The 57,671-nt window shown below is 33.4% G+C and carries 39 protein-coding genes, 10 pseudogenes and 1 other annotated feature; of the genes and pseudogenes, 36 read left to right on the plus strand and 13 right to left on the minus strand.

What is annotated here, in order from left to right:
* The first annotated feature begins 763 nt into the window (after positions 1–763).
* From repS to ACYVEC_RS18940, 12 genes and pseudogenes are all read left to right on the plus strand, one after another.
* Positions 764–2,320, plus strand: coding sequence for a replication initiation protein RepS (gene repS / locus ACYVEC_RS18885; RefSeq protein WP_460507744.1), 1,557 nt, complete (start codon positions 764–766; stop codon positions 2,318–2,320).
* 340 nt (positions 2,321–2,660) lie between these two features.
* Positions 2,661–2,744: pseudogene (locus ACYVEC_RS18890) on the plus strand (DUF3967 domain-containing protein); the annotation flags it as partial.
* A 321-nt stretch (positions 2,745–3,065) separates the two neighbouring features.
* Positions 3,066–3,293 (plus strand) — a binding site (T-box leader).
* A 53-nt stretch (positions 3,294–3,346) separates the two neighbouring features.
* Positions 3,347–4,519 (plus strand): chorismate synthase, encoded by a 1,173-nt coding sequence (gene aroC / locus ACYVEC_RS18895; protein WP_460507747.1) that lies wholly within the window; start codon positions 3,347–3,349, stop codon positions 4,517–4,519.
* 14 nt (positions 4,520–4,533) lie between these two features.
* Positions 4,534–5,829 (plus strand): 3-phosphoshikimate 1-carboxyvinyltransferase, encoded by a 1,296-nt coding sequence (gene aroA / locus ACYVEC_RS18900; RefSeq protein ID WP_460507750.1) that lies wholly within the window; start codon positions 4,534–4,536, stop codon positions 5,827–5,829.
* 720 nt (positions 5,830–6,549) lie between these two features.
* Complete coding sequence (locus ACYVEC_RS18905; protein WP_460507753.1) at positions 6,550–7,524, plus strand: acyltransferase; 975 nt, start codon at positions 6,550–6,552, stop codon at positions 7,522–7,524.
* Complete coding sequence (locus ACYVEC_RS18910) at positions 7,521–8,759, plus strand: glycosyltransferase (protein WP_460507756.1); 1,239 nt, start codon at positions 7,521–7,523, stop codon at positions 8,757–8,759. Before ACYVEC_RS18905 ends, ACYVEC_RS18910 begins: the two co-directional genes overlap by 4 nt.
* A gap of 25 nt (positions 8,760–8,784) precedes the next feature.
* Positions 8,785–11,028 (plus strand): prenyltransferase/squalene oxidase repeat-containing protein, encoded by a 2,244-nt coding sequence (locus ACYVEC_RS18915; RefSeq protein ID WP_460507759.1) that lies wholly within the window; start codon positions 8,785–8,787, stop codon positions 11,026–11,028.
* 95 nt (positions 11,029–11,123) lie between these two features.
* Positions 11,124–12,170, plus strand: coding sequence for a dTDP-glucose 4,6-dehydratase (gene rfbB / locus ACYVEC_RS18920; protein WP_460507762.1), 1,047 nt, complete (start codon positions 11,124–11,126; stop codon positions 12,168–12,170).
* A gap of 11 nt (positions 12,171–12,181) precedes the next feature.
* Positions 12,182–13,075 (plus strand): glucose-1-phosphate thymidylyltransferase RfbA, encoded by an 894-nt coding sequence (gene rfbA / locus ACYVEC_RS18925; protein ID WP_460507765.1) that lies wholly within the window; start codon positions 12,182–12,184, stop codon positions 13,073–13,075.
* Positions 13,076–13,167: 92 nt separating this feature from the next.
* Positions 13,168–14,373: an MFS transporter gene (locus tag ACYVEC_RS18930; protein ID WP_460507768.1), complete on the plus strand. Its 1,206-nt coding sequence runs from the start codon at positions 13,168–13,170 to the stop codon at positions 14,371–14,373.
* 404 nt (positions 14,374–14,777) lie between these two features.
* Positions 14,778–15,548: a helix-turn-helix transcriptional regulator gene (locus tag ACYVEC_RS18935; RefSeq protein WP_460507771.1), complete on the plus strand. Its 771-nt coding sequence runs from the start codon at positions 14,778–14,780 to the stop codon at positions 15,546–15,548.
* Positions 15,549–15,591: 43 nt separating this feature from the next.
* The gene (locus ACYVEC_RS18940; protein ID WP_460507774.1) at positions 15,592–16,761 is read left to right on the plus strand and encodes an MFS transporter; all 1,170 of its coding nucleotides are present in this window, start codon (positions 15,592–15,594) and stop codon (positions 16,759–16,761) included.
* Between the two features lie 447 nt (positions 16,762–17,208).
* Here the strand turns inward: ACYVEC_RS18940 and ACYVEC_RS18945 are convergent, their stop codons facing one another.
* The 6 genes from ACYVEC_RS18945 to ACYVEC_RS18970 form a co-directional block, all read right to left on the minus strand.
* Positions 17,209–19,122, minus strand: coding sequence for an FAD/NAD(P)-binding protein (locus tag ACYVEC_RS18945; RefSeq protein ID WP_460507777.1), 1,914 nt, complete (start codon positions 19,120–19,122; stop codon positions 17,209–17,211).
* Positions 19,106–19,726, minus strand: a complete 621-nt coding sequence (leuD, locus tag ACYVEC_RS18950; RefSeq protein ID WP_460507780.1) for a 3-isopropylmalate dehydratase small subunit — start codon at positions 19,724–19,726, stop codon at positions 19,106–19,108. Before leuD ends, ACYVEC_RS18945 begins: the two co-directional genes overlap by 17 nt.
* 11 nt (positions 19,727–19,737) lie before the next feature.
* The gene (gene leuC / locus ACYVEC_RS18955) at positions 19,738–21,135 is read right to left on the minus strand and encodes a 3-isopropylmalate dehydratase large subunit (protein WP_460507783.1); all 1,398 of its coding nucleotides are present in this window, start codon (positions 21,133–21,135) and stop codon (positions 19,738–19,740) included.
* A gap of 277 nt (positions 21,136–21,412) precedes the next feature.
* Positions 21,413–22,438: a TauD/TfdA family dioxygenase gene (locus ACYVEC_RS18960; RefSeq protein ID WP_460507787.1), complete on the minus strand. Its 1,026-nt coding sequence runs from the start codon at positions 22,436–22,438 to the stop codon at positions 21,413–21,415.
* A 2-nt stretch (positions 22,439–22,440) separates the two neighbouring features.
* On the minus strand, positions 22,441–23,025 hold the full coding sequence (locus ACYVEC_RS18965; RefSeq protein ID WP_460507790.1) for a cysteine hydrolase family protein: 585 nt from the start codon (positions 23,023–23,025) through the stop codon (positions 22,441–22,443).
* Positions 23,022–24,200 carry a LeuA family protein gene (locus ACYVEC_RS18970; RefSeq protein WP_460507793.1) on the minus strand — a complete coding sequence of 393 codons (1,179 nt, stop codon included), beginning with the start codon at positions 24,198–24,200 and terminating at the stop codon, positions 23,022–23,024. The genes ACYVEC_RS18965 and ACYVEC_RS18970 overlap by 4 nt, the downstream gene beginning before the upstream one ends.
* A gap of 225 nt (positions 24,201–24,425) precedes the next feature.
* Here ACYVEC_RS18970 and ACYVEC_RS18975 point away from each other — a divergent pair, with 225 nt between their 5' ends.
* The 5 genes from ACYVEC_RS18975 to ACYVEC_RS18995 all read left to right on the plus strand — a co-directional run bounded on the left by ACYVEC_RS18975 (position 24,426) and on the right by ACYVEC_RS18995 (position 31,103).
* Positions 24,426–25,604: an aromatic amino acid transaminase gene (locus tag ACYVEC_RS18975; protein ID WP_460507796.1), complete on the plus strand. Its 1,179-nt coding sequence runs from the start codon at positions 24,426–24,428 to the stop codon at positions 25,602–25,604.
* A 413-nt stretch (positions 25,605–26,017) separates the two neighbouring features.
* Positions 26,018–27,358, plus strand: coding sequence for an amino acid permease (locus ACYVEC_RS18980; RefSeq protein WP_460507799.1), 1,341 nt, complete (start codon positions 26,018–26,020; stop codon positions 27,356–27,358).
* 247 nt (positions 27,359–27,605) lie between these two features.
* Positions 27,606–28,463: a bifunctional 3-deoxy-7-phosphoheptulonate synthase/chorismate mutase gene (locus ACYVEC_RS18985; protein WP_460507802.1), complete on the plus strand. Its 858-nt coding sequence runs from the start codon at positions 27,606–27,608 to the stop codon at positions 28,461–28,463.
* Between the two features lie 451 nt (positions 28,464–28,914).
* Positions 28,915–30,132, plus strand: a complete 1,218-nt coding sequence (locus ACYVEC_RS18990; protein WP_460507805.1) for an MFS transporter — start codon at positions 28,915–28,917, stop codon at positions 30,130–30,132.
* Between the two features lie 26 nt (positions 30,133–30,158).
* A complete protein-coding gene (locus tag ACYVEC_RS18995) occupies positions 30,159–31,103 on the plus strand; it encodes an aldo/keto reductase (protein WP_460507809.1) in 945 nt (314 codons plus the stop codon).
* 116 nt (positions 31,104–31,219) lie between these two features.
* Here ACYVEC_RS18995 and ACYVEC_RS19000 read toward each other — a convergent pair whose 3' ends face one another.
* Positions 31,220–31,645 (minus strand): MarR family winged helix-turn-helix transcriptional regulator, encoded by a 426-nt coding sequence (locus tag ACYVEC_RS19000; protein ID WP_460507812.1) that lies wholly within the window; start codon positions 31,643–31,645, stop codon positions 31,220–31,222.
* A 268-nt stretch (positions 31,646–31,913) separates the two neighbouring features.
* Here ACYVEC_RS19000 and ACYVEC_RS19005 point away from each other — a divergent pair, with 268 nt between their 5' ends.
* From ACYVEC_RS19005 to ACYVEC_RS19035, 7 genes and pseudogenes are all read left to right on the plus strand, one after another.
* Complete coding sequence (locus ACYVEC_RS19005) at positions 31,914–32,261, plus strand: ArsR/SmtB family transcription factor (RefSeq protein ID WP_460507815.1); 348 nt, start codon at positions 31,914–31,916, stop codon at positions 32,259–32,261.
* 190 nt (positions 32,262–32,451) lie between these two features.
* A complete protein-coding gene (locus tag ACYVEC_RS19010; protein ID WP_460507818.1) occupies positions 32,452–32,982 on the plus strand; it encodes a chorismate pyruvate-lyase family protein in 531 nt (176 codons plus the stop codon).
* Positions 32,983–33,007: 25 nt separating this feature from the next.
* A complete protein-coding gene (locus ACYVEC_RS19015) occupies positions 33,008–34,456 on the plus strand; it encodes an MFS transporter (RefSeq protein WP_460507821.1) in 1,449 nt (482 codons plus the stop codon).
* A gap of 479 nt (positions 34,457–34,935) precedes the next feature.
* On the plus strand, positions 34,936–35,577 hold the full coding sequence (locus ACYVEC_RS19020; protein ID WP_460507824.1) for a winged helix-turn-helix domain-containing protein: 642 nt from the start codon (positions 34,936–34,938) through the stop codon (positions 35,575–35,577).
* Between the two features lie 264 nt (positions 35,578–35,841).
* Positions 35,842–36,114 carry a hypothetical protein gene (locus tag ACYVEC_RS19025; protein WP_460507827.1) on the plus strand — a complete coding sequence of 91 codons (273 nt, stop codon included), beginning with the start codon at positions 35,842–35,844 and terminating at the stop codon, positions 36,112–36,114.
* 342 nt (positions 36,115–36,456) lie between these two features.
* Positions 36,457–36,646, plus strand: a pseudogene (locus tag ACYVEC_RS19030) (hypothetical protein); the annotation flags it as partial.
* A gap of 731 nt (positions 36,647–37,377) precedes the next feature.
* On the plus strand, positions 37,378–38,088 hold the full coding sequence (locus ACYVEC_RS19035; protein ID WP_460507830.1) for a hypothetical protein: 711 nt from the start codon (positions 37,378–37,380) through the stop codon (positions 38,086–38,088).
* Between the two features lie 31 nt (positions 38,089–38,119).
* Here ACYVEC_RS19035 and ACYVEC_RS19040 read toward each other — a convergent pair.
* Positions 38,120–38,537, minus strand: a pseudogene (locus ACYVEC_RS19040) (IS6 family transposase); the annotation flags it as partial.
* Positions 38,538–38,757: 220 nt separating this feature from the next.
* Between ACYVEC_RS19040 and ACYVEC_RS19045 the strand changes: the two are divergent.
* The 3 genes and pseudogenes from ACYVEC_RS19045 (at position 38,758) to ACYVEC_RS19055 (ending at position 40,095) form a co-directional block, all read left to right on the plus strand.
* A pseudogene (locus ACYVEC_RS19045) lies at positions 38,758–39,008 on the plus strand (AbrB/MazE/SpoVT family DNA-binding domain-containing protein).
* 189 nt (positions 39,009–39,197) lie between these two features.
* Positions 39,198–39,422 carry an IS3 family transposase gene (locus tag ACYVEC_RS19050; protein ID WP_460507903.1) on the plus strand — a complete coding sequence of 75 codons (225 nt, stop codon included), beginning with the start codon at positions 39,198–39,200 and terminating at the stop codon, positions 39,420–39,422.
* Positions 39,423–39,771: 349 nt separating this feature from the next.
* Positions 39,772–40,095, plus strand: coding sequence for a hypothetical protein (locus ACYVEC_RS19055; RefSeq protein ID WP_460507834.1), 324 nt, complete (start codon positions 39,772–39,774; stop codon positions 40,093–40,095).
* A 141-nt stretch (positions 40,096–40,236) separates the two neighbouring features.
* Here ACYVEC_RS19055 and ACYVEC_RS19060 read toward each other — a convergent pair.
* Together ACYVEC_RS19060 and ACYVEC_RS19065 are read right to left on the minus strand one after the other, a co-directional pair.
* Positions 40,237–40,693 (minus strand): annotated as a pseudogene (locus ACYVEC_RS19060) (phage integrase N-terminal SAM-like domain-containing protein); the annotation flags it as partial.
* On the minus strand, positions 40,677–41,282 hold the full coding sequence (locus ACYVEC_RS19065) for a recombinase family protein (protein ID WP_460507837.1): 606 nt from the start codon (positions 41,280–41,282) through the stop codon (positions 40,677–40,679). The gene ACYVEC_RS19065 and the pseudogene ACYVEC_RS19060, both read right to left, overlap by 17 nt.
* Before the next feature lie 477 nt (positions 41,283–41,759).
* Here ACYVEC_RS19065 and ACYVEC_RS19070 point away from each other — a divergent pair.
* Positions 41,760–42,062 (plus strand): annotated as a pseudogene (locus ACYVEC_RS19070) (DDE-type integrase/transposase/recombinase); the annotation flags it as partial.
* 57 nt (positions 42,063–42,119) lie between these two features.
* Positions 42,120–42,299 (plus strand): annotated as a pseudogene (locus tag ACYVEC_RS19075) (CPBP family glutamic-type intramembrane protease); the annotation flags it as partial.
* 163 nt (positions 42,300–42,462) lie between these two features.
* Here ACYVEC_RS19075 and ACYVEC_RS19080 read toward each other — a convergent pair.
* On the minus strand, positions 42,463–44,064 hold the full coding sequence (locus tag ACYVEC_RS19080; RefSeq protein WP_460507840.1) for a helix-turn-helix domain-containing protein: 1,602 nt from the start codon (positions 44,062–44,064) through the stop codon (positions 42,463–42,465).
* A gap of 591 nt (positions 44,065–44,655) precedes the next feature.
* On the opposite strand from ACYVEC_RS19080, the gene ACYVEC_RS19085 reads away from it, so the two are divergent.
* From ACYVEC_RS19085 to ACYVEC_RS19115, 7 genes and pseudogenes are all read left to right on the plus strand, one after another.
* Positions 44,656–44,922 (plus strand): ArsR/SmtB family transcription factor, encoded by a 267-nt coding sequence (locus tag ACYVEC_RS19085; protein WP_208018073.1) that lies wholly within the window; start codon positions 44,656–44,658, stop codon positions 44,920–44,922.
* 1,538 nt (positions 44,923–46,460) lie between these two features.
* The gene (locus ACYVEC_RS19090; protein WP_460507843.1) at positions 46,461–50,375 is read left to right on the plus strand and encodes a SpaA isopeptide-forming pilin-related protein; all 3,915 of its coding nucleotides are present in this window, start codon (positions 46,461–46,463) and stop codon (positions 50,373–50,375) included.
* Between the two features lie 200 nt (positions 50,376–50,575).
* Entirely contained in the window at positions 50,576–52,237 is a 1,662-nt protein-coding gene (locus tag ACYVEC_RS19095) for a SpaA isopeptide-forming pilin-related protein (protein ID WP_460507846.1), read from the plus strand.
* A 99-nt stretch (positions 52,238–52,336) separates the two neighbouring features.
* Complete coding sequence (locus ACYVEC_RS19100) at positions 52,337–53,155, plus strand: class C sortase (RefSeq protein ID WP_460507849.1); 819 nt, start codon at positions 52,337–52,339, stop codon at positions 53,153–53,155.
* 87 nt (positions 53,156–53,242) lie between these two features.
* Entirely contained in the window at positions 53,243–54,460 is a 1,218-nt protein-coding gene (locus ACYVEC_RS19105) for a DUF4046 domain-containing protein (protein ID WP_460507852.1), read from the plus strand.
* A 4-nt stretch (positions 54,461–54,464) separates the two neighbouring features.
* Positions 54,465–55,298, plus strand: coding sequence for a class C sortase (locus ACYVEC_RS19110; protein ID WP_460507855.1), 834 nt, complete (start codon positions 54,465–54,467; stop codon positions 55,296–55,298).
* A 91-nt stretch (positions 55,299–55,389) separates the two neighbouring features.
* A pseudogene (locus ACYVEC_RS19115) lies at positions 55,390–55,752 on the plus strand (DDE-type integrase/transposase/recombinase); the annotation flags it as partial.
* A 193-nt stretch (positions 55,753–55,945) separates the two neighbouring features.
* Here ACYVEC_RS19115 and ACYVEC_RS19120 read toward each other — a convergent pair.
* Together ACYVEC_RS19120 and ACYVEC_RS19125 are read right to left on the minus strand one after the other, a co-directional pair.
* Positions 55,946–57,114, minus strand: a pseudogene (locus tag ACYVEC_RS19120) (IS3 family transposase); the annotation flags it as partial.
* 263 nt (positions 57,115–57,377) lie between these two features.
* A pseudogene (locus ACYVEC_RS19125) lies at positions 57,378–57,578 on the minus strand (hypothetical protein); the annotation flags it as partial.
* Positions 57,579–57,671 lie beyond the last annotated feature (93 nt).

The following is a 57,671-nucleotide window of genomic DNA, read 5'->3' on the forward strand; positions in this document are numbered from 1 at the left end:
TACACATGTCCACATTTACACAAGTTCACGAACAAAAGAGAAACGCTGATATAATGGGTTTGTGATAGGATGATATGATTATTTTTTTACACATTTACACTTGTGGACATTTACACAAGTGTAAAATTAAGTTTAATATTTTTCGTTTAAATAATAGAACGAAAGCGGATAAGGGGTATTTACACAAGTTCACATTTACACATGTGAACTTGTGTAAATGAAAGAAGTTTTGTTGAAATTCTTTGTTTACAAACAAAAAAACTTGTTGTAACGTTATAGACAACAAGTTTTCTCAACGCAATTCAATTTAGTTTGATAATATACATAAAAAATTCGGAAGAATTAGTAGGATATATAAGACACATAAACACAAAAAACAAATAAAAAAGAACGGCTGTCTATGAGACTGGAAATCTCATAGACAGAGGAAGTAGATCTGCTGGAAACATTTCTACTTCTTGGTGAATACAATTTGCTGGAAACATCTTGTATTCCATTTACGTCACTGCTCTATCAGTGAGTAAACTTCCCAAACCGTTCTAGTTAACTATGTTATTGAGATATGAAATATCTCCTATTAGTATAGTTAATTAGTGTAGATTTGTAAAGATAGAAACCCTTATTTAAGTGCATCTATAAGCGTATTTAATTATGGTTTTTTCTGCCTTTTTATACAATTCGGGAAGTCTATTTATTTAGGTGAGCAGTGATATAACTGCTCACCTTTTTTGTTGTATTAAATCTAGTAGAAAGGAGATCCAACATGAATACAGTACAGAAAGCTATTAATCTTATACTTCATAAAGGTTTACGAAAATATAAATCTAAAAATTCAAAAGCTGCTCTAGTATCTATTACAAAACAAGAGAAATTTGAAGACAAAATGCTGAATGGTAAGAAGAATAAAAAAGGTTCTATATTTATCACTCGTAAAAAAGCTGATTTAAGCGCACCTTTTGGTACAAGAGGAGTAGTATTATCATCTGAGGAAGCTACACTGGATCATGTTGGACAAGCTTCTCACTGGACTCCTAATGTATATAATTTTGGTACATATAGCGAAAATGGTCTTCGTACAATTGTTGGGCATACGGAAAAGAACTTACAGCAAATTAATTGTTTCGTAATTGATATTGATTCAAAGTCATTCCCAATGACAGCGATTAACGATGTTGCTTTAAATGCTGGTTTTGGTGTGCCGACTATGATCCTTCAAACTACAAAGGGTTACCAAGTATATTATGTGCTAGATAAAGCTGTATATGTAACAAATAAAAAGAACTATATCGCTATTAAATCAGCAAAAAGAATCTCTCAAAACTTGAGAGAAATGTTTGCTGAAAGCCTACCACAAGTAGATTTAACATGTAATCACTTTGGATTCTTCAGAATGCCTTCAGAAGAGAATATCATTATGTTCTTTGAGGAAAATGTATATTCTTTCAAAGAGCTGCAGGATTGGAGTAAGAGACAAGATGATAACAAAGGCAAAGAATTTTCCGTAATTCCAGGTGAAAATAACGTAATTGAAACTCCATTTTCGAGAAACAAACCTGTAGAGCAACCGAAACAGGTAGAAGAAGCATGGTTTAAGCAAATAATAAATTGTACGAATATAGCGCCACAACAAACAAAAGCAGGACGCAATAATGCAATTTTCACTCTTTCATTAGCATGTTTTCAAAGTGAAGTATTAATTAAAGAGACACTAGATATGATGGATCAGTTTAATAGTAACCTGGAACAACCTTTAGATCATGCTGAGGTTAGAGGGATTGTCATGTCTGCATATTCAGGAAAATACCAGGCTGCACACAAAGATTATATTGATCGTCTACTTCAAACATATGCGACACCTGGACAAGTTAATTCGTTTAGATTACCAGCTGCATTTTGGAGAAAACACAAGAAGCAACGTGAGGATCGAGTACGTTCTCATTGGCATGAGTGGGAAGCGGATATTATTGCTTTCCTGTCGATGAATTCGAAAAACAAACCTGTACTATACTTTACACAAAAAGAACTATGTGAAGCGATTAATATTCCTAGAAGCACCCTAAACACTGTCCTGAAAAAGAGCAATAAAATATATAAGACTGTTAAAGGGAAAGGAAAAACTGCAAAAACAGGTTTTTCAACAATTGGCATGTTAATTTCATTTGCGTTATGTGAAAAAGGACAAAAAAGAGAGAGTTATTTAAGCTATTTAAACGAGCTGTTTCCCCAAATGGATAATATATTACTACAAGAAAAAAACAATAGCGCTATGGCAGAAGAAACAGTATCATATAGCCTAACCGAAGGGCTACCAGCTGGTTAATTTTTAATTGTCCACTGTGCCAACACATTATTATATCTACGATACATGGCTCGGTCAGCTAGCTATAGCGTTACAGCATTACTTAGTTTAAGTTTCTCTTATTCTTGGAGTTTAGTCTTTCCCTACTAGGGATAACTACTCATTATGGTATGTGAAATTTATAAAGGTTTCCTAGAAAATTAGTCTCTTGGTGGTGCTTACTTTAGGTAAAAAAATTATTCTATAGATGGTGATAGTAGAGGGCGTTACAGACACTCTTATGTATTTGTGAGGGGGACTACTGTAAATATAAAGCTACTAAATCATGATGATTTAGTAAAAGGTAAAATTTCAACAATAATATAGCGCTATGATAGAAGAAATTAATAAAGTACAGCAAGCAAAACTATTAGAAATGGAAAAGAGACTAGATAATCGTATAGATTAAAGGAACAAATTAATCTAAGGGGATATCTTGGTGGAAGTTTTGAGGTCGAGTTTAAATCGGATGTTTTTCATAAAATGCGACTATACTGTAGGAGTTGATTTTGATAAACTAGCTATATGAAGTTCCTTGATAATTTGATATATGAGGTTGCAGGAATAAAATAGAAAACCAAGCCATTCGGTTCCTGTGTAAAATATCAACCGTACCAAAGGAGCGTCCAAGCGTTGGAAATTTAGGGTTGTAACGCTCAGAATGATGAAAGATTTGCTAAGTGGTGAGTAGTTCATGCTCTATCGTTTTTTTGAAATAGAAGTTTATATTTATGCGCTGAAGAGGGAACGGTAGTATTTATCTCACTGTTAAAGAGAACTGATGGTCGGTGTGAACCAGTACAAAGTTAAGCATGAATTACAGCCTTGGAGTATCCTTCTCGTCATGAAAGTAGTTGCGGGGGAAAGACGGTTAATTGATTGTTAAAGAAGAAGAGAGGTAGATGGAAATTTAGTCTACAACTAGGGTGGTACCGCGATAAACATCGTCCCTACTGAGCGCTCAGTAGGGACTTTTTTGTACAAAAAAATAATAAAGGGGTAAGAGAAATGAGATACATTACGGCTGGAGAATCACATGGTCCGCAGTTAACAGTTATTTTAGAAGGTGTACCTGCAGGTTTAACATTAACGGCGGAACATATTAATAAAGAATTATTAAGAAGACAAAAAGGGCATGGGCGTGGAAGACGTATGCAAATTGAAACAGATACAGTTGAAATTGTAAGTGGTGTACGTCACGGAATGACGCTGGGATCACCAATTACGCTAATCGTAAAAAATGATGATTTCAAACATTGGACGAAAGTAATGGGAGCAGAACCAATTTCAGGGCAAGAAAGTAAAGAAATGAAACGAACAATTACGAAACCACGTCCAGGACATGCGGATTTAAACGGGGCAATTAAATATGGCCATCGTGATATAAGAAACGTATTAGAGCGCTCTTCAGCAAGGGAAACGACAGTAAGAGTTGCGGCTGGTGCTATAGCGAAACAAATATTGAAAGAATTAGGTGTGAAAATCGCAGGACATGTACTTGAAATTGGCGGAGTAAAATCGAAGCATATTACTCAGTTATCGATAGAAGAAATTCAAACGCTTACTGAAAACTCACCTGTTCGATGTTTAGATAAAGAAGTAGAACAAGAAATGATGGATGCGATTGATAACGCAAAAAGTAGTGGGGATTCAATCGGTGGTATCGTGGAAGTCATTGCAGAAGGTATGCCAATTGGCGTTGGTAGTTACGTTCATTACGATCGTAAATTAGATGCAAAACTTGCTGGTGCGATTATGAGTATTAATGCATTTAAGGGCGCTGAAATTGGCGTTGGTTTTGAAGCGGCAAGACAGCCAGGAAGTAAAGTGCACGATGAAATTCTGTGGGATGAAGAAAAAGGATACACGAGAAAAACGAATTATGCCGGCGGTTTAGAAGGCGGTATGACAACAGGTATGCCAATTGTCGTAAGAGGTGTAATGAAGCCAATTCCTACATTATATAAACCGTTAGCAAGTGTTGATATTGATACGAAAGAAGTGTTCCAAGCGAGTATTGAAAGATCTGATAGTTGCGCAGTACCAGCAGCAGGTGTAGTAGCTGAATCTGTTGTGGCATGGGAACTTGCAGATGCGCTAGTCGAACAATTCGGAAAAGATCGTATGGACTTAATTGAACAAAATATTAAGTTTCATAAAAAGTATGCAAAGAAATTTTAAAAGAGGGATAATATATGAAACAACAAACAATACAGCCTGTTAAAAATGGACTAAAAGGTACAATAACAATTCCTGGCGATAAATCAATTTCGCATCGTGCTGTCATGTTTGGCGCAATTGCAGAAGGAAAAACAACAATTAAAGGATTTCTTTCTGGTGCGGATTGTTTAAGTACCATTTCTTGTTTTAAAGAAATGGGAGTAGAGATTACGCAAAATGGGGACGAAGTTACGGTGATTGGAAAAGGATTAAAAGGATTACAAGAACCGAAAGCGGTATTAAACGTTGGTAATTCTGGTACAACGATTCGATTAATGTCAGGAATACTTGCGAATGCATCATTTCTTTCATGTGTACAAGGTGATGTTTCTATCGCAAATAGACCGATGAATCGTGTAACAGGTCCATTGAAACAAATGGGGGCAAATATAGATGGACGAGAAGAAGGAACGTTTACACCGCTCACAATACGTGGTGGAGATTTAAAAGCGATTCAATATGCATCACCTGTCGCAAGTGCGCAGGTGAAGTCAGCTATTTTGCTTGCTGGGTTGAGTGCTGAAGGTATAACAAAAATTAAAGAACCCCATATTTCACGAGATCATACTGAAAGAATGCTTGAGGCGTTCGGGGTTACAGTAACTCGTGAAGGGAAAACCGTGAAACTACAAGGAGGACAAAAGTTAACTGGAACAGATGTTCAAGTCCCAGGTGATGTATCATCAGCGGCATTTTTTTTAGTAGCGGGAGCAATTACTCCAAATAGTAAACTATTACTCCAAAATGTAGGAATGAATCCAACTCGTACAGGTATTATAAATGTTCTTGAGAGAATGGGTGCTACGTTTACTATAGAGCCAATTAATGAAAATGCACCAGAGCCTGCTGCAAACATTATAATTGAAACATCTTCACTAAAGGGAATTGAAATTGGTGGAGATATTATACCAAGTTTAATTGATGAAATACCAATTATCGCCTTAGCGGCAACACAAGCAGAAGGTATTACAGTCATTAAAGATGCACACGAGCTAAAAGTGAAAGAAACGAATCGTATCGATACAGTGGTGAATGAGTTAGCAAAATTAGGAGCGAATATAGAAGCAACAAATGATGGCATGATTATATACGGTAAATCCCTTTTACAGGGTAATATAGTAAAAAGTCATGGTGATCATAGAATAGGTATGATGCTTGGAATTGCGGGCACTATTGCTGAAGGTAAAACAATAATTGAAGAGACTGAGGCGGTTGCTGTTTCATATCCTAATTTTTTTAAAGAATTAAGTAAAATACAACATGAACAATAGAATCCGTCATTTTGATATAAAGTATCATACAATTGTAGCGTAAAAAAATTATTCCTTTGATTATTTATTATGTAAATTTGAAATAAAGATGTACCGTTGTTAATAAAGCTGCAGCGTAACAGCCCTTTAGATATGAGAATCTAAAGGGCTGTTTTTATGTCAAAAAAAAACAGCAAATATAGTGTAATTATAGTATTTCTTCAGTGAATAGGATGTTTTAAACGGTTCTGATGCAAAAAGATGATAAATAAAAAGAATCAAGGATTCCTAATGGAATCACCTGTTAAGCAGTTAATCCAAACTGCTGATTGATACTGTTTTCACTTAAATAGATTTTGCTTTTATGTACCAATCACATCCTTTTTTAGAATACTAGTATCAGTATGTCCAAGTTTAGGAGATTACTTGCAAGAACTATAGAGCCTTTGCAGCAGAACCTTATTTTTCTACTTAATACTCATGAGAAGATTTTAGTAGTAACTCATGATGAATACTCTCCTATATAAGTATATCCTTGGAATGGGGATTATATAAAAATGTATTTTTTAACCAATTCTAAATAAACTTTAAGTTATATCTTAACGCTTTCTTCAAGACGATTATATATATATAGAGTAATATGATGTTGTAGGGAGAGGAGCGATATAGATTAATAATATTGTAAGAAATTTTAATGATTTTATATCTTTTCTAACTGATTCAGAATATCCTTTAATCGAAATGGGAACTAATATAATTAATACCAAAGTATTTAATAATTCATGGATACGTAGAGATAATAATTTAATAAATTCTATTATTAAAGAAAATGTATTTATTGGTTTTCGTTCTCAAGTGTATAACGCAAGTATAGATGAAGGATGTCAAATTGCTTCAAAATCTATTATTGGTAGAAACGATGGTAAGCGCGTACATATTGGAGCACAAACGTGGATTGGTGCACAAGTTATTATTTCCGATGGTGTATCTATTGGTCACGGGAGTGTAATTGGAGCTGGAGCTATTGTTACAGAAGATATACCTCCGAATTCAATTGCAATTGGAAGACCAGCCAAAGTGATAAAAAGAAGAGAGTTTATAAGAGATAAGAGCCCTGAATTTAAAAGTTTCTTAAAACAAAAAAAAATACAGCTTCAAGAACAAATCGAGAATGAAATAATTGAAATTTTGGAATATAACAACTTTAAAAATGGTAGCGAACATATTCAATTTAAAGAAAAACTATTAAGTTTATCATCATCAACCTATGGCCAAAACTGTTTCTTAGATGCAACTTTTAATATTGAAAGTAGAGCATCATTTGGGAATTCTGTTATCGCAATAGGTAAAAGCATGGTTGACACAAATAAAACTGTAATTACTAATGGTGGAATTTCAATGGGAACTAACGTAAGCATTGGGGATTTTTCCATTCTAGAAGGTGGCGGGAAAATTAGTATTGGTAATAATACTATAATAGGGAAAAATGTTCACATTGTTACAACCAGCCATAATTATCGATTTCAGTCTTTACCAATGTTATTTATGCCTGTAACTATTGGTGAGAATGTCATTATTGGCGATGGAAGCTTTATTTTAGGCGGGGTAAGGATTGGTGATGGTGCAATAATTCAACCAAATTCCTTAATTCTTAAAGATGTAGCACCCAAAGAAATACATTATGGTCATTTAAAAAAGGAGGAAATTAATACATGATCGCACTGGTTCCAAATCCAACAGGCACTGGGCATAATATGAGAATGTATGCAATTGCAAGGGAGTTAAAACAACAATCAAGTGAAGAAGTTGTAGTATTTTTAGCCTCACTTCAAAATGTATTTACCACTATGTTTGATGAAATTGGTGTGAAAGTAGTAAATTTTAATCCTAATGATTTGGTGGATTATTCAAAGAAATCACATCTTTCAGATAATCTTAATTGGAATACAATGATTAAGGATTATTTTGTAGATACTTTCTACAATGGAAATAAGATATTAAAATACATGAACTTATTTAATGAATATAAGCCTGATGTCGTAGTGAGTGATTATAATATTAACGCTACTTTAGCAGCGATTAATCTTAATTTAAAAAATGTATTTGTAACAGAACGTTATAATTTTACACTTGTAGATGTACCAAATGAAAAACTGTTTGAGGGTGGTTTTGAAGTTTCATCAGATGAAATGGATCAAGCGCGCGAAACATTAAATCAACTTTTTGGTCAAATGTGTAAAAATATAGATTTAATTCTAACAGACAAGCCTTATGTTAAAGAGATGGATCAGGGTAGTTTTATGGAACAATATTTACAAAATCAGAAAGCTCATTTTGTGGGACCAATGATTCGTCCAAATCAACTATCTAGTAATGAAATTCGTAAAGAACTAGGATTAGGTAATGGGCCAATTATTGTCGCAACTGTTAGTGGTACAACAATGTTTGAAGAAAATAAAAAATTATTACTAGATGCGTTTATTCAATTATTTTCTGAAATGAAATCTAAGCAAAATGATTTAGAAATGGTACTTTTAGGTAGAAGTGAGATGGAGGTACCAGAGGGAATTCATTCTATTCCTTATTTGCCAAATTGGATTCCATTATTACAAGAAGCATCAGTTTTATTGGCACATCCAGGATGGATTACTGTTACGGAAGTAGCGAGCCTTAAAGTTCCTGCAATTTTCTGTCTTGCATCTTACAAAGAATATCATGAGTCTGAAGCCTATGATAGATTACAAAAATTAGGATTTGAAACAAATTATGGTGGTAACCTGCCAGAATTGATTAAAAAAGTAGAGACTTTAATACAAAATGAAGAAGCGGTTACTACTTTGCTTGAAAAATATGAAAAAATCGCTCCGGGTGTTAATGGAGCAGCAAAGGCTGCTAATCATATTTTAAATGTACTAGAAGCAATACAAGAAAAAAATCTTGTTACAGTTTAAATAGAACCGAAAGGATGAAAATTTGATGACGCAATCAGTAGCAAATCATTCAATAGAAAGATTCTTAACGGATAATTTAAGAGATAGTGAATACAATGGTTTCTTTACAGCCCTTGATGGAGATAAAGAAATTATTTGTGATGATAAACAATTAGAAGATCAAGCACTTAGTATTCTTTCTCTTTGTCAATCTTCAGAAAGAGAGCATTTACACGATGAGATTAAAGAGCTTGTAAGTGTTTTTGGCTATATGAAAGATAAAGAATACATTGGATTTATTGAATTAACGGATCGATTTTGGCAACCTCATGGTCCGGGCTGGGTAAGAACACCTGCAGTACAAGTCCTAACAGCTTGGGCGTTACTAGAGGCGGCGGATGTTCTAAAGGATGAAAACTTATTAAAAGATGGTTATAAGTTGTTAGAAACATGTTCAATCTTTTATATAAAAAATGGTTTCCCGCGTAGATTATCTCGTGACTGGGAAGAGATTATTGATTATAGAAGAGATTTAAAAACAGTAGCTTATACTATGCTGGCTTTAGAGAAAGCGTATTCGATATCTAATAATTCATTATACCAAGGGTTATTAGAAGAAATGGTTGTGGAATTAAACAATTTTGTGGATTTTGAATATGGTGGAGCTTATACTATGCTATCTGGTGATGGTAAACCATGGAAATCTGCTGGTAAGCAAACAGAATCAATGTCACTAGCAATTTATGCAATCACTAAAGTTCAATATTTAATTAATGATAAAAGTTTAATATCTTTCGCAGAAGATATGTTGATATTTATTTTAAAATATATGAAACACCCATCATTAGGTGGTTATTGGAACAAAGCAAATATTGATGGAATGGTCAAGGTAGAGGCAGTACAAGCGTACTATAATAATGATTTCTCACCATTTCCCATTAAACTGATTTCAGACCAAGCATTATTATTATTAGCAATCTCGCAATTAAATTTGCATACTGAGCAAAAGTATCAAGCAGTAATTAAAGATTTAGCACAAGAAATTTATAAATTTGTGGATCGAAATAATGGCGGTATATTCCTAGGACAAGGTAATTTCTTTTCTACACCATTAGATCCAACTGCACCACTTATTCGTCATATAATGGTTCCACAACATACACCAGGAGCTTTCCATGCTGGTAATACTGCATACGTTCCTTTACATCAAAAGCAGGCAAAAACACAATCATTAGTATTGCTTGCAATGTCATTGGCAAAAAAGAATGATGTTGATGTTTTTGAATTAGCAGAAGATTTAACATACCCGGCTGTTCAGTTGGAAAAAACACCTATAAAACATGAATTAACTACAATTGCTGAGCCAATTAAAGAGTTAAAACTTAACATCCCTAAATACCTTGAGTGGTCTCGTTCTACAAAAGCTGGTCCGGCATATGGCCTAACTGCGTATCGTTCGCCGCTAGGATTTAGATCTGATACATCTAATCAGAACTTTTCTGCTATGCATGTTCTTTCTGATTTAGCAGTACTTGATATGGAAATAGAGGGCGCAGAGTTACTAGCTGATAGTATTTTCTCTAGCCAAAATCCAGATGGAGGGTTTGGAGAGCAACCAAATCATCCGAGTGAAGTATTTACAACTTACTGTGTAATTATTTCAGCATTTATTGTAAAACAACCGCTTCCAAATAAAGAGAAATGTATCGCTTATCTAAAAAGTTGCCAAAATTCAGATGGCGGATTTGGAAATGCACCAGGATTCCCAAGTGATGTATGGCATACAAATCTAGGTGTATTAGCTCTTCATGTATTAGGCGTAGAACCAGATGATGTGGATGCATGTATTGCCTATGTTTGTGCTTGTCAAAAAGAAGATGGATCCTATGCCGTTCAACCGGGTTCAATATCCGATACTTTCTCTACTTTCAGAGCAGTGGGTACATTAGTAGCATTAGGGAAACAACCACCAAATAGTAATAAAACTATTAAGTGGTTACAAGATTGTCAAACCGATCAGGGTGGATTCTTATATAAACCAGGTTATTCGGACACAATGAGCTTTGTAGGAAGCTACTGTGCTATAGCAGCTCTTTACATGTTAGGTGAATTACCACCAGACGTAGAAAAATGTAAAGAGTGGATTGCAAATCATCAAGGGCCAGATGGCGGTTTTTCACGTGTAGAAGGAACACCTTCTGATACAACAGATGAAGGTTTTATTAGTATTCAAGCCTCCTATATGCTAGAACGTTCTCTGAATCCATATTGGGTTGCTATTATTACTTGATAAAAATTGAGATTTTGTGAGCGGATTTCTGGTCCCATCTTATAGTAATACGATGGGACCAAGTTTAAAAAATCAAATCGTAATTAGGAGGACTTATGATTTATTTAATTACAGGTGGAGCTGGTTTTATAGGTTCAAATTTCTTAAATCATTTTGTAACTCAATTTCCACAGCATACATTTATAAACATTGATAGTTTAACTTATGCTGGGAATTTACAGAGTTTGAAAGAGATTGAGAATAAAGATAATTACCACTTCAGAAAAATAGATATTTCTAAATTAGAAGAAGTTGAACATGTTTTTAATGAATTTCAGCCAGATAGAATTATACATTTTGCTGCAGAAAGTCATGTGGATCGTAGCATTAAAGGTCCTAAAGAATTTATTGAAACAAATATTATTGGTACTTTTAACCTGTTAGAGGTATGTCGTAAAAATTGGGAATCTTTCGAAGATAAATTGTTTCATCATGTTAGTACGGATGAAGTGTTCGGTACTTTAGAAAAGGATGGTTTTTTCACAGAAAAAACGCCATATTCACCAAGTAGTCCGTATTCAGCATCTAAAGCTAGTAGTGATCATTTAGTTCGAGCATATCATCAAACATATGGTTTACCAATTACAATAACAAACTGTTCTAATAACTATGGTCCATTTCAATTTCCAGAAAAGCTTATTCCACTTGTAATCCAAAACCTATTAAGGGGTAAAGAAATCCCTATTTATGGTAAAGGTGAGAATGTAAGAGATTGGTTATATGTTATAGATCATTGTGAAGCGATTTGGGCTGTTATTGAAAAAGGAAAACGTGGAGAGACATATAATATAGGCGGCAATAACGAGCGGAACAATATAGAAGTTGTTAAAACACTTTGTCAAATTATTAGCGAATATACTGGTGAAAATATTCAAAAATATTTAGAATTAATTACTTATGTAAAAGATCGTCCAGGTCATGATTATCGCTATGCTATTGACCCTACTAAAGTTCAAAAGGAATTAGGATGGTTTCCAAAGGAGACTTTTGATACTGGTTTACGCAAAACAGTCAATTGGTATTTAGAAAATGAACAATGGATTCAAAGTGTTTTAAAAGATGATTATCAAAATTGGATTAATAAAAATTACATCAATCGATAGGGGGATTTACAGTGAAAGGAATTCTTTTGGCTGGTGGTAATGGTACAAGGTTATATCCACTTACTAATGTGGCGAGTAAGCACTTAATGTGTGTATATGATAAACCAATGATTTACTATCCACTTTCCACACTCATGTTAGCAGGAATTCAAGAAATAATGCTTATTTCTACTCCTCATGATATTGAACTTTATAAAAAATTATTAGGGGATGGCTCCCATCTTGGAATTTCTATTATTTATCAAGTTCAGGAAAAACCTGCTGGAATTGCACAAGCTTTCTTGCTAGCTGAGGAGTTTATTGGTGAGGACAATGTTTGTTTAATCCTAGGAGATAATATTTTTTATGGTGATGGATTCTCCACTATTTTAAAGCAATGTGCGCAAGTTGATGAAGGTGCAATTGTTTTTGGTTATCGAGTAAATGATCCTGAGCGTTACGGTGTCGTAGAATTTGATGAGAATTTCATGGTGAAAAGTTTGGAAGAAAAGCCAGTTACTCCAAAATCTAACTATGCAGTGCCAGGTATTTATTTTTATGATAATAATGTAATTGAAATTGCTAAAAATTTAAAGCCGTCTGCACGTGGAGAATTAGAAATTACAGATGTAAATATAGAATATCTAAAGCAAAATGAATTGAAAGTAAATATCATTGGACGTGGAAGTGCTTGGTTAGACACTGGGACCCCACAGAGTTTATTAGCAGCTAGCAATTATGTAGGAACGATTGAACAGAGACAAGGGTATAAAATCGCTTGTATAGAAGAAATTGCCTACCGTATGGGTTATATTACTTTAAGCGAATTAGAAAATTCAATTCAATGCATGCCTAATAGTACCTATCAATTATATGTAAAGCAATTAATTCAAAGTGAGTTAAGGAAATCTCCTATACTTGTATAATAATTTTATTTAATTTAAACAACAACTATATCTTTTTTGAGTAAAGAGACATGGTTGTTGTTTTAAATTAAATGAATTAAGGAAGTGTATGTATGAAGAAAATTATGGCTGTGTTTTTTTTAATTATGTTTGTTATTGGAACTGATACTTTCCTTATCTCTCCCTTACTTCCTAGTTTACGAGAAAAATATGATGTAACAGTAGAGTTATCAGGATGGTTAGTAAGCGCGTATGCATTAGGTTATGCACTATTTGCATTAATTGCGGGTCCTATTTCCGATGGTTTTAACCGCAAAAAGGTAATGATTTTTGGGTTATTTTCGTTTTCAATTTTTACATTTTTATGCGGTTTAGCATCCTCGTTTGAATTAATGCTTATTTTTAGATTTTTATCTGGTGTCAGTGCAGCATTTTTAACGCCACAAGTTTGGGCATCAATTCCTATATTGTTACCACCGAATAAAGTTCTTCGTGGAATGGGAATTGCAACAGCAGGTTTGTCAGTTTCTCAAATGCTAGGTATTCCTATTGGAAGCTATTTAGCATCAATAAATTGGAATACACCATTTTTTATAATTTCAATTTTTTCTCTATTATTATTAATACCGACTTTCTTGTTGGTTCCAAGTATACAACCAACTGAAAAAGAAAATAAAACATCTATATTTAAAAATTATCAAGGACTTCTTAGTTCTTCTAAAGTTCGAAAGACTTTTTTTGCATATTTTATTTTTCAACTAGGAAATTTTTGTGCATTTTCTTTTTTAGGGACTTGGTTATCTGATGATTATCATTTCAGTGTCTCTCAAGTTGGAACAGCAATGTTAATACTAGGTTTAGGGAATACTTTAGGGAGCTTATTAGGTGCAAATGTTATACAAAAAATCGGGGAATTGTCATCCCTTATTTATGGCATGATAATTTTAAGTGTTTTTTATAGTGTATTGGCATATTTACCCAACATTCTAATGGTGGAAGTTACATTTTTATTAATGTTCTTATTCACAGGGATGATTTTCCCGCTGTTAATGAGTCTCCTACAGTCCTTATCCTCTACAGCACGTGGAACTATTGCCTCCCTATCTAATACTGTAATGTATAGTGGCACAACTATTGGGGGATATATTGGTGGTATATTATATGGTACATATGGTGGCTTTGCAGCTATAGGTTTCTTTACAACTGCTATGTTCTTACTATCTTTAATCTTATTTATTACAAGTGGTGTACTTACTAAATCGGGAGATGTTTCTGTGAGTAAAGAGGTTGAAAAAATAGCGGGAAGAAAAATTACATAATGGTGTATCTCGGGAACCATTCACAAATTAGCGATATTAAATACGTTTAGTGTGCAAATCAATAATTACCTATTATTGGAATTATCCCCTCTAAGTAGAAAGTGTAACATTCTTCATATGGAATATTACACTGTGCCTCTTGAAGGGGATATTTCTGTAGTGGAAAAAAGACGGAATATTCTGAATGTATACAGAGGCGTTTAAACCGAAAGTTGTACATTTGTATGAAAATGGTGAGGGGAGTTATGAAGCATTTGCCGAAAATAAAGTTTAATTACTATACACAGGCTTAAAAAAATGGATTGAGAATGAGGGGGGATGTAAACATAGAATAACTCTACAGAACAACATCCATAAGATCAAGGAAGATAAGATTCTAAAATAATTATATGGAGATTAATAGTATGCCAACAATAACTAATTCACTTAAGAGCTGGAGTAATGGATCCGATACTAGAAAAAAATATAAAATTACAAATGTTACAACGAATAATAATTCTTCAAATATACTTAGCAAAGGGGATTTAACCAATTTATTGAAAAATATGGATCAGCCTCTTTCTATAATTCATGATGAGTTAGAGTATTTAAGTAATTATATTACGTGTCCTCATTCGTTTATATTTTCAGGACCTCATGGTTATGTATTAAGTGTATTGAATATAAAAAATAATATGGATGTTGAGGTAGGGACCTCTTTTAATACTTTACACATTGGAGTTAATGCAATTGGTATTGCTAAAGAAACCAATAAAATAAGTATTGTAGTTGGACGTGAACATACGTCAAACTTATTTTGGCGATATTCATGTGTTTGTACGCCAATTCAGGTCTGCAACAGAACTATTGGTTTTCTGAATTTAACTTTTCCCAAAATGGAAGATCCTACATTCGCTATACCAATGATGAAACAGCTCTCTAAAAATATAGAGGGGAAATTGATTAAATTATGTCCTGTTTTTCAAAAAGAAGAGATATTTACTAAATTTAATAATTATAATATGACTTCACGTGAAAAAGAAATTGCTTATGAGTGGTTAAACAATTCAAGTTGTGAAGAAATTGCTTGCATAAATTCAATATCTATTCACACTGTAAGAACACATGTAAAACGTATTTACTCAAAAACTAATACTTTTAACAAAGGGGATTTCTTTTCAAAATTCAAGATTTGAAGTGTGATATATCAATATAATAAAGCTGAGGAGGGAAATAACTATGAAACGTATTTTATGGGTTATAGGAATTATTGCGTTCAGTGCAAATATACCAGCACCCTTATTCCCAATTTACCAAATGAAATATAGTTTAAACAATTTTGCTATTACAGCATTGTTTGCTATTTATGCAGCAGGTATGTTGCTCATTTTATTACTAGCAGGGTCTCTTGCTGAAAGAAAAGGAACAAAATGGGTTGTAACTGTAGGGGTCATTCTTGCTCTTGTATCATCAGCAATTTTTGTTGGAGCAACTTCTCCTTGGATGTTATATCTTGCAAGAGCAGTTGAAGGTATCGCTTTAGGAGCTTTTATGGGGACAAGTAATGCATTATTATTACACCATACTCCACCCCAATATATAAAACGTTCCCTCGCTTATTCCAGTATGGCAACCTTATTAGGGTTCGGTTTAGGTCCAGCATTTTGTGGGATAATCATCCAATATTCTTTGTTTATTCCTGAAGCTTTTCCATACGTGGTACTACTTGTTCTGTTATTGTTGGCTCTAGGATTATTATTTACCGTGCCACCTACTAACGAAAAGACAAATGAGCAAACCCCGATTCGATTTCGTTTAGGAATCCCCTCAACGTCCCAAACATTATTTATAATATTTGTTTGCCCCGCTGTATTTGTGATGCTTGCTCTTAATGGTGTAGTAATCTCTTTAATCCCAACACTTGTTCACACTATTCTACACTCAAATAATCTAGCTTGGTCTGGCTTATTACTTCTTACTTTTCTTAGTGGTGGAGCAATTGCAATACATATTTCATGGCCAAGTCAAACCATTCTTCGTATTCAATTTGGAATTGTTTTATTGCTTATTGGAACATGGCTTACGATTACGGCAGGATCAACAGCAAACATGATTTTATTATTTATTGGAATGATTATCTTAGCCATTGGTAACGGATGGACATTTCAAGCTAGCATGCAATTAGCAGGTAGCTTAGGAGACCCTTCTGAACGCCCGGGTATTATATCTACGTATTATCTTGCTGGCTACACAGGAATGGCAATTCCAACCATCGGTGTGGGTTTATTATCAACTATCGTAGGTCTTTTACCGGCACTTATTACTTTTGGAATAATCATTACATTAATCGGTGCGGGTATTATTGCAGTTCCGAAAATTTCTGAACGAAAAAATTCATCTGCAGCTTAAATGGAATTAGTGCTTCGGGATTTTGATCAATGTTTTTAATATGTGAATCAATGTTCTCTCTTATCCAATAATTATTAATAATATGACCGATGATTCCTTCGCGTAGGAATCATCGGCTTTATCCATATCGAAATTTGCTTAGCATACGTTTTCCGCGTTTTGGTACGCATGGGGAAATCCCCTCACATCCATCAACTTAAAAAAACAAACACCCCAAAACTGAAAAAACAGCCGACTTCTCAAAGTAGTTAACTGTAGAGAAAGAAAATTTTCGTTTTGGGGGTACTTCAAAATGTTAGCTTGATGGGCATGGGGTGCTACCCTCTAATAGTATAAAAAAAGTAGGCTTACGCCTACCAAAATTCATCTCTCGCCTAAAATGGGTGTTTCATACCTTCACATCTTTGAGAAAGGAGTTTTTTGGCGGGAAATGATAAATGGATATTATTAGGGATGTAGCATACAGGAGACACTTTTTTGTTCAATTTTCAAATTATGGCTATTTAAGATATCATCAGCAATTGCATCTGCATCAATCATGAAATCAATCCATTTGTGTGGACGACTACTACCGGATTGCATAAACCAACGTGTATGCTCTGTCGGAATACCAAGAACATATAGGCTTTCGGCTATTGTTCCATTTTCTCTAATTGGATGAAATGGAGCAGTTGTAACATTAACGCCACCTGTTTCAAATTCTATGTCACTTTGTTTATTAACAAATGGCATGAAAATACCATTATTAATAAGTGATTGAGTTAAACTTGAGCAGTCATGCATAATATCGGTTCTGGGGATTCTAGCATCAATTATTAAATTAAGTGCTACACTAGAGTTTTTTACATTTGGTGAAGACATATAAACGCAATTATTATTGTTAGATGGTTCAATTTTAAGTGAAGGTCCCACAACAGTTAGAATATTTTCCTTCATTAAAGCTTGTAGCTGTAGACTACGAAAAGCTGGCGGTCCAGCTGAAAGAAAACTGCTAACAGAATTGAATTTGTTTAGGAATTCAGTCCGATGTGAATTAGGATTTAACCCTCCAAAATCAACAAATGAACGCATCACTGATCTCGTATTACGAATAACATCAAGTGCTGCTTTAATTGGGGAATCAACATTTCCATTCATTGCTTCCATATAGTCCATCTCTAGTGCAGAGAACAAATTTTCATTGAATTCTTCGATAGATGGAAACATACACCCTTTAAAAGGGGATGCAAGATGATAGATATTAATAGTTATTGGATCAGAAATTCCAAGTATACAAGCAAGAGTATTAACGCTTTCTACAGAATCAACACGATATTTAATAACATTTTCTCGTAATTGTTTTGCTACAAATTCATTCTTTTCAATACGTAATTTTGTTTGAGCATATACTAATGCTATTTCAGCTTCTAATAATGGTAAAACGTCACGATCGAAGTGTACGTCTCCACGTTGACGGATACTTAAAGCACGTTCTTGAGTAAAGATTACAGGTTCATATTCATAATCAAATGGTTTTTGATTATGCCCACGTACTGGAAGAGGCATTCCACTACGACTTCCTGCGTATATACGTGGTTCTCGTCCAGACGGACAATAAATCATGGAGCCATCCTCTTTTGTTATAAATTGTCCCCCGCGCCCTATAGTAAGTTCAGCCACTAAATCATAAAAAGTTAATCCCATACCGATAATACCCACTTTTTGGTATGGTTCAATAGATGATAAATCCATCTCAGCTACTAATCCTCCCTTAATGAAAGTAGCAGAAGGTGCCTTAGCAGAAAAATCATATAGTATCTTTTCAAGATTCTCTAACTCATTAGTTGAATGCCCAGTTGCTAAAACAGTTCTATCAACTAGTAATTTTTCGTTATTTGAAAGGTATAACAATTGAGATGTATCTGTTTCGTCCAAGCTTTCTACACGAGCTGATACTTTATATAAATTGACACTAGATGGTAGAGAACGTTCTACAGCTGATAAAACTGATAATAAGTATTCCCCATAATATGCACGAGGTGCATATCCATCAAATTGTGAATAATCATTACGATGTAATTGCCACCATTGGGAAAAAGAAGGGCCATTACCAGGACGCGCTTCCTTACCATCCCATATTCCAGAGAAAGCTGAGATTTCTTGAGCTACGGTGTTCATAAGAAGGAAAGGTGATTGTTCTGTGGACCATACTCTTCCGGTACCTACATGTCCATCATCGATTAGGAAAATTTCAACTGGTTTTTTATTATCTAATTCAATTAAACGAGCTGCTAACCGTTCAAGTACAGACATACCACGAGGGCCACTACCAATTATAGCAACTCTTAAAGGTTTATTTACTGTTTCATTCAGATTTAGCATTAGTAAAACCTTCTTTTCTCTGTAAAGTATTCGCTAAGTACGTAGATCTTGATGTCTCATATTCTTGAATGTTCTCAAGATCTTCAAGTGTTTGCATAATATCATCTAGATTGAGAAGATATTTCCTCTTAAATTTTGGTTCAATAATGGCAGGAAATGTACATTCTTCGATATTAATAGTTTCAGCTTCCAAATCAATCTTAATTAATGCCTTCGGGTTACAAACAAGGATATTCCACAAGGATTCAATTCCTTCTTCAGTCGTTTTTAATGGTAGTAGATCGTTAATGATTGCATTTTTATAAAAAATATCACCAAAGCTTTGTGCAATAACAACTTTAAAACCAAAGTCTTTTATGGCCCAGACTGCATATTCCCTTGATGAACCGGTTGCAAATTCACGTCCTGCCACTAAAATTGTAGCGTCAGTGTATCTTGGATTATTTAATACAAAAGATGGATCTTGACGCCAATCACCAAACAATGAATCGCCATGTCCAGAGCGTTTTGCTTTATAGCAAAAACGTGCAGGAATAATTTGATCTGTATCAATATTGTTTCTAAATAAAGGAACACCATATTCATTAATTTTTTCTCTACTCATGTTATCCTCCATTATTTTAGATCTGATGGGCAGGAAATTCTCCCCATTATAGCGCTTGCTGCCGCTACAGCAGGTGAGGCGATGTGAGTCATTGAACCTGGACCTTGACGTCCTTCAAAGTTACGATTGCTAGTGGAGACGGAACGCTGTCCTTTCTTCATACTATCTTCATTAAGGCCCACGCACATTGAACACCCTGATAAATGACGGAAGTCTGCCCCAGCTTTTTTAAATATAACATCCAGTCCTTCGCTAATTGCCTGATCACGTACTTGGATTGATCCAGGAACTATTACCATATCTACATTTGAATGAACAAATTGTCCTTCTAAAATGCTTGCAACAACACGTAAATCCTCTATACGCCCATTAGTACACGAGCCGACAAATACTTTATCTATTGATATATCTCGGAGGGATTGCCCCGGCTGCAATTTCATATATTCAAGTGCACTTTCAGCTGCCATTTTTCCACTTGTATCACTGTAGCTACTTACATCTGGTATACATTCGTTAAATGAGATGTTTTGCGACGGATTTGTTCCCCATGTTACTCTTTCAGTGACTGCATTACCATCGATGACAATTTCCTTATCAAAGGTTGCATTAGTATCACTTACAAACTCACGCCATCTTTTAATTTCTTCTTCTATATGAGGTTGTTCATTTAATATATTATATAAATAATCTATAGTTACATCATCAACACCAATAATTCCTGCACATGCACCTGATTCTACTGCCATGTTACATAAAGTCATACGGGATTCCATACTAAGTTCATGAATTGCATCGCCTGCATATTCAATGATATGCCCAATGCCTCCTCCAGTTCCTATATGGTTAATGATATAAAGAGCCAAATCTTTTGACGAAATATTTTCTTGCAGACTATTTTCTATCTTGATACGCATAGACTTAAATTTTTGAAGTCTTAAAGTTTGGGTTGTCAATACGTGTTCAACTTGACTTGTACCAATACCAAATGCAAGCGTAGCAAATGCACCATGTGTAGTTGTGTGTGAATCACAGCAAACAAGCGTTGTACCAGGAAGTACAAGCCCCTGTTCAGGGGCGATTACGTGCGTGATTCCTTGCCCGGGTTCACCAAGTTTGTACAAAGGAATACCAAATTCTGAACAGTTTTGACGCAATAGATCAACCTGATGCTTGCGTAATTCGTCAACTCGTAGCGCTTCAATAGAACGAGTTGGAGTGTTATGATCTTCAGTTGCTACAGTTAAATCTGGACGTCTAACTCTCCGCTTAGTGGCACGTAAATTATCAAACGCTTGAGGTGTATTTATTTCATGTAATAGATGCATATCTATATACATTAAATCTTCGTCATCTGCTAAAGGCTTGATGCAATGTTCACTCCAGATTTTTTCAAGTAACGTTTTAGCCATTTTTTACACCTTCTTTATTGGTAGTTTTTTATAAATTTATTCGTAAGTGGCAAAGCAATGACAGATGCAAGTCGAAAACCAGTATGTAGATGAATCGGAAATTCCCCCTTTTGGGAGGTAGTGGATGATGGTAGCATCAATTCCTCCGATTCACCAGGATAAAATAACTAATTGATTCTTCTTAATAAGTACTGGGAACCCCTGTATAAGGTTACTTAATTGATTGTTCATAAAATCGAGTTTCCTCTTTTTTATGAACAATGTTAGTTTTCATTACTTATTTGGTAATTTCTTTTATTTGATCACTAGCGCAACCATAAATACCATTATTCCAATAATCAGCGTATGTATCAGCTACTGTAGAATCCTTAAACGAATATGTTTTTAGAAGCCAGCGTTTAGATGTATCTTCAGAATTATTTACTTCAATACGTTCTCGATTATGTAGTCCAGCTTGATTTGCAAACACCAGCAAATCGCCGTCTTCAAGTCGATGGCGCTCTTTAGGTGACTTAGTCATAGCATCCTTAAATGCCAGCAATGCTTCTACTGCCTCTCTTGGTGCATCTGCAATAGGTTTAGTAAGAGTATCTTGGAAACAAATAGTTCCATCTTTTAGAACGGAATGTGCAACCGATTTATCCCAATGTTTCACTTTTTCACGTGTTAAATCATCAACTTCAGTGTAAAACCAATCTTCACTTAGAATTTGAATTTGCTCAGGTGATAAGTGACTAATAATGTCTTTCCCATCAATATAAGCGGTATAAACTAAATCATTTTTTGGACAACGTGCACCTAGGAGGGTTACAAAATCAGCTCTTACTGGGTGACTAGTACGGTCATTATGATAGATTAAATCACCATCAGTAAATCCTGTATTTTTACCTCGGAAGCGATTAATACTCACTACATCAGTAAAGAAATCACCATTATTACGTGATGCATAAGACAACAGAGGGTTACCAAGCAGATAAGCAAATGTCCCTAAAAATGCTTCCCCAAGAAATGTCTTTTTCAGTCGATATTTATCATTGATTGGATCATCATGATTTAAATCTGGAAGATTAGCATCTACGGGACAATTCTTCAGGACATGAACTAGCTTCCCATTTTCTCTATCTTCTCGAATAAGTTCACATAATTTAATAAAAAATTCAGGAATTATGTTATCTTGGATATTCTGAATCATCGTTTCCTTAAAATTAGAATAGTTTACATATGGTGAAATTGAAGCGACATTAGAAAGTGCTAAACTTAATTCATTACGTTGTTCTTCTGTAAAAATATGAAATGCTTTCATAGTTAAAATTCCTCCTTAATTAATTGTTCAACAGTAAAGATATCTGAAAGTTTTTTAATGACACTCATAGCACATTCATGACTATAGGCATCACTTGATGCAATACAATCTGATAGAGTTCTAACCTCGTATCCTCGATCATGCCCACTTAAAACTGTGCTCAATACAACGAAATCTGTTGCTACCCCACTCAAATAAAGCGTATCAATATCCATTGCATCTAAAACTGTTTCTAAATTTGTGTTATAAAAAGGATCTATACGATTTTTTGTAACTATAACTTCATTTGGCAAAGGTTTAAGTTCATCATGTACTTGTGTTGCCCATGTCCCTAGTAAAACTTGCTGTTTACTTTTCACATGACAAAACAATTTTGACCTTTCACTCCATTCTGGATAACCTTGGCTAAAGCCTACAATTACATAAATAACAGGAATACCAACTTTTCTACAGTGACTTATGGCTTGAGCAGTATGAGGAATTATTTGACGTTCCTCTACCTGTTCATAAAAACCGTCTTTTCCTACACTACCCTTTTCATGAGTAATATCATTAATTAAATCAAGTACAAGTAATGCTTTCTTCATAGGGCTACCTCTATTGGAGTTTGAATTTTTAGTTCACTCTGAATTTTATTTTTGAAAGTAGTTAAATCATCACACGTGCTACTATGTTGACTAGAAATAAATTTTTCATATAAATAATTAATTACGTTCTCACCGTATGGTACACCTAAGTCTTGAAGAAGGTGGCGAATTATTGTTCTGCCTGAATGACGAGTTACTAAAATTTGTCTCTCTCTACCTAAAACATCAGGTTTCACATACTCATACGTGTCTGGATCATTTAAAATTCCTTGTTGATGAATACCAGCTGCAGTACTAAAAACATATTTTCCGAATAAAGGTTGCATACGAGATTCTTCTAACTTAATAGCTTCTCTTAATTCTAGATAAGCTTCATATAACTTATCAAATTGAATAGTAGTATCTAACCCATATTCGTCTCCTTTGTAGTAAAGGATTGCCGCAATTTGCTCTAATGATGTATTTCCTGCGCGTTCTCCTATTCCACCAATGGTTGCCTGAACCTCGTCCGCACCAGCTTTAATACCTTCCAAGACATTTGCAACACCAAGACCAAGATCATTATGACAATGAGTCGAGATTTTAATATCTGGTCCAGCTACCTCACGCACGTAACGAATTAAATCTCCAAACGATGTCGGAGTTGCATAACCTGTGGTATCTGCAAGAATAATTTGAGTTGCCCCCGCTTTTATAGATGTTGTAGTGATAGCTTCAATATAATCATATTGACTACGACTAGCATCTTCTATTCCTACCGCAATGTTATTTTGGCCACGTTTCTTTGCATAAGATACTGCCTCAGTTATTTCTGCTAGCCCTTGTTCGCGTGTGATATTACGCTTGTTTTTCAAATGTAAATCACTACCAGTAGCTACCAACATTACGAGGTGTCGATCACTTACTCCTCCAGCATCTAAAGCGATTTTAACATCCTTTACTTGTGCTCTAGAAAATGTGGCAAATGATGCCTTCTTCAGCTGTGAACTAATCATTTGAGTTGCCAAAAAATCCGTGTGCGATGATGCAGGGAATCCAGTTTCAATTGTATCTACTCCAGCATTTTCAAGCATCAAAGCTAATTTCACTTTTTGCTCTGGTGTCATAGCATTACCAGGTGCTTGTTCACCATCTCTGAGCGTGGTATCAAGAAAACTAATCATACGTTTTTTCATTTTACTAATTAATTCCTCCTTGATTATTGGCTACATTTCTTTTTTGAAAATATTCACATCGTCATCTTATCCAATTATTAACAGAAGATAAATACCTAATATTGGGTATTTAAGTAAAATTTATGGAACTATAGTATATTAAACGGATGCATAATTAAGAAAAGGACTAATCTGCTGAATGTTTTATCTATTACTATAAAAAGCTAGTGTGGGGGGAATTTGAAAATGCAATTTAAGAAAAAAAACAGTATTATGCAATTGTTGGAACTTTATAATCAGGATATGCGTGTTGACAAAGTCAACTTGACTGCGGGCATTTATACAGATGAATCGGGAAATTGCCCTATCCTTGAATCCGTACGCGAGGCTGAATATTATCGTATTAAAAACCAAATCAATAAAGCATCATTTAATCTCGCTGGTGCAACAGAGTTTCATAAAGCTGTACGTACTATATTGTTCCCTAATATAAAGGGAAGTAGTGAAAATGATAATATTCAAGTCATACAAACTTTAGGTGCTAGTGGGGCATTACATCTTGCCGGCCAGTTAATAAATCACTATAATCCTTCAGCACGGATATGGTTAAGTTCACCAACATGGGAGAATCATCTTGCTCTCTTAAGCAGTCACTTAGGTGGCTTTGGCTCTTATAGATATCAGCCTGCAAATCAAGAACAATTGTGTATAGATACAATGATAGAGGACTTACAATTTGCAAACCCTGGTGACTTTGTACTGTTTCATGTTTGCTGTCATAATCCAACTGGTATGGATCCTGATTTATCCCAATGGAAGGTACTAGCTGATTTTTGTGCAGAACGAAAACTCATTCCATTATTTGATTTTGCATATCAGGGATTTGCTCATTCACTCCAACAAGATGCTGAACCTTTCACTATATTTAAGGAACGTCTTGATATGTTTATGATCTGTAACTCCTTCTCAAAGAATATGGGGATTTATGATGAACGTACTGGAGCATTAACACTTGTTTTTAAAGATACAGAGAAGTTGACACGTTGGCAAAAAACTGTAAAAGAATTAATTAGAGGAAGCTATTCTATGCCTCCAGTACACGGTAGCTTTATTGTAAGCCATATTATTAATGATTCCTTCCGCTTTGCCCATTGGCAACAGGAGCTTGAAGGTATGTGTAAAGATCTTCAGCAACGTCGTAATTCGTTTTTTTCTGAATTATCTAACGTAGGCATTATTGATGAAATTATGCCTTATCGTAAGCAAAACGGGATGTTCCTTTACCTTAATCTGTCTGAGGAAAAGATAGAATCCTTGAGAAATAAACATGGTATATACCTTCTTGATAGTGGTCGAATGTGTCTTGCTAGCCTCAGCACCGCAAATATGCCAAAAGTTTCTGAAGCAATGATGCGAGTTATCTAAATGGGACATATTACTTTTAAGTCGCTATTACAAAGGACAGGTTCCTTTCTTTTATGATGGAAAGGGTCTTCTTATTAAAATTGAGTTGTTGAAGAATTAAATAAATGGCTTTTATAAATTGAAAACATATAGTTTAGAGTTGAGTACACGAAAAAACATCTTAATATTCTTAGAATAATAGCAAATAACTGTTATTCTAAGATATTAAGATGAATTGAGTTTCATAAAATAAGAGATCGGTTTATCCCGCCCATATTATAAACTTTAAAAATAAAAGGAATATTTCAAACCAACGTTGCAGGGATAAGCTATTCCTCCCTAGATAGTGGTTTGAAATATGGATTTACAAAACCTGCTGAAATTATTCAGCAGGAGCTTTTTTATACAATATTTTGTTAGTTTTGGAGGAACATATGGAAGAAAACAACGTGTCGACTAAGCAATTAAACAAGCAGTTATTACCACGTCATATTAGAATGATTGCTATCGGTGGAGTGATAGGAACCGGTATTTTCAAAGGAAGTGCTGATACAGTTAGGTTAGCAGGTCCTGGAGTGATTTTTTCCTATCTATTTGCTGGATTATTACTTCTGATTGTAATGGGAGCTTTAGCTGAAATGGCTATCGCATATCCTTCTCACAATATGCAAGACTTGATTGAAAAAGCACTAGGAAGACGCTTTTCCTTTATAGTAGGGTCCACATATTGTTTCATGTGGCTAACTGTTTCTACCATTGAAGTAATAGCAGCAGGGAGCTTTTTGCAATATTGGTTTACAAACATACCTTTATGGGTACTTTGTCTAATCTGTTCTTTGGTACTCATCTTAATCAATGCTAGTAGTGTAAAAGCTTTCGGAGAAATAGAATTTTGGTTTGCAGGTATTAAAATTTTCGTTATTCTTGTATTTATTTTAGCGGGTATCATCATTTTATTTGGTATTGCACCAACTGAAAATAACCATTCCTATATGCATAACTACTCCGATTTTATACCTAACGGCTGGAAAGCTGTTTTCTCCACATTACTTGTTGTTATGTTTTCATATGGTGGATCAGAATTAATTGGTCTGACAATTACAGAAACACAAAATGCTGAACAAGTTTTACCAGGTATTGTAAAAGGGGTTATGTGGAGAGTCATTCTGTTTTATACATTACCAATTCTCATCATTTGTGGCTTAATTCCTTGGAATAAAATTGATGCAAATGCCAGCCCTTTTGTTCAAGTATTTGAAACAGTGGGAATGCAAGGAGCTAGTCATCTAATGAATTTTATTTTACTAACAGCTGTATTATCTGCCGCGAATTCTGGTATATACGGCTCTACGAGAATGCTTTTTTCTTTATCTAAATCAGGAGGTATTCCAAAACGTTTGTCATATGTAAGTAAAAACGGGGTTCCTATATATAGTCTACTGTTTAGTGTTGTATTTTTACTGTTAGGAACATATATTGTTTATTTATATCCTGATAAAGCTTTTAATTATTTGTTAGCTATTCCAGGATTTGCAGTTTGTATGACATGGATTAGTATTTGCCTAGCTCAAATGAAACTAAGAAGAACGTATAAGCAAGAGCCGCATTTCAAACTTTGGGGATTTCCTTATTTGACTATTTTTGCTATTTTAGCATTAACTACTAGCTTTATAGTATTCTTAATAAGCCATGGAAATAGTCTAAGCTCATTCGCGTGCATTATTTTTCTGTTACTCATAACAATTTCTTCATTTTTTACAAATAAAAAAGTGTGAGTTTCCTTTTTGAAAAGTTAAATAGTAAGAAGTAAAAAAAGTAGAAAATAAAATTTGATATGTTAATTCTAATAAAAAAAGAGAAGGTCACAGGCGAACCTTAATAATTTTATATATTGTTCTTAATTTTAGATTCAAGACAAAAATAAATAAAGAATTATAATGTTAAATATAAGACTTATAAAGTACTAAAGAACAATATAAACCTTATGAGAGAAATGGTAATTTATTATGAAGGAGGGATAATATGCTGAAAAATTCGGTTTTAAAGAAGGATAGAATCGATAATCCTCATCTTATGGTTTCACGTGAAAGAAAAGCAGAAAATACAATTGTGAATATTAAAGGAGAAAGAATTGGAGATGGTTCTCCACATTTCGTAATAGGACCATGTGCAGTTGAAAGTTACGAACAAGTGAGGGCTGTAGCTGAAAAAATGTCGAACAAGGGGTTAACGCTTTTACGTGGGGGTGCATATAAACCTCGAACTTCTCCCTATGATTTTCAAGGATTGGGAATTGAAGGGCTAAAAATATTGAAAACTGTGGGGATGGAATTTAATCTAGGTGTAATAAGCGAAATTTTAAATGTGAAGCATTTGGAACTGGCATTTGAATATGTAGATGTTATTCAAATTGGTGCTAGAAACATGCAGAATTTTGAATTATTAAAAGCTGTTGGAAAAATTAATAAGCCTGTTTTATTGAAGCGTGGATTATGTGCAACCATTGAAGAGTTTAAATATGCTGCGGAATACATTTTATCTGAAGGAAATGAGAATGTTATTTTATGTGAAAGAGGCATAAGAACTTATGAAACAGCGACTCGTAATACTCTGGATATTACAGCCGTACCAATTTTAAAAAAGGAAACGCACTTACCAGTTCTTGTAGACATAACTCATTCAACTGGTAGAAAAGATATTCTTACACCTGTTGCAAAAGCTGCTATAGCGGTTGGTGCAGATGGAATTATGGCTGAGGTACATCCAGATCCATTAAACGCACTATCAGATTCAAAACAACAAATGGATTTCAATCAATTTGATGAATTTATGAATGATGTACAGGATTTTATAAATGTAATAGCAACTATAAGAAATTGACATTCTCCCCTAAAGGAGCCAGCTGACTAACGTCGGTAGGATTCTTGCTACCAAAGGCGAAGTCCATTTCTGATTTCGCTGACGTGCAAGATTGCGGTGTGCCATCACCACTCCCACAACAGACCAAATAGGTTCGTGGGTTATGGTACTGTGACCATACCGTACAGATTGTTGGTTCTCGAATGTTTTTACGTCTTTTGCATGACTATGAGTAAAGTATACCATGTTTCGCTATGCAAAAACGATGCTTTCATCCCACATCTAAAGACGGACTAAAGTCCTGCGTGGGCTTTCTCGCATCGTAAATTCTGTAATGAAAAATGGTAAAAAATTGTAAAAAACGATTTGAAAACTATCAAAAGTTAACTTTGTTGACACTTTATGGATAAGATGATATAAATTTATTTGCATGCGCATACAAATAAAATAAAGGCAAGGAGGTAATTATTATATGAGTAAATTAAACTCTAATGTAAACCCACGTTTAGCACTTATTTCACTAATGATTAGTACTTTTGCAATTGGAACTACCGAATTCATTATAATGGGTATTCTGCCAGATGTAGCGAAAGATTTGAATGTAAGTATTAGTTCTACGGGATTATTAGTAACTGGTTACGCAATAGGGGTAGCGATAGGTGCTCCATTACTTACTGCTTTAACAGGAAAGATGCAGCGTAAAAAACTATTATTAATGTTGATGTTATTATTTGTAATCGGTAATACATTATGTGCTGTTGCTCCTACATATGAGTTTCTTTTAGTATCAAGGGTATTAGCGGCTTTTGCTCATGGAACATTTTTTGGCGTAGGTTCTGTTGTAGCTTCTAAATTAGTTCCACCTGAAAAGCAATCAAGTGCCGTTGCAATGATCTTTACAGGGGTATCAGTTGCGAATATTGTAGGTGTACCATTAGGCACTTTTGTTGGACAAGCTCTAGGGTGGAGAGCATCTTTTTGGATTATTAGTGCATTAGGGGTTGTGGCAATATTATGTATTACAAAGTTCATTCCACAAATGGCTCTTACTTCGGTTCCAAGTTTTCGTCAAGAAATTAGAGTGCTGAAAAAGCCACAAGTTCAACTTACTTTATTAATGACTATTCTTAGTTTTGTAGGTGTTTTTGCGGCATTTACATACATTGCACCAACTTTAACAGACATCACAAAATTTAGCGCTAGTGCGATTACACCGATTCTCCTATTGTATGGATTAGGATTAACAATAGGTAATACAGTAGCTGGTAGACTTTCAGATTGGAAGCCCATGCCTACAATTATTGGTATGCTCGCTTTATTAACACTTGTTATGGGAAGTTTCTATATAACAAGTGAATATAAAATTTTAGCTGTTATTACTGTGTTTTTATGGGGATTTACTTCATTCGGGCATGTACCGGGTCTACAAATGCGAGTTATTGCAAAAGCGAAAGGAGCACCTAATATTGCAGCTTCTTTAAATATTAGCGCATTTAACTTGGGAATTGCTTTAGGATCCTTTGTAGGAGGAGTAGTAATTAACACTAGTTTAGGTTTGAAGGCAATTCCATTAGTTGCAGCACTTTTAACTGTATTATGTATTGGGGTTGTCTTAGTAGGATGGTTATTTGATAGTAAAGAAGAAAAGCAAGTTCAAGTCAATCAAGACTTAAAAATTAAAAATGCTTAAAATAAAATGGAAAAGGGGTTATTTAAATGAATTTTTCTCAGTTAAAGAAAACAAATATTAAAATTTCAGAAATTGGTTTTGGAACAAATGCAGTAGGGGGACATAACCTCTATGCAAACATTGATGAAGAACAAGGAAAGAAAATGATTGAAGAAGCAGTAAGCGGAGGAGTAACATTTTTTGATACATCTGATTCCTATGGGCTTGGACGCTCTGAAGAAATTTTAGGTGAGACGATTAAACATAAACGTTCTGAATTAGTTATTGCAACTAAAGGGGGAATTGAAAAATTAAATGATGGTTCAACAAGAATTAATAATTCACCGGAATATATGAGAGCAGCAGTAGAAAATAGTTTAAAACGTTTAAAAACAGATTACATTGATTTATATTATATTCATCTTGTAGACCAAAGTATTCCACTTTCAGAATCAGTTGGAGAGCTTTCACGTTTAAAAGAAGAAGGGAAAATTAGAGCAATTGGGATCTCAAATGTAGATCTAGAACAATTAAAATTAGCTAATTTTTCAAATGAAATTTCAGCCGTACAATGCCCATATAACATGCTAGATAGATCTGTAGAAGAAACTTTATTACCATATTGTGTACAAAATGAGATTTCTTATATTCCATACGGTCCTCTTGCATTTGGTATTTTGGGTGGGAAATATACAAAAGATTTTGTTTTAGAAAAAGCAGATTGGAGAAATGATGTAGAGCTCTTTAAACAAGAAATTTACCAAGAAAATTTAGAAAAAGTTGAAAAGTTAAAGAATATTGCGTTAGAAAAAGAAATGAGTCTTCCAAACCTTGCACTTTCTTGGTTACTTGTTCAAAGGGGAGTAGACGCAGTAATCCCTGGTGGTAAAAGACCTGAGCAAGTACGTCAAAATATTCAAGCTAGTAGTACTCACTTAAATACGGATGATATTAAAAAAATTGAAAATATTTTAGAAACCATCAAAATGTAAAAAATCACAAGAAGAGCCACTAGTTTAAACTAGTTGGCTCTTTATTATAAAAAATATATTCAAATAATAACAGTAGCATCATCATTAAGTAAAGATAAGGCATATAGCAATTATATTTACTTAATAAGGACAGTAAGAGATGAGAGAAGCTTAGTCATATCTTGGGATATGTTTGATTTTGTTAAAAGTTGAATTAAGTGGTCCTGGTAAGATGATGTCATTTCATTTACTTTTTCTTCACCTAATGTAGTTAATTTAATATAAACCCCCCTTTGATCATCCAGACAAATGTGTCGTTTAACAAAGTTATTTTCTAAACGAGATACAAGTCTAGAAATTGCACTTTGGCTAAGATTAACGGACTCAGCAATATATTGGATACGCATTTTTTGTTCAGGCTGCTCTGATAATAGCCAAAGTACACTAAATTCACTGAGAGATAGTTTGTATTTTGATTGGAGATGTGTATCCAATTCATTCATAATTCCTACATATGTTCGAGAAAAATCGGTCCATTCTCTTACAATATTTGTTTTTTCCATGACAATTCACCACATTTCGTTCAAGGTTATTTAGGTAATATTATTATACATAATTTAATAGTGTAAAGAATATATTCTCCAAGCCGAGTACTTAATTATATAACAAATATACAAAGTATTATAGAGTGTGATAGGTATATTTGTTAACAGAAGTAAATCATAAGTAGTTTGCAATTGAATAGATGTTAGAAGTGATAATATGGACTAAAGAGTGGGAAAATAGATGGAAAGTTAGAGAGAGATCTAAAAAATTATTAGAGGTGATTAAATGCGTAATCCTATTCATCCTAATACTAAAGATATTATATTAGAGCAAATTCTTTATGCTTTAAGTGATTCTAATAGATTAGCAATTGTGGATTGTTTAAATCAAGTCGAAGAGATAACTTGTAATCAAATAGAGACTTCAGTAGCTAAGTCAACACTTTCTCATCATGTTAAAGTATTAAGAGAATCAGGAATTATTAATGTAATACCAAAAGGAAGAAAAAGATATTTATCATTAAGAAAAGAGGAACTAAATATGAAATTTCCATTATTATTAGAAACTATATTATGTTCATATACATCAAAAATAGATAATAAGAGAGAAAATCCCCACTCTAATACATTTTAGAGTGAGTTTTTTTTGTGGGGAATTATTTAGAGAGATAATATTGGATATATATATAAGGGCTATCTTAACTTTTAATGCCATTCTTAACAACTTTATATGCTTATCTTAACTCCTGATGGAAGACAAAAAAATCCATATAATGATAAATTTAGTTTACAGAATGAACAAAGAATTTGGAGGAAAAGATGTTATGAGTATAAATGTATTGGAGAAAAAAGAAATTGAAGCAGCAATAAATATTTTGCTAACGACAGAAGGATCGACTACTAAGGCCATTGAGAACTTAGTGGGACAAAATGTAACGATTGAAGTATATGATCAAGAAGTAGTATTAAAAAATGAGCTACCTAAAGAAATAGCTAGACATTTTTTCGGTTCAGAAAAGTTTTTAAAAAGAACCTCAACTTTAAAAATTGGAACGCAAAACGTATCTCATAATATAGTTTATGCATCTGTAGATTTACTACCAGCAGAAATTGTTCAAAAATTAAGGGACGGAAACCAGCCGATAGGAAAAATTATACAAGATTTAGGGACTAGTAGAAATATTTTATCGGCACAAGTTAAAAATATAGAATCATATAGAGCTATATTACATAAGGCGAACTTAACGGATGCTACTTATCCAGTTAAGGAGTATAAAATTTTAAAAGGGGACTTTTGTTTATTTTATATTTTTGAACTATTTGAAGAAACATGTATTTCTAGAAATTTGAAGTGATTTTAGAGACTAAGGGGATCTTATAATGAAATTTAAGTGGGAAAATTATCATTCTATATGGCTACTTTTACTAACAGGTTGGGTTGTAAGTTATGCAGATCGTATCATTACTGGTCCCATATTGACCTGGATGATTGAAAATAAAATCTCATTTTTACAAGATTCATCCTCTCCATATGCACTGGCTGGTATAATAGGAAGCTTATTGTTTACGGGGTATATGCTTACACAATTTCCAGGAGGCTATCTTGGGGATTCCTACGGTCATCGTAGTATTATTGTTATCAGTTTGCTGTGGGCAGGATTTACAACTGTTTTGAGTGGACTTACTACTACCTTATTTGGATTTGTAGCATTAAGAGTAATAGTCGGATTAGGCGAGGGGTTGTATTATTCAAATGATCGTACTTTAATTAATGAAGTGACTCCCATTAAAAGAAGAAGTTTAGGTATGGGAGTCGTCATAACAGGACTATCAATTGGTATTACCATTGGTACACTATTGACCCCTTATCTTATCAACTTTGGAGAAGAAGTATTAGGTTTTGAACATGCCTGGCGGATGCCATTCTTTCTTTTAGGTATATTAACAATGATTGTTGGAGTAATTGTTTATAAAACGTTTAAAAAGCAAGAGCCTAATATGGCAATAATCCCTCCATTGTTGAAAGTGTTACAGTATTCAGCTCTTTTTTTATCAATAATAATGATTATTTTCTATGTTGCTGATTATTTTCATCTACCTAGTTGGTCCTTAGCAATTATTGAATTAGTATTAGCGTTTGTATTGATTTTATTTGCATTAAATAAAAAGGCGGAAAAATTGTCACCAGTTTTACTAGACAAGAATCTATTATTAATGTATTTTTCTGCAATTCCTATTTTATGGAATTTGTGGTTTTTTGGATTTTGGTCAGTATCTATAATATCCCAGTCTGCAAGTACTTCGTTTTTAGAAGCAACTTTAACAGCTACTTTTAATGCTGTTGCTGGTATTATAGGATATCCATTAGGCGGCATACTTGCTGACTATTGCTTTAAAAATGGATGGGGGAAAAAACCGTTACTATTAACGTTTACTTTTATTCAGGGATCTCTTACTTTAATATTTGGGTGTTATTTAATATTTGAAGGGAAATCATTAATTATGATGGGCGTACTATTATTTATTACAAGTTTATTTTTTAATGCTATTCAAACTATTTCCCACTCAATGGTTGGAGATTTAGCTAAACCTGGATTAAAAGGAACAGCATTTGGGATGTGGAACTTAATAGGGGAGATTGGAGCAGTACTATCACCAGTTATTAATGGAATGATACGTGATATTACGGGTGGTTGGACAACCGCAATTCTATTGGATGGATTAATTGTATTATTCAGTTTTATATTAATATTATTTGTTCGTGAAAGAAGTGTACAAAATTCTTATAGTAGCATAGAGCAGTCGCATAAATTGGTAAATCACCGATAAACTCTATAAAGATTTTACCTGATAATTTGATTTGTATACAAACAAATCAAAAACGGAGTATTTAGGTGAATATATATATATAACGATTCCTTTAATGGTTAGGAATCGTTTTTTATTATATATTTTAAGGAGTATTATTTATAAAGATTTCTTCTTAATAAAATGTAAGATCTTCTAAGGTGCATACGTATTAATTCTTTATGAGGTGTGTGAGGTTAAAGCTTTTAGTTCTAAAGAAAAGTAAATCCCATATTAGTAATATAAGATGCATTTAAGTACCTTTTAGTGTAATATATAATTAAACATATTTTTACTTTAGTGCATATTTTTGTCGGTTTGTTTTGATATAGTGCTTATCAGAATTTAGATAGAAGATATGTATGGCGTGAAAATTAGGAGGGGTAGGAAAGAGAAATATTTCGTAGATGTTTAAATCATTATATATAAAACTATATGCTATATGAGGAGAGTTTACGGGGATGGAACTAATTGTTTACACAAATAACAACTTTTTATACACATTCATTAACCATGTCTTTCAAAAAAATGTGAAAATTAAACAAATTACAGATTGTCAAACATTTAGGGGAATTATTGCCGAAGCAAGAAAAAGTATAGTTCTTTTAGTAGACTCGGCACAAATCCAAGATGATCTTTGTTGGACACGAATGATGACTGAGACAATTGTTCCTATTATGGTTATTAATCCAGAGGAAAAAAATACTTTAAAAAGACTAATGTTATTAGAACAATCTTTATCTAATCTAATAACTGATGATTTTGAAGAAGATAGGGATGAACATATTATAGATTCTCATACGGTTAGTGATAGTATATTGTTAAATGGTACAACAATATTTGATGTTGGAAATCACTGTATTTATAAAGAGAATAAACAGTGTATTTTATCTACATTAGAATTTAAAATTTTATATTATTTAACTAAGAAACACGGTAAGCCTGTACCTGTAAATGAATTAATAGATTATTTAGATACAACTGAGAGTGTACTATATATATACATAAACAAAATTCGAAGTAAAATTGAATTTGAACCAAGAAGTCCTCAAATATTAAAAAATATTAGAGGGCAAGGATATGTTATAGAACAATATCAATAGTTATGTGTGAACTACTCATCATGTAACAAAGTTCCCACTTCAAGCTTTGTTACATGGTGAGCGATTCTCTAAATGAGAAAAAAATGCTTGTATATTAGTTCAAACAAGGCGTCGGAAGAAATATATACGTCTGGATATAAATCTTTTACAATTCGATATTGGTCAGCAAAGTTGAGAATGACATTAAGTAACCGAAATATTGACCCAGCCTCTACGAAGTATAAACGAGGGGATTCCTAGTCATCCCCAACCACCGAACATAGGGTGTGTAGACTAGTTGAGGTGGTTAAATATGAAAATTTTGATTTTACTTTATTAGAAACAAAGTTGCTGAAAAATTCCAAAGAAGTAGATAATGCAGCAATAATTAAAAAGGTCGAAGATAAGGTTTTTGAAAAAGATGATGTGCAAACCTATTTAGCGGAGATTCCTATTAATGTTACAGGAAAGAATGTCGGATATAGATTCGTTTCAGCTAGTATATTCATTGTTCTAGAAGTTCTATCAATAGATCTATTCAATATTAGTATACTTTGAGCATCTAAAATGGGTGTTTTTTTATTTGTTGTATAAAAATTACACATTAAACTAGTGAAAATTCTAATAAGACAAACGTGGAGTTATCATTATGAGTTGAGAATTGGAGCGCCATACTTATTTGTTGAAGGGTATCTAAAGAAGGGTACTCTTTTTATATTGCACCTTTTAATAAGGACAAGCATATATTGGAGTATGGGGTAGCCCCGTCATATATTTGAGCACCTGCAATCGTAAGGTGCTCTTTATTTTGTATAAAATGAAAATTTACTTTAAATAAGAATATAAATGGGAAGAATCTAATTATTGGATCCATATTTTACTCTAAGAGTTACGAATTTGATGCGATGTGAAAATGATTTGTTGAAAAAATGGAAGGCGGATTTTGCAAGCTGCTCAAGAAGAGAAGAGGCTGAAGAAGAAGGTTAAGAAAAAGAATAAGAAATATAGCATTCCTGGTAATACAGCTGACTTCATGAATGGCAAGCGTACTTATCGTAAAGAGAATGGAGTATGGAAGCAAAGAAATAAAGAAGATTGGGATATGATTTTGATTAAGTGTATAGGAATTTGTAATCTAGGTTGCGTCTTGTTTGTTGTTAAGGACAGATAAGGGGTGAAATAGATTTGAAACTGAAAGATTAAATAATAATAATATTATCACTTTAAAATGCAGAGAGTAGACTAGTAAACAAGCTGTTTTTGTTTTTAGCATAAAATATGATGAATCCTAGAGTTAAGAGGGAGTAATTATATTTATGGGATGTAGTGGTAATTTCAGACGCAGGCATAGAGATTGTGATGACCGTGACTGTGATTGCGCTAATCTTTTATTTACCAACTTTAGTATTATCATCAATCACATAATCTTTTGGTGCTTGTTCTTTATTTTCCATTAACTTTGTCAACGTTCCTAAAACACGTAATTAAGCTTGCTTCTATAATTTAAATGTTTGTGCTACGATTTCTGTTGCGATTCTTTTATTATCATCTACATGCTCTGCTCATATACCAAACTCTTTGTGGATTTTACATGTTATACCATATATTAGTGATAGGTGTTATAATATTCGGAAATAAATATTGTGGTTTTAGCAAAGGGCAAGCTACGGGATTACCATGGTAATCCCCAAAAACGTTGTTTTTGACTTGGTAGGAGTTTCCTACGACCTTTACAAATATAAATAAGCGATTTTTTTACAAAATCACTTATTTATTTGTTGTCGCTTCGCTCGATTAATTAATAAAATTGGTGGTGAAATGATGGGGTTTATTCACAAAACATATTTGCAAATTACTTTAGATGAAAAAGATAAAGAAATGATAAAAAATAAAGCTGTAGAATTAGGGTATAAATCAACTTCAGCATTTATTATTGATTCAGCAAAAACTCATTTTAAACTTAATGTCGATATGAAAACTTATAGGGATTTAACTAAAGAAATAAATTATATTGGTAAGAATATAAATAGCTTAATTAGAAGGATTAATACAGATGGAATTTATATGGATAGTGATATTGATTTTCTAAGAGTTAATCAGAAAAAAATCATAAGTTTAATCAATACCGAATATGACCGATTAATTGATTTGAAAACCAAGTTTAATAGCGATAGCTTGAGTAAAAAACAAAAGGAAAAATTAATACAATCGTTAACTGAAAATCAGATACAGATACCCAAAAAATTAGTATTAGAAGAAGTGTACGAAAAGATAAAAGAAGATTATGTTTATATCATACAATGCATAGAAAACTCGCCTGAACAAGATAAAGAAGTAACAGAATATGTTTGGCAATATTTATATGGAGATACGTTATATAATTTAGAAGATGATCTATTAATAAAACTGGCTGATAGCATTTTTATTTTTACACAGAAATTGAAATTTAAGTTATCCAAACTCGACAATATTTTTTCAGATGATGATTGGTTTGAACTGAAAGATATATTAGATGAATATGAAATTTATTAATTAAGGATTGATTATAATGCCTATTGGTATCTTTTTTCTTCTTCAACTGTTCGATACCAATTGGATAAAAGGATTTTGTATCAACTGTGATGATACGAGGTTTTGATGCATGAAATGACTGCAAAGCTTTCTTGAAAAATCACTTTGCGTCCTTATGATTTCTGGATTTACTCAAATAAAAGTCAATCATGTTTCATTCAAAACCAACTGCGCGATATAAATACATCCATTGTTCTCTTACCTTTATATATGTTTTGTCCACTTTTTATGAGTTATTCGTATGTTTGAGATGACGTTAAATCTGTTTATGAAACTCCGGTCCATATAGATGTACCCATCCTATAATAGTTGTATGAATCAAGAGAAACTCTTGTTCTTTTTATCATTTTCACCAAATCACGAAAGTTTAAGTTGTACCGTAGGTAACATCGTATAGTTAACAAGATAATGTTCGGTTGATAATGTTACCACTTAAATATATTCTCCTTTTCAATATAGATTACGCACCTTTTATAGAGTAGCACTATTAGTATGTCTAAGTTTGATAGGCCATTTTCATAGACTTCAAAGTTTTTGCACCAGAACCGTTTTTCATATATGGTGAAAGCCTATTACAATAGTAAAAAATAACTTGGGTACAATTGATAATGAAATGGGGAAAGATGCTAGGTGAAAGTAACCGGAGTGAATAGAAAAGTGATGACTTAGGGCATGTTGTAATTCCAATGGGGCTTAGAAATATGCTAGGTATTAAAGAAAAGTTATCGTTAGAGATTTTTGTAGAAGGTGAAGATAATGTTTTACAGAATTATCAGCCTGGTGATTGTACATTAAGAGGATAGGTGTCAAATCGTAACATAGCATTAGCGAATGGTAAGATAATTTTAGGTCCAGAAGGTGCAGGACTATTAATAAAATAAATGAAAAAATTACCGCTAACAGAACTAACTCCATTCCCTCATCTCTAAATTTATTTAGAGTATTTTCGTTAAAATGTGTGTGCCACTAGCATCAAAAAAAGAGATGTGTAGGGAAACATCATCTACTCAAATCAAGGATCCCAATATATATATCGTGCTTATTACTATACGCTTCAACAACTAGGCGCTATCAGCAAACACTCCCACAAAGGAAACTGCCATGACAATGCTTGTATTAAATCATTCTTCTCTCATTTTAAATCTGAAATGTTTTATCTTAATTATTATCAAACAAAAGAAGAACTAACTCAAGCAATTAAAATATACATCTATCATTACAACTACAAACGATTAAAAAAAGGCTTAACTATCGAGATTCGATATTCAATCTCGATAGTTAAGCAATCTAATTGACGGAAAGAAAATTAAATAATACTATCAGTATACATTAGTTTATGAGGTTACTTGCAAGAGCTTTAGAGTTTCTGCAGTAGAACCGAAATAAATACGTATAAAAATGATTAAACTTTATTTTAATTCAATAATGGATATTGTGGAGATGGATTTATGGAATGGGCATATAACAATTTAATGTGTGATAGAACACGGATATTTAGATTAAATAATGTACATAGATTTTCAGGGTGCACTATAACGCTATAGTGTTTAAATTAACGGAGTAGGGAAATGAGTGCTCAATATCATATTTAAAAGAGTGATTTATAACAAAAGCGTTACCTAATTAGATAAGGAGAGAGTAGAAATGAAAAGTACTCAACAAATGTTAGCGATTATTGAAGTAGAGGATAGGTGGTGTAATGAAAACGGGGAGATTATTGAGTATAAAAGAGAAGGTATTAAATGGGATCTAACAGATCGTTTTTTTGAAATTAGTATCGAAGTGTGGAATATGAGTTGGTCAAAGCTTCCTAAAAAGCCCGAAATAAATGTCCCACAAGGAAAAGAGAAAAAAGAGCAAATGTCACTTATGTTTACACCAGCTCATAAAGAAAAAGCCCGCAGAATCGCAAAAAGCCATAACATAAGTGTAAGTGAGTTATTTGCTTATTGGATAGACAAATATTAAAATCCTTTATTTACTGACTTGCTTAACTGTTATTATGGACATGAATAGATATCTAAATAAATGCAGCAACATAGCGCTATGTTGCTGCATTTATTTTTGTTCTGATGCAAAGATAAAATAAAAGAAAATATAGCATATATGTCGAGCGGGATTGTTGTTTTCTGGAAGGTCTTCTAGTGAAGAAAGAACCTCTTTTAGCGTCTCTCTTCCTGGAAAGAGATGAAATCCTCCTAGGTAATGCCCGATTAGGTAGATTTATATGAATAATTCCTTCAATTTGGAGTGGTAAATCTAAGTATTCGTACAGCCTATTTAAAACAATATATATACGATGTACAGTTTTATCGGAGTATTGAAAATCGGCTTTTAAATAGTTGAAAAATGATTCGAAATCTTCTTTCTGTAATAATTCCTAAATATTATAATTAGTAAATATTTTTGATTGGTACAGGCATTGAATGAAACTTTCCACCTCGTAGATATATCGTTTGATTGTAGAAGGACTTCTTCCTTTGTTGGATAAATAGGAAGAGAAGCTTTCTATTGTTTTTGGGGTCTCTTTTGTAGTCGTGCTATATTTTTCACTTTTTATCCTCATACCTTTTGACTACTCTGTAAAATGTAGGACTTGTCATATTGCACTTTTTCATAGCGTATAGCGCTGTGATCTTTCCGTGTTTCCAATCATTATATGCATCGATAAATTCTGGAGTGATTTCAGTCTTAGGTCTTCCCAAATGTTTTCCTTTTTTCTTTGCAGCTTCAATTCCTTCACGTTGACGAGTTTTTATCTTTGTTCGTTCTTCTTCAGCAAGCCATGACAAGATTTGGAGTACCAAATCAGTAATAAAATTTCCTAGACTATCTTTATATTGAGTTGTATCTAAAAGTGGCATATCTAATACGATAATATGAGCTTGAATATTTTGGGTAATATCTTTCCACTCCTCAAGGATAGCTTCTTTATTTCTGCCGAAACGATCTAGGGAATGAATGTATAAAATATCATCTTTTCTTAACATACGTTTTACGAGTTGATATTGATCACGATTAAAATCTCTTCCACTTTGTTTGTCGATAAAAATATCTCGTTCTTCAGTGATGAGTTGTTTCATTGCTACGAGCTGCCGATCTTCATTTTGATCTTTACTACTAACCCTTATATATCCGAATTTTCTTGTATTCAAAATAAATAGACATCCTTTCGAAAGTGTTTCTAATGAAATTATATCAAAAATACTTCAAAAGGTGTTATTAATTATTTACTACTTCAAAAGTGTATTTTCGAACCTTTCGAAGTAGTAAATGGAGTAGGTTTTAATATACATCAAAAGGTGTACCTTTTGATGTATGTTATTTATTTATATTATCTTACTAATATTTATCAACTAATGTATTTTTTTAGATAGTGAATGTGCAAGTGAAATTATTAATAAGTAAATGAATATATGAAGAAGGGCAAGATTATGAAGAAAGATAAAAAAATGATTGGAGGAAAAAAGAGATCATAAAATTGATCGGGGAATACGACTTGGTGAAATAGCAGTAAGAATTTTAGTTGGATGGACTTTAGTATGTATAAAGTTCATTCTACTTGTTACTATCTTGTTTGGTATTCAATATTTTATTACTAAATTAGCATGGGATAAATCCAATAAAATTCAATAAGTATAGACAAAAAAGCTTATCCGATAGCAATTGAACAGTTAAAAAAAGAAAAAAGCATACCTGATGGTATGCAACTTAGACAACAAAAGTATTTGAATAACATAGTAGAACAAGATCATTGCTTTATAAAGAAGTAAATCCGTTCCATGCTAGGGTTCAAATGTTTTGGCACAGCTACATCCATTCTTTCTGGAGTAGAAGCCATGCGTATGATTAAAAAAGAACAGCTTGATTTACGGGACCAGTCTGTCCAAAATCAGAAAAAATTCATCCATCAATTGTTTGGACTTTCAGCATAAGATACGCTTTCGTTAGGAATATATGCGCTTTATTCTTTTTTGTTTTATTTTTGCACCAGAACCATTGAACGGATCAACCGAACAACAGCAATTATTATTGCTAATGGTATCTTTGCAACGGTTCATTTTGATTGGTTCTTCTTGCCTTATTTTGTGAATAGATGCTTGTGTACATAGAGTTATGAAAAAACAAAAGATTTGAAAGTATCAATGTTAGTGCATATTTTATATATTTAGTTTGCGTTTTGGGCAACAAGTTTTCTTATAAACTAGCATGGAGCTATGTTAGTTTATAAGAAAATAAATTACGGTAATAATAGTGGCATAGTGATATATCACTATTTCTTTGAGTTGCGAAGTATAATCTTATAAAATTATACTTTTACTGAAAAGAAAACAATCAAATTTTCTCCTTTGGATTCGAAACTTCCATTTTATTTTCAGAGAACAGTCCATCCTTTTTTTTCATACATTGATCTATAGCATAGTCAATATCTAAAAGCTCTTTATTTGAGAGGTTATTTTCAATTAAGATGACGGGAATATCCTTTAACGATAATGGTAAAACAGTATCTGTTATAATTAAATCTATATTTTTTAAATCTATATTTTTAAATACCATAGCGGATTCATATAATTCCCAAAGATATTTCATTTTCAGGTTTGCTTTCCCCTTGAAATGTCTATTCATGTTATTCAAAGAAAAATCACTGATAATTTGAGAGCGGGATGTAACATATAAAACATTCGGATACAAGTTCTTTTCTGCAGTAATGTATTGTAACAATAATAAAGTAAAAGACATCGTTACTTTATTATGGCATTTAAAAGTCTTTTTCTTCTCCCAGATACTGCAAAGTTCAGCTACTTCTTCTAAAAATAGAGGGTATTCGTTAGTAATCCCTGTTAATACAGTTTGTTTTGGTGAATATTGAAGCTCTGGCAACACACTTCTTACTTTTGCAATACAATAAAGACTAAACATTTTAATGACAAAGGTTTTATCATATAGAAAATCAAACTCTAAATACTCTTTAAGAAAATGTAAGAATTCAAGAAACTCCTTACATTCATTTTGAGGAACATGTAAATGCTTAAAATTTTTATCTGCAGAAAATAGTTCTAGCGCTGTTACAATGTCAACTCTTGAATACTTTTCAAGAGCTAATTCAATGGAGTTTATATACTCTAACTCTGAAAATATTAATGCTAAATAAATGTATACTCGTTCTTTTATAGGAATTTCATAGTCTAACATTTCTTCCAATAATAAAAACAAACCATTAAACTCTTTAAAATACCCTTGCTGTATTAATTTCTCTTCAACACCAAAGGGGAGTTCTTCCGCTTCAAAGCCTTTCTGACTCCGTAAAATACAAATCGTTAAAAAGTTTAAAAATAGATTCATACCAAAATGAGTAAGGGTTATTCCATGTGTTGCCTCTAAATGAATCTTGAGCTTTAGCTTGAACTTTAGTGATATTTTCTGATGCACTCTAAAGCTCTGAAAATAAGAATTGCCACTTGTTAAAAATAAAATCTCGAATAATAATAAGCGAATGGCCCCTTCATTTCCCTCAATATAATAGGGCCTACTTTTTAAAGTTAAAAAAAATGGTTTAATCATCTGTTCCACTTTCTTGAGTAATTCAAGAGTCATGTTACGATTTATATATAACAACTCTCCAATTTCTTCTGTTGAATAACTTCTTCTTTCAACTAATAAATTTAGTAGCTGAACTTTTAACTCCTTATGATCATGGATAAATATGCTAGTAACTGTTTCATCTTGGGGATGAATTAATTTCATACCATATCCCTTTTTTGTATGCAAGATCCAATTTTCAGGAAGGAATTTCTTTATAATTTTAATCTCATTTTGAATAGTTTTATATGAACATCCAATGTAGACTCCTAGTTCTTCAGAGCTAATCCATCCAACTGCTTCTTCTAAATACTTCAATATTAAAAACTGCCTTTTGGTTATAATATGTTTTTCCATAAAAAAATCCCCTTTTTTACATATACCCATAAACTATTTTCCAAGTTGAAAATTATTGTCTATATTCTCTCCATTTTTGCAATATCGCAATAGAATTTAGTTACTTGCTTAGCTTCTGTTTCACCACAAGCAGCTAAACTAAATACTAAGCGATTGTACCCATTTTTATACATTTCTTTTCCTCCAGCTAGGTAAAATATAAGGCTCTGGAGCATAGTATATCAAAAAATAAATCGAATTTTGTCTTAATTATGTCGAATTTGTGGTATGGAATGATATTTTTTTTCCTTTGTTAGGGGAAGAAAGAAGGCTTTATAAGTCTTGATATCTTGTTATCATCATAATAATAGAAGGTTTAAAGCTGTGCTGCGAATTAATACATTGTCTCTCTAAGGTAGAAAGAGGAAAAAGAACCTTATGGTTGAGCATATTATGAGTAATTGTAATGGTTCTCATATGGTTTGTACCGAATTCCTTGTATCTGTAATTTATTTAGATAGACATGCTACGTTTCTAAAATGAAAATTAATAAACTAATATAAGTAAGGGAGAATGATGAGTACATTGTTACTTTAAGATATCCAAAGCGTGATGTATGAAGAAGATGCATATTTGTTAAAATTAATAGTGAACCTAGTACGCTTGAAAATAATTAATGAAATAATTAAACATAAAACATTACATGAAACACAGTTAACCAAAATTCTAGGTATTCGACAATCAACAACATCTCAACATCTATCAAAGATGAGAGGAATAATTTTAAATGTGGAAAGAAACGGTGTAGAAAATCATTATCAAATTAGTAATGAAAAGATGGTGCAAATATTTAAAGGATTAAGGTGTCTAATGAAGTAATAGTTGATTAGGTAATCTGAGTTATATGGTAAAAGTAAAATAATTTTATATAACTATAGTGAGTAGGTTAAATTTAAATAATAAGCAACTGCTGTCTGTAGGAATAGAGGTAACTAATTTGAGAAGTTCACTTTCCCCGTTCCCCCGTGTCTTCTTAAAAGTAACTATAAATCAAGTTGCTTCTACTCCTATGTACAGCATTGTTACGTCAGCCATGTCATGGCTGTACATAATTTAGCAACGTGAAAAAGGATAATAAACAAAAAAAAGCTATTTGGGGATAAAATAGTTTCTTTTTTGTTGAAACAATCTAGTTTTTAGCGAGTTATATCGATATTTCAAAGGTGTTTCTTGCTAGTGATTTTCCTTTTTTAAGTACTAGGGGGTGGAAATAGAAACCTAATCAGTGATTAAGAGGGGGGATGGTAATTTATATATATGAATTAATTGATAGTCTACTTAATTTATAATTCCATAGACTGTTATAGAATTATAATATTGCGTTTTGTCATGAAAATGTTGTAGAAACCTTTTCTTATCTTTAGTAAAGTGTAAATATGTTCTTTATGAATTGTAGGGGCAAATCTCAAGTATAAATTCCTTTTGTTGCAAGCTAAGACATTCACTGGTATCACAAGTGAGTGTCTTAGCTTTTTTTGTAGTTAAATTAGGATTTTAAGATGTTGGAGGGAGTATTGGAAACTTCTAGATGAACAAATAAAATCCAACTTTGTTATTTGTTCTCTTAACCGTACGAAACCTACTATTACACGACAAAGGAAAGGTTCAAATATTGTAATTCCATCCCACTCTCTACGAAAGAAAACAAAACAATAAGATTGACCAAAATGAAAAAATCAAAGATTACGAATTAAGAAGAGGCACCAACCTATAGAATTTTTCAATATATACAGATGTTATGTTACTTATTTTTATAGTTAAACCGAGTTCGCGGGGACATCAGAGTAATTTAAATAGATTATATGAAAGGGCAAAAAAATAGAATTAAGACCATTTATAATATTGCAAACTTGAAAGCAGAAGAGACAGGTAACCAGAAGGTTAAAATTGTGAAGTCAACTTAAAGAAACAATATTTACTTTGATAAAGGAAATATTTATGACTGATAAAAGTACCACATACTGTTAAGATTCTTTGAATAAGGTCATTGGAAATTCATATAAATGGATTTCCAATGACCTTGATGATGGATGCTTGTGTCAGATGAAACTTATTGGCGATGACGCTGTGCTTCGGCCACTTCTATAATCATTCAATCGGATTCAAGTTCGGTAAAAATGATGGAAGGTAAATCAACATGAGACGATACCTGTGTTTTCTAACAGGAACAATTTTCGAATGGAAAAATCGTTACATTCTAGAAGAGAATCATGTGAGATCAGGCAGGAAACACAATCAAAAACATAGCTCAAGTGACAGGCAACAATGTACCATCACAAAAGTTAAATAAAGGGAGGGGGAAAGGTGTAAACCGTTAAAAGAATCTTGAAATTCTCTGAAAAGGAGGAATTTTCACAGTGAAAAAGTATGTTGGTAAAGCGCTAATTCTGATGATGTCGGTGCTATTGTTTTTTCAGCAATTTACTATATCTGCAGTAGCTGCCACGTCAGAAGTACCAAATTTGGAACTGAATTTTAAAGCGCTACAACAAGAAGTACTTTCTGGAAAAACAGCTGATTTTGAGTTAGATGTAAAAGTGACGGGATCACAAACAACACTAACGAACGGCAAAATCGTTGTGAACTTACCGAAACATGTTGAAGTTCCAGTGGTCTATCCACAGATTCAAAATGGTGTTCCTGATAAAACTTTAACAATTGCAGGGGTTAGTCCAATTTATGATGCACAGAAAGGTACATTAACTTATACCTTTCCAGAACTAAAATCTGGGCAAATCTATAAGACTACTATTCAGGCAGTTCCTGAATTAGGAAAAACACCTGTCAATGATAAAGATAAAAACATCAGAGAACTAGAATTAGATGTAAGTATGACGGTAGATCAATATGCAGATGTGTTGAATTCAGGAAAGAAAACAACAAAGGTAATTTCAAATGAGGCTGTTAGTGCTTCTGGGGCTAAAGCTAAACCAGAAACAGCAACTGAAGAGTCAAAAGCTAAACCAGAAACAGCAACTCAAGAGTCTACTACACAAGAAACAGCAGCTCAGAGGTCTGCAGCTACACCAGGAACAGCAAATCTAGAGTTGTATTTAAACCCCCTACAACAAGAAGTACTTTCTGGAAAAACAGCTAATTTTGAGCTAGATGTAAAAGTGACGGGATCACAAACAACATTAACGAACGGCAAAATCGTTGTGAACTTACCGAAACATGCTGAAGTTCCAGTGGCCTATCCACAGATCCAAAATGGTGTTCCTGATAAAACGTTAACAATTGCTGGTGTGAGTCCAGTCTATGATGCACAGAAAGGTACATTAACTTATACCTTTCCAGAATTGAAATCAGGACAAGTCTATAAGACGATTATTCAGGCAACTCCTGAATTAGGGAAAACACCTGTCAGCGATAAAGGTAAAAATATCAGAAATCTCGAAGCTGATGTGAGTATGAAAGTAGATCAGTATACGGAAGCGTTGAACTCCGGTAAAAAAACGACAAAAGTTATTTCCAATGGGGCTGTGAGTATCTCAAAAGCTTATACCAGTACAGAGAAGTATAAAAATAATAAGTGGAATGTAAGCAATGATCCGCCGGTTCAAGGCGATTTAGGTAATTGGACCATTAAAGTTAGCATTCCAAAAACAGCCGCAGGACTTAGCTATATTCAAGAAAAGAGTAAAATCCGCATTGTAGATCAATTACCTAAAGGTCTTATTTTTTACCCGGAATATCAAGGATCAGGTTTTTCAGGTGTATACGATGCAACAAAGCGAACGATTACTTGGGAATTTGATGCGCCGACTTTTGCCGAACAAGACCGAGTAAGTATGAATGGGAATTTATTTGAAAAAGAATTAAAGCTTATTAATGTAAGGTTCGATTATAGCATCCCAAATTTCTCAACGATAACAAATACAGCAACTGCTACTTATCAGCCATATAGTATTGGAAATAAATCCCCTATTAGTACATCAGGAAGTGGCGATATAATGATTGCAAGTGGTGATGGGGATACGACAAATACGGTGGGTGCCTATTATTATGGGGTGCATAGAGGACCTATAGATGGTACTGGGAATTTTCAGACAGATAATTCAAAATTAGGTTATATCCCAACTGTTACAGACGATGCGTATTTACGTTTTTTTAACGGTATAATTATAGACCCTTATCAAATGGACTATCGCATCAATTCTGGAACTTGGCAATCAGGTAAGTATCCAGTTGGATTTCATCAACGAATAGTAAATTCAGGATATAAATACAAGACGATGGAATATACCGTTGATAGTAAATTAGATTTAACACAACTTCAATTTACGAAACCATATGATTTTTATATTTCAACATCTCTAGCAGCACCACTTATAAAAGTACCAGATACGTTTATTCAATTAAAAATAAATGGTGTATGGAAATCAGAATATCGTGTTCAATATCCAATTTCAAATGAACCTAATACGAAAACAGATAAATTGGATGTAACGCAATTTGGTAAGAATGGTCATGTCGAAGCTTTTCGCGTCATTTATAGAAATGCTTCTGGGAAAATGGCTGCTAAAGTTGATTCTTTTTATAATGTGAACAAAGGTGCTGTAGGGCAGACAACCAATAGTGTAAAGTTTAATTACGAGTTAAATGATGGTACAAAAGTAGAGCTTAGACCTTCTAATGACCAATCCGTTCAAGGGGATCGCCATGTCAATATCGTCAAAACTGCTAGTTCAACACCAATTGTACAAACTGCGATTCAATTTGTAGAAGGTGGAGATAAGCCACTATCAGGCTCAAACATACAACGCGGAAATAACCGTATCCAAATGGAGTTCCAAAACGATGCTGCATCACAGGCGAATATTCAGGGACCGCTAGAACTCGTCGCGTTATTACCAAAAGGGGTTAATATATTAGCAAAACCCAATGTACTGTATAGCTCAAATTCGTCGAATCCAACTTATAAAGTTATAGGAGAAGTAAATGGTCAACAACAAATCAAATTTACTTGGGACAATCGACGTGTATTACCTCGTGAAAAAATAACTGCGAGTTTTGATGTGGACGTAACTAGAAAGGCTTTATCAGATTTAAGCATGGAAGTCTATGGTTTCTCAGCAAATCAGAAACTGCAAGTACCTAGTTCTCAGGGAAATACAATTACGAAATCGGTTCTAGAAACAGATAAAAGTGATTTGAACAAAAATGGAAACATAAACGAGCCGCGTGTAAAGTCGGCAAATAAGTATTCACTTGTTAAAAACGATAACTTACAAATTGAAAAACTCGTAAAAGGTAGTTTAGACAATGAGTTTTCATTGTTTGGGCATACAAATCCAGATGGAAATGTAACGTATCGTTTCAAATTAACGAATACAACGAATGAAGTGATTGAACAGTTTATGTTTTTAGATGTATTACCTTCAGTAGGAGATTTAGGTATAACAGATAATAAGGCGAGAGATAGTAAGTTTGCAACCACATTAAAAGGACCAATTAGTTTTACCGATACAAAATGGCAGGATAAAGTTACTGTTTATTACAGCAAATCTAAAAATCCAAAGCGTGATGATTTATACGCAACAGTAGATTATTCAATCGGTTCTACACCACAACCGAACCCAGCTGGTGCAGAGAATCCAAATTGGATGCCTGTGAGTATGGTTACAAACTGGAATGAGATTCATAGTTTTAAAATTGTAATGAAAGAAGGCGTTGATTGGTTAGAAGGTCAAAATGTTCAATTTGACATACAGGCAAAAGCACCATCTTTACCAGTTGATCTAGCACTTCTAGATGAAACGATTCCAGAAATTAATCGTGCCGCGTGGAATTCTTTTGCAGTGACGGCGAATGGACTGCTAGCTGTAGAACCATTACGGGTAGGGGTTGCAATGAAGGCATTACCTGGATCAATTGAAATTACAAAAGTAGACGATCAAACTGGTAAAGTTCTCCCAGGTGCAACGTTTGAACTTCGGAAATATGAATCAGGTAGTTCAACGAATTATTCAGTAATAGCTAGTGGTACGACGGATAATTTAGGGAAATTGATACTTAAGGACCTCCCATTAGGTTCATATAAGCTTGTTGAAACGAAAGCACCAAATGATCATATGCTTTTAAAGGATCCGATAGATGTGAATATTACAAAATCAGGTGAAGTGGTAAAACTGACAGTGAAAAACACGAAGACAGGATGGGTAATACCAAAAACAGGCGGAAGCGGAACCATTTTGTTCTATGGAATGGGTGTATTACTTATGATAATTCCGCTTATTTTATGGCTTCGTAAAAAGAAATCAAACAATTGATTTCATGGTATGATGACCAGACAAAAAATAACTGAAGAAAATACAAAAAGTGAATGGGATATCCTAAACACTGGTGGTATGGGGATAACGACTTTCTAATTAATATAGGTGCTGTAGTGATAGTGTGTTATTTCTATATCTTTATAAGAGAAAAATAATAAGTAGATTATAAAAATTATAGAAAGAGTGAGGAGGAGAACATGAAGAAATTATTTAGTATGTTATTAATTTGTGTATTAACGTTATCGATGTTGCCAAGTATGTTTGCAAATGCGGCAGCTCCAGAGAAAGGGTCTTTAACAATCCATAAGTATGAACAAGAAAAAAATGGAACAGCAGGTGCAGAAGGTGATGGTTCTGCAAATCAAACCCTTCCTACAGATGCTAAGGCATTACCAGGCGTAACGTTTGAGATTAAACAAATTATGTCATTCAATAAGATTTCAAATGATGGGAAAATTGTTGAAGAATCTGTAACACCAGTAACAAATGCAACTCCAATTACAGTAACAACAGATGCAAACGGTCTAGCTATATTTAAAGATTTACCATTAGGTCGTTATGAAGTAAAAGAAGTTTCTGGTCCACCACATGTTAATTTAAACCCAAATACGTATACAGTTGACGTTCCAATGACAAGCAAAGATGGTGTTGCGTTAAACTATGACGTGCACATGTATCCAAAGAACGAAACGAAACGCGGTGCAGTAGAATTAACAAAAACAGGTGCAGAAGATAAAGCATTAGCAGGTGCAGAATTCTCTATCTTTAAAGCAGATGGCACAGCAGTAAAAACTGGTTTAACAACAGGTACTGACGGAAAAATTCGTGCAGAAGGTCTAGAGTACGGTGATTATTATTTCCAAGAAACAAAAGCGCCAACAGGATATGTTTTAGATTCAACAAAATATCCGTTTTCAATTAAAGAATCAGGTACAATTAATGCAGACGGTACGATTAAATCTGGTGTTGTTGTGTCAGTAGAAATTACAAACTATCTAGAACCAACAATTGATAAAAAGATTAATAACGATTTAGAGTTTTTACCAATTAATCCGTTAACAGATTACAATTATGACATTAAAACATTAATTCCAGAAGATATTAAAGACTACAAAAATTATGTTGTAACAGATAATGTAGATGATCGCTTAAACATTATTGGTACACCAGTTGTGAAAATCGATGGTGTAGTAGTAGATTCTAGCGTAGTAGAAGTAGTTGTAAATGGGCAACAAGTAACAGCTACTGTAAAAGATTTTTCAAAGTTAGATGGTAAAAAAGAACTTCATTTGCAAATCAAGTCGCAAATTAAAGAAGGTACAGCGGCAGGAACAGAAATTCCAAATACAGCAACAATTGATTTTACAAACAAAAACGATGTAAAGGGTGAAAAAGAAACAAAACCAGTAATTGTTGTTCCAACAAGTGGTAGCATTGCATTAACAAAAGTTGATGGCGACAATAACAAAACGTTACAAGGTGCAGAATTTGAATTACGTGATAAAAAAGGTAATGTGGTAAAAGTAGATGGTAAAGAAGTAAAAGGTGTATCAGACGAAAATGGTTTAATTAAATGGAATAACATTCCTTACGGAGAATACCAAATTATTGAGACAAAAGCACCAACTTATAAAAAAGAAGATGGAACAACAGGTTCTTATCAATTATTAAGAGATCCAATTGATGTAACAATTAATGCAGAACATCAAAAAATTGAATTGAATGTGGAGAATAATAAGAACGGTTGGTACCTTCCTTCAACAGGTGGTATGGGAACAATCATATTCTCTGTAGTAGGTATTGCATTAATGGTTGCAGCAGCATTTGTTTTCTTTAGAAGAAAAACAGTAAATAACTAATTATTTAAACATCTATACTTATAATATTTACATGTGAAAAGAGGAGAGCTGTTCGCTTCTCCTCTTTTACATATGTCAATACAAGATAAAGGGGACACTATGAAACGTAATATTATTTTTGGGTGTATTTTTTTATTAGGACTGTGTATCTTCTTATATCCAACCGTAAGCAATTGGTTAGCGACTAGAGCACATTACTCTCAGGTGAGTTCCTATGATGAAAAGGTAAAGTCACTTCAAAAGAAAGAACTGGAACGCCGAGAAAAAGAAGCGAATGAATATAATAAACAAATTCAACATTCGAATAAATCGTTTTCAGATCCATTCGCAGACAAAGAAAAAAATGAGGGGAAATCGTATGCCGATGCCCTTAACATAGGGGATGTTATGGGGTATGTGGAAATCCCAAAAATTCATGTGAAACTACCCATTTATCCAGGAACTTCCGAGGAAGTTTTGAGCCGTGGGGTTGGTCATTTAGACAAGTCTTCATTGCCAGTAGGAGGAGAAGGGACTCACACCGTTTTGACAGGACATCGCGGTTTGCCTTCGGCATTATTGTTTACTGATTTAGATAAAATGAAAGAATCTGATGTTTTCTATATTCATTCCTTAGATAAAATTCTAGCCTATCAAGTTGATCAGATTAAAGTTGTATTACCAAGTGAAACAGAGGATTTATTAATTGTAAATGATCAAGAGTATGCCACTTTACTTACCTGTACTCCTTATGGAGTTAATACTCATAGGTTGTTAGTGAGGGGGCATAAAATTCCTTATGAACCAAAAGAAAAAGAGAAATCGATAAATTCTGAGCCATCTATGTTAGAAGATTGGAGAGTTATTGCCTCAATATTCGCTATTTTAGTAGCGGTTGTACTCCTAATCCTCATAAAAAGAAAAAAGAAAAAATTATAGTTAAAGTGTCTTGCTATGTCATTCATTGAAAGATTACTTAGGAATTATTAGCAAATAGGATATTCAAGTAATAATAAGGAGAAGTTTTTGAAAGAGAGTGGACTATTCTTGACAAAAACAATAGAGGAAATATATCAAGAAATATTAGATAGCAAAAGAAAAAGTTTTCCTCCCGGTACATGGAGCGAAGATATGAACGGAGAATCAAAAAGGAGGGTAACGCGATATTTAATTGAGGATGTTTTAAAATTGAGCGATGAGGATATTAAGGAAAAATGGAACCAGAGTCTCATTATAAAATTCAAATTAACTAGTGTGATGCAGGCTTATCGAAGTAGTCCATATGAGATGTTAAACGCAGTATATCCCAATCGATTTGAACCATGGGAGTTAAAGTATACTCCTAAGTGTTTTTGGACATACGAAAAAGGATTGGAAATATTAAGGAGAATAATTGAAGAAAAAGAAAGATTAACAGAGTATCAATTACTAAATAAGTATGATTTGAAGTGGTTAATAGAAAATAAACTGGGCGAGGTATGTTCGAGCCATTTTAATGGTAGCCCCTATCAAATGTTGAATGCAGCATATCCCGATCGATTTAAAGAGTGGGAATTGAAAAGTGTCCCTAAGAATTTTTGGACTAAGGAAAAAGGGTTGTTGGCCTTACGTTGGTGGATTGAGAAAAAAGAAAAATTAACAAAAGAAGACGTACTTGATGTGTATAGTGGGGAGTGGTTAAGAGAAAGAAATTTAGGTACACCACTGTTGAAGTATTGGAATAGAAACGCTTATCAGATGTTAAATGCAGCATATCCCAATCAATATAGAGAATGGGAATTAAAAAGAGTGTCTAATAAATTTTGGAACGATAAAGAAAAGAGTTTAAAGATTTTTAAGCAGATTATCAAGGAAAAGGGCATGTCTCAGGACGATATAAAGAAACACTACAGTTTGAAGTGGATTGTAAATAACGGGTTGAGGACACCGCTCATGATGTTTTGGTCGGATAGCCCCTATCAGATGTTAAATGAGGCGTATCCAAATCAATTTAAAGAATGGGAATTAAAAGTAGTACCTAATAGGTTTTGGGAAAAAGAGAAAGCGAAAAAAATAATTAAGGATGAAATAGATAAAGCAGGGATATCTGTTTCACAGTTATTAAAAATAGGAGGAAGAAAATGGATGATGAAAAACAAATTAAGTACACCTTTTAATAAATATTGGGGAGGGAGTACCTTTAAGATGTTAAAAGAAATATATCCGAAAGAATTTGAAGTGGAAAATAGTAAGCGGGTGTACTAAATGTATGAAAAGATTGTTATTCAGTGCCATATTATTTATTATTGGGTTCGGAGTATTTTTATATCCAACTGTTTCAAATTATATCAATCATCGTGTTTATGAAACAGAAATAACAAATTATGAAAACAAGGTGAGAAACTCAAAGGAAGAAGACATAAGTAAGAAATCTAAAACAATGGAAGCTTATAATGAGTCATTAAAGGGATTAAGCTTCCCTACGGAAGATCCTTTTAGCAATAGCGACAAGAAAAATACAACGCTTGTCAATATGATAAAAGAAGATGATGTACTAGGCACTGTTAGTATTCCAAAAATCAATGAAGAATTTCCCATCTACTTAGGTGCAACCGAGAAGCATCTAAGTATGGGTGTTGGTCAAATTGGTGGAACTTCCTTTCCTATCGGTGGACCTGATACGCATACAGTATTAGCTGGACATCGTGGTTATCATGGTGCTAAAATGTTCCGACATCTTGATCGACTCGAAAATGGCGACAAATTCTATATCCGTATTTTAGGAAAAGAATTAACGTATGAAGTAACGGGACGCGAAGTTATTTATCCCAGCCAAGTGGAAAAGATAGCGATTGTGAAGGGAAAGGATAAGGCTACATTACTTACATGTGAACCGTACACTTCAAGTAAATACCGCTTGCTCGTTTATGGTGAGAGGATAAAAGAAGAAATCCCTCAGAATAATACAAAAGCTCGAACAGAGAGTATTATGAGACTTAAACAATCTCAAGTACATGAATTTGTCCGAAAAATCAGTTTTATGATAATGGGACTGTTGGTTATTTTTATTGGGTTGTTGGGGTTTCTAAGGAAGAAAAAATAAGGTTCTGGTGCAAAAAATAAAGATGCTGGCAAGTAATCTCTAAACCTTGAACATACTGATACTATTACTCTATAAAGGGTGTGTGATCAGTGTGGAAAAAGAAAAGATATTCAGGTGGAAACATTATCAGCCAGATATCATTCTTTTAATTGTACGTTGATACCTGCGGTACAACCTCAGATCTCGCGATTTGGTGGAAATGATGGAAGAAAGAGGGCTATCCTTAGCCCATACAACTATTATGCGTTTGGTTCATCAATATGGGCCTGAATTGGATATAGGTATTCCAATCAGGCAAATAAAATATCTAAATATTATCGTGGAGCAAGACCACTGTTTCATTAAAAGACGCATACGATCTATGCTAGAATTTAAATCTTTTCGTACAGCTACATCTATTCTTGCAGGAGTAGAAGCCATGCATATGATAAAAAAGAACAGATTGATTTACAGGATTAGTCTGTTCAAAAGCAAAAACATAGCGCTACGTTGTCACTTTATCCAAAAGAATTGTGTTATAATATTTACAGAACATATGAATAGGATAACAACTACCTGCTTTTGGCAAGTAGCAATTTATCTAATAAAAAGATCACCTGTTTCCAAGACAATGAAGTGACCCCTAAAAGTTAAACACGGTTATTTCATTAGGCTGCTTGATCCAAATGAGTCCGGTATTGCACCGGGCTCATTTTTAATTTTGCCTTTATCCGTTTCGTATTATAATAATCTATATATTTTTCTAATTCTATTTTAAAATGATCTACACTTTCAAATTCTTTTATGTAGAGGAATTCTGACTTCATGATCCCGAAGAAATTCTCCATTACTGCGTTGTCATAACAGTTTCCTTTTCGAGACATACTTTGCACAACACCCCTTAATTCTAGTGTCCGGACATATTGTTTCATTTGATAATGCCAGCCTTGATCGGAGTGCATCAATAGTTGGTGATTTTCTGGTAAACGTTCTAATGCTATCTCTAACATTTCTGAAACAAGCGAATACGTCGGTCTAGGGCCAATTGTATAGGTAATAATCTCACCATTATACAAGTCTAATACAGGTGATACATACAGTTTCTCTCCAAACAATTTAAACTCTGTGATGTCTGTTACCCATTTTTGATTCGGTACATCTGCATGAAAATTGCGCGCTAAAATATTGGGTGCAATTTTTCCAACTTTCCCCTTATAAGACTTATATTTTTTTATACGCACAACACACTTTAATCCAAGCTCTTTCATAATGCGCTGAACCTTCTTGTGATTCACTTTTTGACCACGATTCGTTAACTCATCACGAATACGACGGTAACCATAACGGCCTTCATTTTCCCCATAAATCGCTTTAATTTCGGCTTTCAAATCGGCATCTAAATCCGGGCGATTCATTTTCTTTATTAAATCATAATACGTGCTTCGTGGAATGTTAGCTAGCTCTACAAGTGCCTTCACCGAATATTTATGCCTTAATTCATAGACTACTTGTGCTTTGTCCTGTTTCGTGATTTTTCCTTGTTTTGAACTAAGGCATTCAACTTTTTTAAGTACTCATTTTCCATTTCAAGCTGTTGAATACGTGCTTCAAGTGCTTCGACTGACCCTTCAACTGGTGCTTGTTTCGATTGTTTATTTGAATCTTTTTTCATGGATGGACGCCCCTTTTTCTTAGATTGAAGGGCATCAATTCCTCGTGTTTCGAGCTGTTTTTTCCAAACAGAAATCGTTGAAGGGGCAGGAATGTTGAAGATAGCTGCCGTCTCAAATAAGGACATACCGTTTTCAATCATAAAGTTTAGTACGTCTAGTTGAAATTATTATTGATGAATCAGCGAAAAATAAAGGGCTAGCATTAAATGATAAAATTGTAGATCCTATATCCAAAAAGGCATTTAAAGTAGTTGGATTTACAGAAAATGAAATGTTTAGTCATGCACCAGTTGCCTATATGGGGTCACCATATCAAAAAAAGAAAATTGTACGTTTGGACATAATTTAGACACAAAACATCCGGTTCCTTGTACGCTAAGGGACCGGATGTTTATTTTAATGTTATATATAGCGTACAATTTCTCGCTTATTTAGATACTGTAGAACATAAAAAAATATCAACTTGTACTACAGTATCTGTTGTAGCATTAGAGTTTCCTGTAGTTACTTTTAATGAAATACGATTACCTGCTTGAAATGTCATAGAAATAATATTATTGATATTGGAAGTTAGGATACCAGTTAATGCAACGGTAAGAGGTGTAGCTATACCATTTTCAAATATAGATCCAAGTACGAATGTTGAAAAAGTTACAAGTCTTTCATATCGTCTTTTGAGATACTTTAAAATAACAAACAGCTCGATATGTTACTTGTGACA

This window comes from Bacillus sp. MN7755, from assembly GCF_054771475.1.

What these genes read in the sequence shown, in the direction of transcription:
- ACYVEC_RS18990 (WP_460507805.1), top strand. Translation starts at nt 28,915, where the DNA reads ATGAGTAAATTAAACTCTAATGTAAACCCACGTTTAGCACTTATTTCA.
- ACYVEC_RS18940 (WP_460507774.1), top strand. Translation starts at nt 15,592, where the DNA reads ATGAAACGTATTTTATGGGTTATAGGAATTATTGCGTTCAGTGCAAAT.
- ACYVEC_RS19035 (WP_460507830.1), top strand. Translation starts at nt 37,378, where the DNA reads ATGGGGTTTATTCACAAAACATATTTGCAAATTACTTTAGATGAAAAA.
- ACYVEC_RS18935 (WP_460507771.1), top strand. Translation starts at nt 14,778, where the DNA reads ATGCCAACAATAACTAATTCACTTAAGAGCTGGAGTAATGGATCCGAT.
- rfbB (WP_460507762.1), top strand. Translation starts at nt 11,124, where the DNA reads ATGATTTATTTAATTACAGGTGGAGCTGGTTTTATAGGTTCAAATTTC.
- ACYVEC_RS19020 (WP_460507824.1), top strand. Translation starts at nt 34,936, where the DNA reads ATGGAACTAATTGTTTACACAAATAACAACTTTTTATACACATTCATT.
- ACYVEC_RS19005 (WP_460507815.1), top strand. Translation starts at nt 31,914, where the DNA reads ATGCGTAATCCTATTCATCCTAATACTAAAGATATTATATTAGAGCAA.
- leuC (WP_460507783.1), bottom strand. Translation starts at nt 21,135, where the DNA reads ATGGCTAAAACGTTACTTGAAAAAATCTGGAGTGAACATTGCATCAAG.
- ACYVEC_RS18905 (WP_460507753.1), top strand. Translation starts at nt 6,550, where the DNA reads ATGGGAACTAATATAATTAATACCAAAGTATTTAATAATTCATGGATA.
- ACYVEC_RS19095 (WP_460507846.1), top strand. Translation starts at nt 50,576, where the DNA reads ATGAAGAAATTATTTAGTATGTTATTAATTTGTGTATTAACGTTATCG.
- ACYVEC_RS19055 (WP_460507834.1), top strand. Translation starts at nt 39,772, where the DNA reads ATGAAAAGTACTCAACAAATGTTAGCGATTATTGAAGTAGAGGATAGG.
- ACYVEC_RS18945 (WP_460507777.1), bottom strand. Translation starts at nt 19,122, where the DNA reads ATGCTAAATCTGAATGAAACAGTAAATAAACCTTTAAGAGTTGCTATA.
- ACYVEC_RS19010 (WP_460507818.1), top strand. Translation starts at nt 32,452, where the DNA reads ATGAGTATAAATGTATTGGAGAAAAAAGAAATTGAAGCAGCAATAAAT.
- leuD (WP_460507780.1), bottom strand. Translation starts at nt 19,726, where the DNA reads ATGAGTAGAGAAAAAATTAATGAATATGGTGTTCCTTTATTTAGAAAC.
- ACYVEC_RS18965 (WP_460507790.1), bottom strand. Translation starts at nt 23,025, where the DNA reads ATGAAGAAAGCATTACTTGTACTTGATTTAATTAATGATATTACTCAT.
- ACYVEC_RS18930 (WP_460507768.1), top strand. Translation starts at nt 13,168, where the DNA reads ATGAAGAAAATTATGGCTGTGTTTTTTTTAATTATGTTTGTTATTGGA.
- ACYVEC_RS18995 (WP_460507809.1), top strand. Translation starts at nt 30,159, where the DNA reads ATGAATTTTTCTCAGTTAAAGAAAACAAATATTAAAATTTCAGAAATT.
- ACYVEC_RS18975 (WP_460507796.1), top strand. Translation starts at nt 24,426, where the DNA reads ATGCAATTTAAGAAAAAAAACAGTATTATGCAATTGTTGGAACTTTAT.
- ACYVEC_RS18915 (WP_460507759.1), top strand. Translation starts at nt 8,785, where the DNA reads ATGACGCAATCAGTAGCAAATCATTCAATAGAAAGATTCTTAACGGAT.
- aroC (WP_460507747.1), top strand. Translation starts at nt 3,347, where the DNA reads ATGAGATACATTACGGCTGGAGAATCACATGGTCCGCAGTTAACAGTT.
- ACYVEC_RS19085 (WP_208018073.1), top strand. Translation starts at nt 44,656, where the DNA reads ATGTATGAAGAAGATGCATATTTGTTAAAATTAATAGTGAACCTAGTA.
- ACYVEC_RS18960 (WP_460507787.1), bottom strand. Translation starts at nt 22,438, where the DNA reads ATGAAAGCATTTCATATTTTTACAGAAGAACAACGTAATGAATTAAGT.
- ACYVEC_RS18970 (WP_460507793.1), bottom strand. Translation starts at nt 24,200, where the DNA reads ATGAAAAAACGTATGATTAGTTTTCTTGATACCACGCTCAGAGATGGT.
- ACYVEC_RS18980 (WP_460507799.1), top strand. Translation starts at nt 26,018, where the DNA reads ATGGAAGAAAACAACGTGTCGACTAAGCAATTAAACAAGCAGTTATTA.
- ACYVEC_RS19100 (WP_460507849.1), top strand. Translation starts at nt 52,337, where the DNA reads ATGAAACGTAATATTATTTTTGGGTGTATTTTTTTATTAGGACTGTGT.
- repS (WP_460507744.1), top strand. Translation starts at nt 764, where the DNA reads ATGAATACAGTACAGAAAGCTATTAATCTTATACTTCATAAAGGTTTA.
- ACYVEC_RS19080 (WP_460507840.1), bottom strand. Translation starts at nt 44,064, where the DNA reads ATGGAAAAACATATTATAACCAAAAGGCAGTTTTTAATATTGAAGTAT.
- aroA (WP_460507750.1), top strand. Translation starts at nt 4,534, where the DNA reads ATGAAACAACAAACAATACAGCCTGTTAAAAATGGACTAAAAGGTACA.
- ACYVEC_RS18910 (WP_460507756.1), top strand. Translation starts at nt 7,521, where the DNA reads ATGATCGCACTGGTTCCAAATCCAACAGGCACTGGGCATAATATGAGA.
- ACYVEC_RS19015 (WP_460507821.1), top strand. Translation starts at nt 33,008, where the DNA reads ATGAAATTTAAGTGGGAAAATTATCATTCTATATGGCTACTTTTACTA.
- ACYVEC_RS18985 (WP_460507802.1), top strand. Translation starts at nt 27,606, where the DNA reads ATGCTGAAAAATTCGGTTTTAAAGAAGGATAGAATCGATAATCCTCAT.
- ACYVEC_RS19000 (WP_460507812.1), bottom strand. Translation starts at nt 31,645, where the DNA reads ATGGAAAAAACAAATATTGTAAGAGAATGGACCGATTTTTCTCGAACA.
- ACYVEC_RS19110 (WP_460507855.1), top strand. Translation starts at nt 54,465, where the DNA reads ATGAAAAGATTGTTATTCAGTGCCATATTATTTATTATTGGGTTCGGA.